Annotated in this window: 62 protein-coding genes and 2 pseudogenes (1 of these 64 running past the window's edge); 35 read left to right on the top strand and 29 right to left on the bottom strand. The window is 72.4% G+C overall.

Features of this window, described 5'->3' with window-relative positions; translation table 11 throughout:
- Positions 1-53: 53 nt before the first annotated feature.
- Positions 54-533 carry a MarR family winged helix-turn-helix transcriptional regulator gene (locus AB0C01_RS22925; protein ID WP_357241059.1) on the bottom strand — a complete coding sequence of 160 codons (480 nt, stop codon included), beginning with the start codon at positions 531-533 and terminating at the stop codon, positions 54-56.
- Positions 534-615: 82 nt separating this feature from the next.
- Here AB0C01_RS22925 and AB0C01_RS22930 point away from each other — a divergent pair, with 82 nt between their 5' ends.
- Positions 616-1,260: an NAD(P)H-dependent oxidoreductase gene (locus AB0C01_RS22930; RefSeq protein WP_357241062.1), complete on the top strand. Its 645-nt coding sequence runs from the start codon at positions 616-618 to the stop codon at positions 1,258-1,260.
- Between the two features lie 70 nt (positions 1,261-1,330).
- Here the strand turns inward: AB0C01_RS22930 and AB0C01_RS22935 are convergent, their stop codons facing one another.
- The 3 genes from AB0C01_RS22935 to AB0C01_RS22945 all read right to left on the bottom strand — a co-directional run bounded on the left by AB0C01_RS22935 (position 1,331) and on the right by AB0C01_RS22945 (position 5,973).
- On the bottom strand, positions 1,331-2,365 hold the full coding sequence (locus AB0C01_RS22935) for a 2-oxoacid:ferredoxin oxidoreductase subunit beta (RefSeq protein WP_357572077.1): 1,035 nt from the start codon (positions 2,363-2,365) through the stop codon (positions 1,331-1,333).
- Complete coding sequence (locus tag AB0C01_RS22940) at positions 2,358-4,205, bottom strand: 2-oxoacid:acceptor oxidoreductase subunit alpha (protein WP_357241068.1); 1,848 nt, start codon at positions 4,203-4,205, stop codon at positions 2,358-2,360. The genes AB0C01_RS22935 and AB0C01_RS22940 overlap by 8 nt, the downstream gene beginning before the upstream one ends.
- A gap of 298 nt (positions 4,206-4,503) precedes the next feature.
- Positions 4,504-5,973 carry a hypothetical protein gene (locus AB0C01_RS22945; RefSeq protein WP_357241071.1) on the bottom strand — a complete coding sequence of 490 codons (1,470 nt, stop codon included), beginning with the start codon at positions 5,971-5,973 and terminating at the stop codon, positions 4,504-4,506.
- 128 nt (positions 5,974-6,101) lie between these two features.
- Between AB0C01_RS22945 and ndhC the strand changes: the two genes are divergently transcribed.
- Complete coding sequence (ndhC, locus tag AB0C01_RS22950; protein WP_088986508.1) at positions 6,102-6,479, top strand: NADH-quinone oxidoreductase subunit A; 378 nt, start codon at positions 6,102-6,104, stop codon at positions 6,477-6,479.
- 11 nt (positions 6,480-6,490) lie between these two features.
- Here the strand turns inward: ndhC and folP are convergent, their stop codons facing one another.
- Entirely contained in the window at positions 6,491-7,360 is an 870-nt protein-coding gene (gene folP, locus AB0C01_RS22955) for a dihydropteroate synthase (protein ID WP_357572078.1), read from the bottom strand.
- Between the two features lie 153 nt (positions 7,361-7,513).
- On the opposite strand from folP, the gene AB0C01_RS22960 reads away from it, so the two are divergent.
- From AB0C01_RS22960 to AB0C01_RS22975, 4 genes are all read left to right on the top strand, one after another.
- Entirely contained in the window at positions 7,514-8,176 is a 663-nt protein-coding gene (locus AB0C01_RS22960) for a DivIVA domain-containing protein (RefSeq protein WP_357572079.1), read from the top strand.
- A complete protein-coding gene (locus tag AB0C01_RS22965; protein WP_357572080.1) occupies positions 8,173-8,670 on the top strand; it encodes an SRPBCC family protein in 498 nt (165 codons plus the stop codon). The genes AB0C01_RS22960 and AB0C01_RS22965 overlap by 4 nt, the downstream gene beginning before the upstream one ends.
- 66 nt (positions 8,671-8,736) lie before the next feature.
- Positions 8,737-9,318, top strand: a complete 582-nt coding sequence (locus AB0C01_RS22970; protein WP_357572081.1) for a DNA-3-methyladenine glycosylase I — start codon at positions 8,737-8,739, stop codon at positions 9,316-9,318.
- Between the two features lie 13 nt (positions 9,319-9,331).
- On the top strand, positions 9,332-9,955 hold the full coding sequence (locus tag AB0C01_RS22975; protein WP_357572082.1) for a hypothetical protein: 624 nt from the start codon (positions 9,332-9,334) through the stop codon (positions 9,953-9,955).
- On the opposite strand, the gene AB0C01_RS22980 is transcribed toward AB0C01_RS22975, so the two are convergent.
- Genes AB0C01_RS22980 through AB0C01_RS22995 form a run of 4 tightly spaced genes read right to left on the bottom strand, consistent with a single transcriptional unit; the run spans position 9,952 to position 14,180 of the window.
- Positions 9,952-11,193: a DUF1501 domain-containing protein gene (locus AB0C01_RS22980; protein WP_357241089.1), complete on the bottom strand. Its 1,242-nt coding sequence runs from the start codon at positions 11,191-11,193 to the stop codon at positions 9,952-9,954. The two genes, AB0C01_RS22975 and AB0C01_RS22980, sit on opposite strands and share 4 nt — an antisense overlap.
- Positions 11,194-11,207: 14 nt before the next feature.
- Complete coding sequence (locus AB0C01_RS22985; protein ID WP_357572083.1) at positions 11,208-12,506, bottom strand: DUF1800 domain-containing protein; 1,299 nt, start codon at positions 12,504-12,506, stop codon at positions 11,208-11,210.
- A 59-nt stretch (positions 12,507-12,565) separates the two neighbouring features.
- Positions 12,566-13,357: an enoyl-CoA hydratase-related protein gene (locus AB0C01_RS22990; protein WP_357572084.1), complete on the bottom strand. Its 792-nt coding sequence runs from the start codon at positions 13,355-13,357 to the stop codon at positions 12,566-12,568.
- 4 nt (positions 13,358-13,361) lie between these two features.
- The gene (locus AB0C01_RS22995; RefSeq protein WP_357241098.1) at positions 13,362-14,180 is read right to left on the bottom strand and encodes a PaaX family transcriptional regulator C-terminal domain-containing protein; all 819 of its coding nucleotides are present in this window, start codon (positions 14,178-14,180) and stop codon (positions 13,362-13,364) included.
- A gap of 189 nt (positions 14,181-14,369) precedes the next feature.
- Here AB0C01_RS22995 and AB0C01_RS23000 point away from each other — a divergent pair, with 189 nt between their 5' ends.
- Both AB0C01_RS23000 and AB0C01_RS23005 read left to right on the top strand, forming a co-directional pair.
- Positions 14,370-14,537, top strand: a complete 168-nt coding sequence (locus tag AB0C01_RS23000; RefSeq protein ID WP_007455245.1) for a DUF3117 domain-containing protein — start codon at positions 14,370-14,372, stop codon at positions 14,535-14,537.
- Positions 14,538-14,683: 146 nt separating this feature from the next.
- Positions 14,684-16,159: a M17 family metallopeptidase gene (locus tag AB0C01_RS23005; protein ID WP_357241101.1), complete on the top strand. Its 1,476-nt coding sequence runs from the start codon at positions 14,684-14,686 to the stop codon at positions 16,157-16,159.
- 6 nt (positions 16,160-16,165) lie between these two features.
- Here AB0C01_RS23005 and AB0C01_RS23010 read toward each other — a convergent pair whose 3' ends face one another.
- The gene (locus AB0C01_RS23010) at positions 16,166-16,810 is read right to left on the bottom strand and encodes an O-methyltransferase (protein ID WP_357241104.1); all 645 of its coding nucleotides are present in this window, start codon (positions 16,808-16,810) and stop codon (positions 16,166-16,168) included.
- Positions 16,811-17,323: 513 nt separating this feature from the next.
- On the opposite strand from AB0C01_RS23010, the gene AB0C01_RS23015 reads away from it, so the two are divergent.
- Together AB0C01_RS23015 and AB0C01_RS23020 are read left to right on the top strand one after the other, a co-directional pair.
- Complete coding sequence (locus tag AB0C01_RS23015; RefSeq protein WP_357241107.1) at positions 17,324-18,580, top strand: trypsin-like peptidase domain-containing protein; 1,257 nt, start codon at positions 17,324-17,326, stop codon at positions 18,578-18,580.
- Between the two features lie 75 nt (positions 18,581-18,655).
- A complete protein-coding gene (locus tag AB0C01_RS23020) occupies positions 18,656-19,075 on the top strand; it encodes a preprotein translocase subunit TatB (RefSeq protein WP_357241110.1) in 420 nt (139 codons plus the stop codon).
- 322 nt (positions 19,076-19,397) lie between these two features.
- On the opposite strand, the gene AB0C01_RS23025 is transcribed toward AB0C01_RS23020, so the two are convergent.
- The 3 genes from AB0C01_RS23025 to AB0C01_RS23035 all read right to left on the bottom strand — a co-directional run bounded on the left by AB0C01_RS23025 (position 19,398) and on the right by AB0C01_RS23035 (position 22,556).
- On the bottom strand, positions 19,398-20,549 hold the full coding sequence (locus AB0C01_RS23025) for an Mrp/NBP35 family ATP-binding protein (RefSeq protein ID WP_357241113.1): 1,152 nt from the start codon (positions 20,547-20,549) through the stop codon (positions 19,398-19,400).
- Positions 20,550-20,626: 77 nt separating this feature from the next.
- On the bottom strand, positions 20,627-21,277 hold the full coding sequence (locus tag AB0C01_RS23030) for a DUF1003 domain-containing protein (RefSeq protein WP_357241116.1): 651 nt from the start codon (positions 21,275-21,277) through the stop codon (positions 20,627-20,629).
- On the bottom strand, positions 21,270-22,556 hold the full coding sequence (locus AB0C01_RS23035; RefSeq protein WP_357241119.1) for a CBS domain-containing protein: 1,287 nt from the start codon (positions 22,554-22,556) through the stop codon (positions 21,270-21,272). Before AB0C01_RS23035 ends, AB0C01_RS23030 begins: the two co-directional genes overlap by 8 nt.
- Before the next feature lie 33 nt (positions 22,557-22,589).
- Between AB0C01_RS23035 and AB0C01_RS23040 the strand changes: the two genes are divergently transcribed.
- Complete coding sequence (locus tag AB0C01_RS23040) at positions 22,590-23,459, top strand: PhzF family phenazine biosynthesis protein (protein ID WP_357572085.1); 870 nt, start codon at positions 22,590-22,592, stop codon at positions 23,457-23,459.
- A gap of 12 nt (positions 23,460-23,471) precedes the next feature.
- Positions 23,472-24,002: a hypothetical protein gene (locus AB0C01_RS23045; RefSeq protein ID WP_357241125.1), complete on the top strand. Its 531-nt coding sequence runs from the start codon at positions 23,472-23,474 to the stop codon at positions 24,000-24,002.
- A 38-nt stretch (positions 24,003-24,040) separates the two neighbouring features.
- Here AB0C01_RS23045 and AB0C01_RS23050 read toward each other — a convergent pair whose 3' ends face one another.
- Positions 24,041-24,748: an HAD family hydrolase gene (locus AB0C01_RS23050; RefSeq protein WP_357241128.1), complete on the bottom strand. Its 708-nt coding sequence runs from the start codon at positions 24,746-24,748 to the stop codon at positions 24,041-24,043.
- A 106-nt stretch (positions 24,749-24,854) separates the two neighbouring features.
- Between AB0C01_RS23050 and AB0C01_RS23055 the strand changes: the two genes are divergently transcribed.
- From AB0C01_RS23055 to AB0C01_RS23065, 3 genes are all read left to right on the top strand, one after another.
- Positions 24,855-25,811: a DMT family transporter gene (locus AB0C01_RS23055; RefSeq protein WP_357241131.1), complete on the top strand. Its 957-nt coding sequence runs from the start codon at positions 24,855-24,857 to the stop codon at positions 25,809-25,811.
- A 96-nt stretch (positions 25,812-25,907) separates the two neighbouring features.
- The gene (locus tag AB0C01_RS23060) at positions 25,908-26,432 is read left to right on the top strand and encodes a SigE family RNA polymerase sigma factor (protein ID WP_357241134.1); all 525 of its coding nucleotides are present in this window, start codon (positions 25,908-25,910) and stop codon (positions 26,430-26,432) included.
- Positions 26,429-27,823, top strand: a complete 1,395-nt coding sequence (locus AB0C01_RS23065; protein WP_357572086.1) for a hypothetical protein — start codon at positions 26,429-26,431, stop codon at positions 27,821-27,823. Before AB0C01_RS23060 ends, AB0C01_RS23065 begins: the two co-directional genes overlap by 4 nt.
- On the opposite strand, the gene AB0C01_RS23070 is transcribed toward AB0C01_RS23065, so the two are convergent.
- Together AB0C01_RS23070 and AB0C01_RS23075 are read right to left on the bottom strand one after the other, a co-directional pair.
- On the bottom strand, positions 27,801-28,076 hold the full coding sequence (locus AB0C01_RS23070; RefSeq protein WP_357241140.1) for a hypothetical protein: 276 nt from the start codon (positions 28,074-28,076) through the stop codon (positions 27,801-27,803). The genes AB0C01_RS23065 and AB0C01_RS23070 overlap by 23 nt on opposite strands.
- Positions 28,077-28,086: 10 nt before the next feature.
- On the bottom strand, positions 28,087-28,908 hold the full coding sequence (locus AB0C01_RS23075) for an SDR family NAD(P)-dependent oxidoreductase (RefSeq protein WP_357242345.1): 822 nt from the start codon (positions 28,906-28,908) through the stop codon (positions 28,087-28,089).
- Between the two features lie 118 nt (positions 28,909-29,026).
- Between AB0C01_RS23075 and AB0C01_RS23080 the strand changes: the two genes are divergently transcribed.
- A complete protein-coding gene (locus tag AB0C01_RS23080; RefSeq protein ID WP_357241143.1) occupies positions 29,027-29,983 on the top strand; it encodes a CoA ester lyase in 957 nt (318 codons plus the stop codon).
- A 76-nt stretch (positions 29,984-30,059) separates the two neighbouring features.
- Here AB0C01_RS23080 and AB0C01_RS23085 read toward each other — a convergent pair whose 3' ends face one another.
- The gene (locus tag AB0C01_RS23085) at positions 30,060-30,578 is read right to left on the bottom strand and encodes a DUF4190 domain-containing protein (protein ID WP_357241146.1); all 519 of its coding nucleotides are present in this window, start codon (positions 30,576-30,578) and stop codon (positions 30,060-30,062) included.
- Between the two features lie 118 nt (positions 30,579-30,696).
- Here AB0C01_RS23085 and AB0C01_RS23090 point away from each other — a divergent pair, with 118 nt between their 5' ends.
- Entirely contained in the window at positions 30,697-31,602 is a 906-nt protein-coding gene (locus AB0C01_RS23090; protein ID WP_357241149.1) for an SDR family NAD(P)-dependent oxidoreductase, read from the top strand.
- A gap of 13 nt (positions 31,603-31,615) precedes the next feature.
- Here the strand turns inward: AB0C01_RS23090 and AB0C01_RS23095 are convergent, their stop codons facing one another.
- A complete protein-coding gene (locus AB0C01_RS23095; protein ID WP_357241152.1) occupies positions 31,616-32,155 on the bottom strand; it encodes a DUF4190 domain-containing protein in 540 nt (179 codons plus the stop codon).
- 178 nt (positions 32,156-32,333) lie between these two features.
- On the opposite strand from AB0C01_RS23095, the gene AB0C01_RS23100 reads away from it, so the two are divergent.
- Positions 32,334-33,530 carry an acyl-CoA dehydrogenase family protein gene (locus AB0C01_RS23100; protein ID WP_357572103.1) on the top strand — a complete coding sequence of 399 codons (1,197 nt, stop codon included), beginning with the start codon at positions 32,334-32,336 and terminating at the stop codon, positions 33,528-33,530.
- 206 nt (positions 33,531-33,736) lie between these two features.
- Here the strand turns inward: AB0C01_RS23100 and AB0C01_RS23105 are convergent, their stop codons facing one another.
- Positions 33,737-34,144, bottom strand: coding sequence for a CoA-binding protein (locus tag AB0C01_RS23105; RefSeq protein WP_357241155.1), 408 nt, complete (start codon positions 34,142-34,144; stop codon positions 33,737-33,739).
- A 19-nt stretch (positions 34,145-34,163) separates the two neighbouring features.
- Positions 34,164-35,210, bottom strand: a complete 1,047-nt coding sequence (locus tag AB0C01_RS23110; RefSeq protein WP_357572087.1) for an Rv2578c family radical SAM protein — start codon at positions 35,208-35,210, stop codon at positions 34,164-34,166.
- A 93-nt stretch (positions 35,211-35,303) separates the two neighbouring features.
- Here AB0C01_RS23110 and AB0C01_RS23115 point away from each other — a divergent pair, with 93 nt between their 5' ends.
- A complete protein-coding gene (locus tag AB0C01_RS23115; RefSeq protein ID WP_357241161.1) occupies positions 35,304-35,723 on the top strand; it encodes a DUF393 domain-containing protein in 420 nt (139 codons plus the stop codon).
- On the opposite strand, the gene AB0C01_RS23120 is transcribed toward AB0C01_RS23115, so the two are convergent.
- From AB0C01_RS23120 to trxA, 3 genes are all read right to left on the bottom strand, one after another.
- A complete protein-coding gene (locus tag AB0C01_RS23120) occupies positions 35,687-36,643 on the bottom strand; it encodes an HTTM domain-containing protein (protein WP_357572088.1) in 957 nt (318 codons plus the stop codon). The genes AB0C01_RS23115 and AB0C01_RS23120 overlap by 37 nt on opposite strands.
- Positions 36,640-37,080: a hypothetical protein gene (locus tag AB0C01_RS23125; protein WP_357241166.1), complete on the bottom strand. Its 441-nt coding sequence runs from the start codon at positions 37,078-37,080 to the stop codon at positions 36,640-36,642. Before AB0C01_RS23125 ends, AB0C01_RS23120 begins: the two co-directional genes overlap by 4 nt.
- 148 nt (positions 37,081-37,228) lie before the next feature.
- Positions 37,229-37,591 (bottom strand): thioredoxin, encoded by a 363-nt coding sequence (trxA, locus tag AB0C01_RS23130; protein ID WP_074316526.1) that lies wholly within the window; start codon positions 37,589-37,591, stop codon positions 37,229-37,231.
- Between the two features lie 547 nt (positions 37,592-38,138).
- On the opposite strand from trxA, the gene AB0C01_RS23135 reads away from it, so the two are divergent.
- From AB0C01_RS23135 to AB0C01_RS23185, 11 genes are all read left to right on the top strand, one after another.
- Positions 38,139-38,654 (top strand): MaoC family dehydratase, encoded by a 516-nt coding sequence (locus AB0C01_RS23135; protein WP_357241170.1) that lies wholly within the window; start codon positions 38,139-38,141, stop codon positions 38,652-38,654.
- Between the two features lie 117 nt (positions 38,655-38,771).
- The gene (locus AB0C01_RS23140; protein ID WP_357241173.1) at positions 38,772-39,287 is read left to right on the top strand and encodes a hypothetical protein; all 516 of its coding nucleotides are present in this window, start codon (positions 38,772-38,774) and stop codon (positions 39,285-39,287) included.
- Between the two features lie 51 nt (positions 39,288-39,338).
- A complete protein-coding gene (locus tag AB0C01_RS23145) occupies positions 39,339-39,962 on the top strand; it encodes an RNA methyltransferase (protein ID WP_357241176.1) in 624 nt (207 codons plus the stop codon).
- Positions 39,963-40,041: 79 nt separating this feature from the next.
- Entirely contained in the window at positions 40,042-40,719 is a 678-nt protein-coding gene (locus AB0C01_RS23150; RefSeq protein WP_357572089.1) for a DUF6758 family protein, read from the top strand.
- Positions 40,720-40,835: 116 nt separating this feature from the next.
- Positions 40,836-40,994 (top strand): hypothetical protein, encoded by a 159-nt coding sequence (locus tag AB0C01_RS23155; protein ID WP_007455302.1) that lies wholly within the window; start codon positions 40,836-40,838, stop codon positions 40,992-40,994.
- Positions 40,995-41,000: 6 nt separating this feature from the next.
- Positions 41,001-41,876 (top strand): PH domain-containing protein, encoded by an 876-nt coding sequence (locus AB0C01_RS23160; RefSeq protein WP_357241182.1) that lies wholly within the window; start codon positions 41,001-41,003, stop codon positions 41,874-41,876.
- 103 nt (positions 41,877-41,979) lie between these two features.
- Positions 41,980-42,762 carry a SigE family RNA polymerase sigma factor gene (locus AB0C01_RS23165; protein WP_357241184.1) on the top strand — a complete coding sequence of 261 codons (783 nt, stop codon included), beginning with the start codon at positions 41,980-41,982 and terminating at the stop codon, positions 42,760-42,762.
- Positions 42,759-44,018: a hypothetical protein gene (locus AB0C01_RS23170; protein ID WP_357572090.1), complete on the top strand. Its 1,260-nt coding sequence runs from the start codon at positions 42,759-42,761 to the stop codon at positions 44,016-44,018. The genes AB0C01_RS23165 and AB0C01_RS23170 overlap by 4 nt, the downstream gene beginning before the upstream one ends.
- A gap of 61 nt (positions 44,019-44,079) precedes the next feature.
- Positions 44,080-44,952, top strand: coding sequence for a PHP domain-containing protein (locus AB0C01_RS23175; RefSeq protein WP_357572091.1), 873 nt, complete (start codon positions 44,080-44,082; stop codon positions 44,950-44,952).
- 41 nt (positions 44,953-44,993) lie between these two features.
- The gene (locus AB0C01_RS23180; protein WP_357572092.1) at positions 44,994-45,608 is read left to right on the top strand and encodes a MarC family protein; all 615 of its coding nucleotides are present in this window, start codon (positions 44,994-44,996) and stop codon (positions 45,606-45,608) included.
- A gap of 44 nt (positions 45,609-45,652) precedes the next feature.
- Positions 45,653-46,573: a PD-(D/E)XK nuclease family protein gene (locus tag AB0C01_RS23185; protein ID WP_357241196.1), complete on the top strand. Its 921-nt coding sequence runs from the start codon at positions 45,653-45,655 to the stop codon at positions 46,571-46,573.
- A 21-nt stretch (positions 46,574-46,594) separates the two neighbouring features.
- Here the strand turns inward: AB0C01_RS23185 and AB0C01_RS23190 are convergent, their stop codons facing one another.
- Positions 46,595-47,458 carry an oxygenase MpaB family protein gene (locus AB0C01_RS23190; protein WP_357241199.1) on the bottom strand — a complete coding sequence of 288 codons (864 nt, stop codon included), beginning with the start codon at positions 47,456-47,458 and terminating at the stop codon, positions 46,595-46,597.
- A gap of 60 nt (positions 47,459-47,518) precedes the next feature.
- Positions 47,519-47,827 (bottom strand): annotated as a pseudogene (locus tag AB0C01_RS23195) (transcriptional repressor); the annotation flags it as partial.
- A gap of 185 nt (positions 47,828-48,012) precedes the next feature.
- Here AB0C01_RS23195 and AB0C01_RS23200 point away from each other — a divergent pair.
- Positions 48,013-48,495, top strand: a complete 483-nt coding sequence (locus AB0C01_RS23200) for a hypothetical protein (protein ID WP_357242351.1) — start codon at positions 48,013-48,015, stop codon at positions 48,493-48,495.
- Positions 48,496-48,501: 6 nt separating this feature from the next.
- Here AB0C01_RS23200 and AB0C01_RS23205 read toward each other — a convergent pair whose 3' ends face one another.
- Positions 48,502-48,834: a hypothetical protein gene (locus tag AB0C01_RS23205; protein WP_357241202.1), complete on the bottom strand. Its 333-nt coding sequence runs from the start codon at positions 48,832-48,834 to the stop codon at positions 48,502-48,504.
- 105 nt (positions 48,835-48,939) lie between these two features.
- On the opposite strand from AB0C01_RS23205, the gene AB0C01_RS23210 reads away from it, so the two are divergent.
- Positions 48,940-49,119 (top strand): hypothetical protein, encoded by a 180-nt coding sequence (locus AB0C01_RS23210; RefSeq protein WP_357242431.1) that lies wholly within the window; start codon positions 48,940-48,942, stop codon positions 49,117-49,119.
- Positions 49,120-49,148: 29 nt separating this feature from the next.
- On the opposite strand, the gene AB0C01_RS23215 is transcribed toward AB0C01_RS23210, so the two are convergent.
- Complete coding sequence (locus AB0C01_RS23215) at positions 49,149-49,760, bottom strand: flagellar biosynthesis protein FlgA (protein ID WP_357572093.1); 612 nt, start codon at positions 49,758-49,760, stop codon at positions 49,149-49,151.
- A gap of 302 nt (positions 49,761-50,062) precedes the next feature.
- Here AB0C01_RS23215 and AB0C01_RS23220 point away from each other — a divergent pair, with 302 nt between their 5' ends.
- Complete coding sequence (locus AB0C01_RS23220; protein WP_357572104.1) at positions 50,063-50,320, top strand: hypothetical protein; 258 nt, start codon at positions 50,063-50,065, stop codon at positions 50,318-50,320.
- A 14-nt stretch (positions 50,321-50,334) separates the two neighbouring features.
- Here AB0C01_RS23220 and AB0C01_RS23225 read toward each other — a convergent pair.
- Both AB0C01_RS23225 and AB0C01_RS23230 read right to left on the bottom strand, forming a co-directional pair.
- Positions 50,335-50,541: pseudogene (locus AB0C01_RS23225) on the bottom strand (FmdB family zinc ribbon protein); the annotation flags it as partial.
- The gene (locus tag AB0C01_RS23230; RefSeq protein ID WP_357241207.1) at positions 50,538-51,215 is read right to left on the bottom strand and encodes a 5-formyltetrahydrofolate cyclo-ligase; all 678 of its coding nucleotides are present in this window, start codon (positions 51,213-51,215) and stop codon (positions 50,538-50,540) included. The pseudogene AB0C01_RS23225 and the gene AB0C01_RS23230, both read right to left, overlap by 4 nt.
- A gap of 85 nt (positions 51,216-51,300) precedes the next feature.
- Here AB0C01_RS23230 and AB0C01_RS23235 point away from each other — a divergent pair, with 85 nt between their 5' ends.
- Together AB0C01_RS23235 and AB0C01_RS23240 are read left to right on the top strand one after the other, a co-directional pair.
- Complete coding sequence (locus AB0C01_RS23235) at positions 51,301-53,619, top strand: diguanylate cyclase (RefSeq protein WP_357572094.1); 2,319 nt, start codon at positions 51,301-51,303, stop codon at positions 53,617-53,619.
- A 9-nt stretch (positions 53,620-53,628) separates the two neighbouring features.
- Positions 53,629-54,204, top strand: partial view of a UTP--glucose-1-phosphate uridylyltransferase gene (locus AB0C01_RS23240; RefSeq protein WP_357241213.1) — the 5' portion only. Its footprint extends 387 nt past the window's final position; the window shows 576 of its 963 coding nt (coding positions 1-576); it begins with the start codon at positions 53,629-53,631; its stop codon lies off the right edge, out of view.

A 54,204-nucleotide genomic window follows, 5' to 3' on the forward strand; every position in this document is an offset into this window, starting at 1 on the left:
GTCGGGGTGGCGGTGCAGGCGCGTCGTCGGGGTGTTGGTGCAGGCGTGGCGCGTCAGAATGTGTCGTCGGCGGCGCAGATCGCCTCGGTGCAGCTGACCGGCGTCGTGGTGGAGGCCCGCCGCAGCAACTCGTAGAGCGTCTCCCGCTCGCTGGGAGCCAGCGCACCCAGCACCTCGTCCTCGGCTCCGGCGAGGGCACATTCGGCCTCGCTGAGGCGTTTTGCACCACTTTCGGTGAGTTCGACGACGTGCCGGCGCCGGTCCTCGGGTGAGCGGCGACGCTCGATCAACTGCTCCGCTTCCAGGTCGTTGAGCAGCCCGACGATGTTGGTGCTGTCCATTTCCAGGATGGAGGCGAGCGATTGCTGGCTGGTGCCGCCGCCGGCGCGCAGCACGGTGAGCGCGACCAGGTGCCGCGGCCGTAGGCCGAGTGGCGCCAGCACCGACTCCGACCGTAGCCGCATCCGCCGGGCCAGATGGTCCAGGAGCGCGCCAGAGCGGTGCTCCGAGGGGGCGGGCAGCGGGGCGGACATGTGACCCAGTCTACCGAGCTGATGGAACATCGGCCTGCTATAAATAGTTGGTGCTGCACAGACGATCCTTGGAGGAGGAATAATGCATCTGCTGCATATCGACTCGAGCATTCGGGGTGACTGGTCGGTCAGCCGTCGGCTCACCGCCCGCGCGGTCGACACCTGGCGCGCCGCCCACCCGGACGGCACGGTGACCTACCGGGACCTCGGCGCGGAACCGCTGCCGCACCTCGACGCGGCGGGTGGTCTGGCTCGGATGACTCCGCCGGACCAGCACACCCCGGCGCAGCGCGAATCCTGGGAACTCAGCGGGCGGCTGGTCGACGAGGTGAAGCAGGCCGACGTCGTGCTGCTCGGGCTGCCGCTCTACAACTACGGCGCGCCCAGCAGCGTCAAGTCCTGGGTCGACCACCTGATCGTCGCCGGCCTCACCTACGACCCGACGACCCAGGAGGGCCTGCTCGGCGGCCGCGAGTTCGTGGTGCTGGCCACCCGGGGAGGCGGCTACGGTGAGGGCACCCCGCGGCACGGTTGGGACCACGCGGAGCAGTGGCTCCCGCACGGTCTGTCGATGACCGGCCTGGAGCCGCGTTTCATCAGCACCGAGCTGACCCTGGCGCCCTCGGTGCCGGCGATGGCCGAGCTGATCCCGCTGCACGAGGCGAGCCTCGCGGCCACCGAGAAGGAGATCGACAACCTCTGGACGCCGGCCTCCGCCCAGCGCTGAGCCAGCACCGGCACGTACGAGAGCGGCCGCCCCCGGTTCGGGGACGGCCGCTCTCGTCAGGTCGGACAGGTCAGAGAATGGTCCAGGTGTCGCCACTGGTCAGCAGGCCGGCGAGCTGCTGCTCGGGGGTCTCGGTGACCGTCGCCTTGGCGGCCGCGAGCTGACCCTGCACCACACTGTCGTAGGACGGTCGGTCCACCGAGCGGAACACCCCGATCGGGGTGTTGCGCAGGTCCAGGCCGGGCAGCCGGGACAGCGCGAAGGCGTACGCCGGGTCGGCCACCGTCGCGTCGTGCACGACGATCTCCTCCGGGCGGACCGAGCTGGTCTCCCGGACCTCCAGGCCGAACGCGCCCGGCGGATGTACCACGCAGAACTGCCCGTCCGCGCCGAAGGTGATCGGCTGCCCGTGCTCCAGGCGGATCAGGTAGTCGTCCCGGGTGGACGGGTCCTTGAGCTGCTCGAACGCACCGTCGTTGAAGATGTTGCAGTTCTGGTAGATCTCCACGAACGCCGAGCCCTCGTGCTCGGCGGCGGCCCGCAGCACCGACTGCAGGTGCTTGCGGTCGGAGTCGATGGTCCGCCCGACGAAGCTGGCCTCCGCGCCGAGGGCGAGCGAGAGCGGGTTGAACGGGGCGTCCGCCGAGCCGGACGGAGTCGACTTGGTGACCTTGCCGACCTCGGACGTCGGAGAATACTGACCCTTGGTCAGACCGTAGATCCGGTTGTTGAACAGCAGGATCTTGAGGTTGACGTTGCGCCGCAGGGCGTGGATCAGGTGGTTGCCACCGATGGAGAGCGCGTCGCCGTCGCCGGTGACCACCCAGACCGACAGGTCCGGCCGGGACACCGACAGGCCGGTCGCGATCGCCGGGGCGCGGCCGTGGATCGAGTGCATCCCGTAGGTGTTCATGTAGTACGGGAAGCGCGACGAGCAGCCGATCCCGGAGACGAAGACGGTCCGCTCGCGGGGGATGTTCAGTTCCGGCATGAACTGCTGAATGGCCGCGAGGATCGCGTAGTCACCGCAGCCGGGGCACCAGCGCACCTCCTGGTCGGACTTGAAGTCCTTCGCGGTGAGCTTGAGGGCGACGGGCTCAGACATTCTTCAGGACCTCTTCCAGCGTCGTCTCCAGCTCGGTGGCCGTGAACGGCAGGCCACGGACCTGGTTGTAGCTGATCGCGTCGACCAGGTAGCGGGCCCGGATGACGTGGGCGAGCTGGCCCAGGTTCATCTCCGGGATGACCACCCGGTCGTACGCGCGCAGCACCGCACCGAGATTGGCCGGCATCGGGGCCAGGTGCCGCAGGTGCGCCTGGGCGATGGACAGCCCGCGCTGGCGCACCCCCCGGCACGCCGCGCCGATCGGCCCGTACGTCGAGCCCCAGCCGAGGACCAGCACCCGGGCGTCGCCGTCCGGGTCCTCCACCTCGATGTCCGGCACCGGAATCGCCTCGATCCGGGCGGCCCGGGTGCGCACCATGAAATCGTGGTTGGCCGGGTCGTACGAGATGTCGCCGGTCTTGTCGGCCTTCTCCAGGCCGCCGATCCGGTGCTCCAGCCCGGCGGTGCCGGGGATCGCCCACGGCCGGGCCAGGGTCTCCGGGTCACGCAGGTAGGGCAGGAAGGTGGTGCCGTCCTCGCCGTTGGGCTCGGTGGCGAACTCGACCCGCAGGTCGGGCAGCGACTCCACGTCGGGCAGCAGCCACGGCTCGGAGCCGTTGGCGACGTAGTTGTCGGACAGCAGGATCACCGGGGTGCGGTAGGTCAGCGCGATCCGGGCCGCCTCCAGCGCCGCGAAGAAGCAGTCCGACGGCGACCGGGGTGCGATCACCGCGACCGGGGCCTCGCCGTGCCGACCGTAGAGCGCCATGTTGAGGTCGGCCTGCTCGGTCTTGGTCGGCATGCCCGTCGACGGGCCGGCGCGCTGCACGTCCACGATCACCAGGGGCAGCTCCAGCGCCACCGCGAGGGAGATCGTCTCGCTCTTGAGTGCCACGCCGGGGCCGCTGGTGGTGGTCACACCGAGCGCTCCGCCGTACGACGCGCCCAGCGCCGCGCCGACCGCGGCGATCTCGTCCTCGGCCTGCACGGTCGTGACGCCGAAGCGCTTGTGCTTGCTCAGCTCGTGCAGGATGTCCGACGCGGGCGTGATCGGGTACGCGCCGAGGAAGACCGGCAGCCCGGAGCGGACCCCGGCGGCGACCAGCCCCAATGAGAGCGCCGCGTTGCCGGTGATGTTGCGGTAGGTGCCCGGCTTCATCTTCGCCGGCTTGACCTCGTAGCGGACGGCGAAGTCCTCGGTCGTCTCGCCGAAGTTCCAGCCGGCCCGGAAGGCGGCGACGTTGGCCGCGACCAGCTCCGGACGGGACGCGAACTTGCGCTCCAGGAATCGCAGCGTCGACTCGTAGGGCCGCGAATACATCCAGGAGAGCAGGCCGAGGGCGAACATGTTCTTCGACCGCTCGGCGTCCTTCTTGGACACCTGGTAGTCGGCGAGCGCACCGACGGTCATCGAGGTCAGCGCCACCGGGTGCACGACGTAGCCGGCCAGCGAGTCGTCGTCCAACGGGCTGGCCTGGTAGCCGACCTTGGCGAGGTTGCGCTTGGTGAACTCGTCGGTGTTGACGATGATGTCCGCGCCGCGCGGCAGGTCGGCCAGGTTGGCCTTGAGGGCCGCCGGGTTCATCGCCACCAGCACGTTGGGCGCGTCGCCCGGGGTGAGGATGTCGTAGTCGGCGAAGTGCACCTGGAAGCTCGACACACCGGGCAGGGTGCCGGCGGGAGCCCGGATCTCGGCGGGGAAGTTTGGCAGCGTGGAGATGTCGTTGCCGAGCTGCGCCGTCTCCGAGGTGAACCGGTCGCCGGTCAGCTGCATGCCGTCGCCGGAGTCACCGGCGAACCGGATGACCACCCGGTCGAGCTGACGGATCTGCTTGGTCACTGTGCCACCTTCGTTCGCGACTGCGGGGCTCGCAGAAGCTCGCCTTGCCCGGCCACGGGACCTCCTTGACGCGACGTTTCGCCGCACCGCCCCAGGCTGGTCCGGCCGCTGTCGTACCTCTTCTGAGAGCCTACGTCTAAGGGAGCCCTAACCATCGCCGGAGGTCCGCCGACTGGGACCGGAATGGGAGTAGGAATATCCGACTTTGCGAGCTTTTGCCCCGCCCGCCGTAATTCAGATCACCAGAGGTTGCACGCCGGCGGCACCGAACACACGCGGTCCGGGGCCGCTCGTCGATTCAGTCGGCGGTGTGCGACACCGGCTCGGGCGCCGGGCCGGACAACCGGCGGCGCAGCGAGATGGTGGCCAGCGTGAGGGCCAGCACCACCAGCAGCGTGGAGACCACGATCAGGATGATCGCGGTACGCCGTACCGAGGTCGTTCCGTCGTCGTCGGCAGCCCCTCCGGGAAGCACGCCCTGGGATCCGGCCGGCGCGGGCGGTGAGACCACGGGGGTGGCCAGCGCGGCCGCGGCGGTGATCCGGAAACTCATCTGTACCTGCCGGGTCGCGCCGCTGCGTGGGTCGAGTTGGGCGATCACGGCACCGGACAACGGTGCCTCCCGCTGGGCCTGCGGCGTCGCCTCCACCGGCAGCCGCAACTCGGTGGTCCGGCCCGCCGCCACCGTGCCCACGTCGCAGCGGATCCGGCTCGGGTCGGACGCCACGCAGCCGGACGGCGGGGTCGGGATGGTCACCCCGGCTGGCAGGACGACCTCGACCCGGCCGGCGGCGTCCACCGCGCCGGTGTTGCCCAGCCGAAGCGCGAGGGTGCTGGCGGTGCCGCTGATGTCGAAGGCGACCTCGTCGGCGGCCAGCGTGATGCCGGGAACCGGGGGACCGGGCGGGAAGAGCACCGCGAAGCCCTGGTCGTCGACCGCTTCCCCGGGCACCCCCGGCGCGTCCGCGACGACCTGGACGGAGCCGGCGAGGGGCATCTTCTGCCATGCGGTGCCGTCGACCCGCAGGCGGAGCAGAGCGCTGAACCGGACGCCGGCTTCGACCGTCCAGGCCCCACAGTGGTACGTACCTCCGCCGGCGGCGGCGCAGCCCTTCGTCCCCGCGTCGGTCAGCCCGACCGGCAGCGTGTACGAGAGGCGGATCCGTTGCGTCGTCGTGCCGGTGTTGTTGACCGTGACCTGCAGGGTGGTGGCCGTGCTGGCCGCGTTCCAGTACGCCTTGGAGAGCGTCACGTCCTGGGTGGTGACCTGCACACCGAGCGGATTCGCCGGCGGCGCCTCCGCACCCGGGGCGGGCGGCCGGACCGGCGGGGCCGGAGGCGCCGGCAGCACCGGGGGTGCCGGAGGTGCCGGGGGTGCCGGTGTGGCTGGTCCGCCCGGCGCGGGCGCGTTGTTGCTCGGTGCCGGCGGCTGCGTTTCCGGCGGCGGCGCGGTGGTCTCCGGTGCCGGCGGCTGCGTTTCCGGCGGCGGCGCGGTGGTCTCCGGCGCCGGGTTGGTCGGCTCCGGAGACCCGCCCGGCTCCTCGGTCGGAGGCGGCTCGTCCGTCGGGCTGGTCTCCGGCTCACCCCCGGGTTCACCGACCGGGTCGGTAGCCGACACGACCGGGTCCGCCTCCGGCGTCGCCGCGCTGGCCCAGGCCGGCCCCACGGCGAGCGCCGCGAGCAGACCGAGCGCCAGCGAGGTCCCCAGCAGGGACATGGGGTGCCGCCCCGCCGCCCGCTTACCGGGCGATGCCTTCAGGCGGGCCATCTGTCCTCCGGTGCATGGGTGGGTGTCCAATGGTCGGTAACAGTTGCCCCGGCGCACTAGTCCCGACAGGAAACAAATCCGTAACGTGTTTGGGACGGCCCTGACGGGCGGACGGTAGGCTCCCGACTGTGACCGGATACCTGGGCTCGTACGCGACGCTCGGGCTCTTGCTGCTCGCCAGCGTTCTGTTCTTTGTTACGGCGTTCTCGGCCAACCGGGTGTTACGCCCCGCGCGTCCGGCCGACCCGCCGGGCAAGCGGGCCAGCTACGAGTGCGGGCTCGACCCGGTCGGCGCGGACTGGGCGCAGATGCAGATCCGCTACTACGTCTACGCGTATCTGTACGTGCTGTTCGCGGTCGAGGCGGTGTTTCTCTTCCCCTGGGCGGTGGTCTTCGACCGGCCGGGCTTCGGCCTGGTGACGGTGGTGGAGATGGCGGTGTTCGTGGCCGTGCTCGCACTCGGCATCCTCTACGCCTGGCGTAGGAACATCCTCCGCTGGACCTGACCGTCACCGCGTCAGGCCAGGCCCCGGCGGCTTGCCGACGGTGGGCGGTCGCCGCGGATCGAGGCCACCATGTCCAGCACCCGGCGGGTCGGGCCGACCTGGTGAGCCCGGAACACCCGGGCGCCCAGCCAGGCCGAGACCGCCGTCGCGGCGAGCGTCCCCTCCAGGCGTTCCGGCACCGGGAGGTCCAGGGACTCACCGATGAAGTCCTTGTTGGAGAGCGCCACCAGCACCGGCCAACCGGTGTCGGTCAGCTCGCCCAGTCGGCGAGTGATCTCCAGGGAGTGCCTGGTGTTCTTGCCGAAGTCGTGGGCCGGGTCGATGAGGATGCCGTCGGGGCGTACCCCGGCTGCGACCGCTCGCTTGGCGAGCCCGGTCACCGTCGCGACCACGTCGGTGACCACGTCGGTGAAGGCGGCCCGGTGCGGCCGGGTCCGGGGGACCAGGCCGCCGGCGTGCGAGCAGACCAGGCCCGCGCCGGTGCGCGCGGCCACCCGGGCCAGGGTCGGGTCTACACCCGACCAGGTGTCGTTGAGCAGGTCGGCGCCGGCCGCCACGGCCTCCGTCGCCACCTCGGCGCGCCAGGTGTCGATGGAGATCACCACCTCTGGGAACGCGACCCGGACGGCGGCGATGGTGTCCACCGTGCGGCGGATCTCCTCGACGACGTCCACCTCCGCGCCGGGGCCGGCCTTGACGCCGCCGATGTCGATGATCGCCGCACCCTCCGCCACGGCCCGCTCCACCGCGCGCAGCGCGCTGTCGGCGGCGTAGGTGGCCCCCCGGTCGAAGAACGAGTCCGGGGTGCGGTTGACGATCGCCATCACCACCAGCTCGTCGGGGGCGAACGTGCGCCCACCCAGCCGAAGCGCCCCGGCCATGCCCGCCTCCCGAGAGTCCGCCGTCGCTGCCACGTCGGCCGACCCCGACGCTAGTCGCTGGTCCGACCGCAACTCCGGGCGGCGTCGGTACGGATCGTGATCGGGACGGGTGGCGGGGTCGCTCCCGGCCGGCTGCCGTGCCACGATCAGTACATGGGTCAGCTTCTGCTCCTCCTGGTCGTGGCGTTGACGGTCGCGGCGGTGATATTCGGCGTGACGGTGCTGGTCAGCGGCCGTGATCCCGGTCTGGCGCCCGCCGAGCCGGATTCGCAGGCCGTGGCGCTGCCCGGCACCCGGCCACTGCGCGAATCCGACGTGGGGGCGGTCCGTTTCGACACCGCGTTGCGCGGGTACCGGATGTCCCAGGTCGATCAGGCGATGCGACGTGCCGCCTACGACATCGGCTACAAGTCGGAGCTGATCGGCGTACTGGAGGCGGAGGTCACCGCGTTGCGTGCCGGCCGTATCGACGACGCGGACGTGCTGCGCGACGCTCGTGTTCGGTCCGTCAGCAAGGCGACGACCGCGGACGCCGCCGAGTCCGACACCGCCGAGTCCACCACCGCCGAGTCCGACGCGGCGACGTCCGACGCGGCCGGGCCGCCGGCCGACGCGACCGGCTCCGGGGCTGCCCCGGTCGGCTCGACCAGCGCGGGCCTGGAACCCACCGCCACCGCGTCACCCGCGGATTCCGACGGTGTGGCGCCGGCCGCCGTGCCGTCCGGTGGTACGACGGGCGATCCTGAGCAGACCGACGGCGCCTCCGCCGACGGCACCGGGCAGCACGGCGCGACGGTTCGGTCGGAGTCGGCGTGACCGGCCCGGGGGGCGCCGACGATCTTCGGGAGGCCGCCCAACCCGGTGCTGGTGAGGTAACCGCCACGGTGATCGTCGACGCCCCCGCCGAGCGGGTCTTCGCCGCCCTGCTCGCCTGGGAGCGGCAGTCCGACTGGATCCCGTTCACGCGGGTGCGCGTGGTCGAGGGCGACGGGCGCGAGGGCAGCCGCATCGAGGCCGTGACGGCGCTCGGCCGGGCCGTGCTGCGCGACGAGATGCGGGTGGTCCGGGTCGACGAACCGTACGAGATCGGCGTGGTGCACTACGGGCAGTTGCTGCGCGGCCCGGGTGTGCTGCGCTGCACCCAGCTGGGTCGGGACCGTACCCAGGTCGTCTGGCACGAGTGGTTCCACCTGCCGGGCGGCCGGGCCGGTCGACTGGCGTGGCCGGTGCTCTGGCCCGGCTCCAAGCTCGGCCTCACCCAGGCGCTGAAGAGGTTCGCCCGTCTGGTCGAGCAGGGCCGGCTGCCCTGACCGCGCCGGCGGCCAGCCGGTGCCGGCGGCGGTGGGGTGTCGGAGCGATGCCCTAGCGTGTACGACGTGACTGACCTGGTGATCGGCGTCGACGGGCTGGCCCGCTGCGCCTGGGGGTCGAGCACCCCTGACTACGCCATCTACCACGACACCGAGTGGGGTCGGCCGCTGCGCGGAGACGACGCGCTCTACGAGCGGATGACGCTGGAGGCGTTCCAATCCGGGTTGTCCTGGCTGACCATTCTGCGCAAACGCCCGGCGTTCCGGCTGGCCTTCGACGAGTTCCACATCCCGACCGTCGCCGGATACTCCGACGCCGACGTGACCCGGCTGCTCGCCGACGCCGGCATCGTCCGCAACCGGGCCAAGATCGAGGCGGCGATCGCCAATGCCCGCGCCGCTCTGGAGGTGCCGGAAGGGTTGTCCGCGCTGCTCTGGTCCTACGCCCCGGAGCCCCGACCGGCCCGCCCCGCCTCGTTCGCCGAGCTGGCGCCGATCACCGCGGAGTCGACGGCGATGGCCAAGGCGCTCAAGAAGCGCGGCTTCCGGTTCGTCGGCCCGACCACCGCGTACGCGCTGATGCAGGCCACCGGCATGGTCGACGATCACATCGTCGGCTGTCACGTCACCCTTCCCGCGGCGACATGATGGGATGGCAGGCATGACGACCGAGACCGCGTACCGGGCCGGTGGATCCGGCCGTGCCGACGGCGTGGGCGCGTGGGCCGTGCTGCTGCCGGCCGAGCGGTACGAGGCCGAGCGGCTCGTGCACCACGACACGCTGGAGTTGACCGGGCTGACCGACAGCAGCCGGCCGAGCACGGGAGACCAGGTGGCGGTGCTCGTCGACGCGCCGCCACGGCTGGTCGCGCTCGGCCGGGTCCGCGCGCCGGGTCGCCGTCACCGCGAAGACCCGGACGACCCGCAGTCCTCGGTCGAGCCGGGGACGGTCGTGGTGTCGTACACCCGGCGGGTTTTCGACGAGCCGGTGCCGGCCGACCTGCTGACGCTCGACGGGCCGGTCACCGCGTTGGAGCCGGCGGCCTTCCGGGCGCTGGCCGACCAGCTCGGCCCGCCCCCGGAGCGGCGCACCTGGCTGGTCAGCCTCGACCTGCCGATCGAGGCCGGCACGCGGGCGGAGGCGGTCCGGCTGTTCTGGTCGTACGTGCAGGAGTTGGGTCCGCGTGAGCTGCCCGCCTTCGTCTCGCCGTCCGACGACGAGCTGGCCATGCAGGCGTTCGTGCTGGGCGCGGAGGCCAACCAGGACCCGGAAGAGGACGACTAGAACAGCTTGTCCACGCGTCCCCGCCAGTCGGCGAGGATCGGTCCCGGGTCGGTGTCCAGCACCCGTTCCAGCAGCGTGGCGTAGACGTCCCGGAAGTCGGTCGTGTATTTCAGGTCGCCGTCGTCGAGATCGGTGAGGCTCGGCGGTGCACCGTGCCAGCCGCCGCGCACCCCGGCACCCAGCAGCAGCACGTCCGAGGCGGTGCCGTGGTCGGTGCCGTCCGAGGCGTTGGCCCGGACGCGGCGGCCGAACTCGGAGTAGACCGCCACCACCACCTTCCGACCCGCCTCGGTGCGGCTCATCCGGTCGGCGAACCCGGTCAGCGCCCGGTCCACCTGACCCAGCAGGACGGCCTGCAACTGCTTCTCGTCGGCGTGCGTGTCGAAGCCACCGAGCGACACCGAGAAGGCCCGGGTGGACACTCCGGCCTCGACGCACTGCGCGACCAGGTCGAGTTGCGCGTCCAGCGGGGTGCGGGCACCGCCGGTCGCCGTCGCGGGCGCCTGCTCGCCGTCCGGTTCCGCCGCGTCCGGGTCGGCGGAGTCGCGTACCTGGCGGATCATCTCGTCCACCGACCGCAGGTCGGCGAAGCAGGCGGCGGCCCGGCCCCGGGCCGCCGACTCACCCGCCTCGGCGGCGGCGAGCGCGGTCAGTGTCTCGGCGGGCAGCCCCTTGGCGGCCTTCCGGTCGGCCACCGGCACGGCGGCGCCCGCGCTCCGCTCCCCGGCCAGCAGTGGCGGCAGCGCCGGCTCGAAGGAGACCGCCAGCCGGGGGTCGCCACCGACGGAGTCCAGCCAACGACCCAGCCAACCGGTGTTTCCCGGCCGGTCCGGCTGCGCGGTGTGCCAGATGTCCATCGACCGGAAGTGGCTGCGGTCCGGCTTCGGGTAGCCGACCCCGCGCACGATCGCCAGCCCACCGCCCGACCAGCGCCGGTGCAGACCGGCCAGTGCCGGGTTGAGGCCGAAGCCGTCGTCCAACCGCAGCACCTCCCCGTCGGGGTACGCCAGCTCGGGACGGGCCGCCCGGTAGGCCGGATCGCCGTACGGGATGACCGTGTTGAGCCCGTCATTGCCGCCGTAGAGGGTCACCAGCACCAGCGTGCGGGCCTCTGGATCACGGTCCCCGCCGGTGTCCAGCAGGTCCCGCAGGCGGTACGCGCCGGCGCCGGCGGCCAGCGCGCCCGCGCCGACCACCCCGCTGGTCAGCAGGAACCTGCGTCGGGTCTGGGTGTCCATGTCGACTCCTCCGCTCAGCTGACTGTGTATTCGGGACTGACCAGGCCGGCGGCCAGCAACTTGCGCGGATCGCCGGCCAGCGGGGTGAGGGCGGCCCGGGTACGCGCGCTCCAGCCGTCGACCACCAGCAGTCGCGCCAGCGCGTCCGGCCGGCCGGCGGTGGGCGCGGCGGTCAGCCGGGCCAGCACCGTGGGATTCACCGCGGCGGCGAGCATCCCGGCCGTCCGCAGCCGTGCCTGCAACGACGAGGTGGTCAGCCAGGCGGCCCCGGCCGGCCAGCCGCCCACGCTCGGCGGTCGCAGCGGCACCTGGTCGAGCGCGTTCAGGCCGGCCAGTAGTTGCTTGTGCTCCTGCTCGGGCAGGGCGGAGGGTCGGATGCCGAGCTGCCGCAGCGCCCCGACCAGCCACTCCACCGGCTGCTTGACGAGCGTGCCCCTGGTCTGGGCGAAGGCCGGTGCCGAGAGGATCGCCCGCAGGGTCGCGATGGTGTCCGCGCCGGCCAGGCCCTCCGGTGCCGGGACGTCGGTGCCGGCGTAGCGGAACCAGAGCCGGCCGGCCACGAACGTCGCCGCCGCGGGCTGGGCGGCCAGCAGCCCGGCGTACGCCTCGGCGTCGAACCGGCCGCTCTGCCCGAGGATGGTCTTCTCGCCGGGGTCGTGCCGCTTGGCCTCGAAGCGGGCCGTCCCGGTACGCCTGTCGACCACCCAGCCCGTCAGGGCGCGCGCGCCGGCCTTCACGTCGGCCTCGGTGTAGGCGCCGATGCCGAGGGTGAACAACTCCATCAGCTCGCGGGCCAGGTTCTCGTTCGGGGCCTTGCGGGTGTTCTTCTGCCCGTCCAGCCAGATGATCAGGGCGGGGTCGCGCACCATCGCGGTGACGAGCGGGGCCAGTGGCCCGCGTCCGTGCCGGCGCAGCGTGTCCAGTTGGCCCTGCATCACCCGGGCCGACTTGACCTTCTGCGCGCTTGTCGCCCAGTGCCCGTGCCAGAAGAAGAGCAGCTTCTCGCTCAGCCCGTCCTCGGCGGCCACCATCCGGTCCAGCCACCAGGCGGTGACCTGCTGGAGCTGCTTGCGCCGCTCCGCGTTGGCCTGCTGCCGCTGCTCGCGGGTGGAGTCCTTGGTCAGCCCGGCGTACGGGTCGGCGGACAGCGTGGGGATCGGCGTGGCCGCCGCACCCCGGTCCGTCGCGGGCGGGGTGAGCAGCCGGTCCAGGGTCGCTGCCGGACCGGCCCGCTCGGCGGCGTCCACCTCGTCTGCGGTCGGCCCGAAGGTGGCCCGGCGCAGCAGGTGCGCCACCGCTTCACGATCGCTCATACCGGCCGACGTTAGGCCGCCCGTGTTCGAGGACGGTAAGGGCGGCGTGCGAATCGCGTTCAGCGTCCCTCGAAGACCGGTTTCTGCTTGCCGACGAAGGCGAACGTGGCCGCCCGGTGGTCGGCGGTGGAACCGCAGATCGACTGGGCCTGCGCCTCGGCCGCGAGGGCGTCGGCGAGGGTGCCGGCGTCGGCGATGGAGAGCTGCCGCTTGATCGCCCCGTAGGCGACCGTCGGGCCGGCGGCGAGGCGGGCGGCCAGCTCCTGGGCGGTCGGCAAGACCAACTCGTCGTCATCCACCAGGCGGTTGAGCAGGCCGATCCGGCAGGCCTCCTCGGCACGGACGGGCTCGGCCAGCATCAGCAGCTCCACCGCCTTGGCGTGGCCGACCAGCCGGGGCAGGGTCCAGGAGGCGCCCGTGTCGGCGGCGAGGCCGACCTTGGCGAAGGCCATCAGGAAGCTGGTGGTCGGGCCACCGATGCGGATGTCGGCGAGGAAGGCCAGCGACGCGCCCGCACCGGCGGCCATGCCACGGACCGCGGCGATCACCGGCTTGGGCAGGTTGGCCAGCCGGGCGGCGATCGGGTTGTAGTGCGCCCGCACGGTGCCCAGGGGATCGTTCCCGGAGCTTTCCAGCGTCGCCACGTGCTCGCGCAGGTCCTGACCGGCGCTGAACGACCCGCCCGCCCCGGCCAGCACGACCGCCCGGCAGGACCGGTCGGTCTCCAGCTCCGCCAGGGCGTCCCGCAGCGCCTCCTTCAGCGCCACGTCGAGCGCGTTCATCGCGTTCGCCCGGTTCAGCGTGAGGGTGACGACGGCGTCGGTCCGGTCGACCAGCAGCGGCTCGGTCACGTGTCTAACGACCCTTCTGTCGGACGAGGCGGTTGCCGGCGTCGAGGCACTGTTCGACGTACCGGTCCGCGGCCGGACGCAGGCGGGCCGCGTGCCGGTCGAAGAAACTGGCCGCGGCGGTGCCGGGCCAGCGTTCGGGCAGCAGCGCCGGGGGTAGCTGCGGGTCCCGGAAGAGGAACGTACGCCACGCGTGCACCAGCCGGAACCGGGTCGCGTACGCCTCCTCGTCGCTGCTGCGCACGGTCACGGCGGAGAGCAGTGGGCGCTGGTCCGCGACGAACTGCTCGTAGGCGCGGCCGATCTCGGTCAGGTCCCATGCTCGCCGGACCACGCCCATCGCACCGGGGGTGCCGGCGAAGTGTGCGGCGTTGAACCGCTCGAACCGGATGCCGGCCTCGGCGAGGATCAGGTCGACGTCCTCGGCGGGACGGGTGGCGACCCAGGTCTGCTCGTCGAGCGTGCCGTAGCCGAGGAAGCTCAGGTTCGCGGCGAGCCGCTGGCGGTCCCGTCGGGAGCCCGGGGCCTCCAGCACCAGCAGATCGAACCGGCCGTCCCAGGTGACCCGGCCGGTCCGGTAGATCCGGGAGGCCGCCTCGTCGAGTCGTCGGGCGGCTTTCGGTGTGATCGAATATCCCGGTCCGGAGATCAACCGGAGCGGTTCGAGCCAGCCCTGACGCACCATCCGGGACACGGCGGTGCGAACGGCTGGCGGTGCGATTCCCAGCGGCGCCAGCAGTTTGACCAGGGCAGCAACCGGTGCGCGGCCACCCCTCGGTCGGAGGTGGTCGCCGTACAGGTCGAAGAGTGCCGACCGTGCCTGCATGACCGCACATTGTGACAGGCCTTCTCAAGATAAGCTAGATGCTGTTACATCAATGCTGCTCCGGTTTGGGTCCGGCGGTGTTCATCAGGGAAAATCGCTGTCGACACCCCCGCGACCGTTGCGGGTGGTCGTGACGAAGTGGCTGTGGGGCAACCCACCGACCCTGGTGTAGGTCTGAGGGGAGACAACATGGCGGCGATGAAGCCGCGGACGGGCGACGGTCCGCTGGAAGTCACCAAGGAGGGGCGGGGCATCGTCATGCGGGTCCCGCTGGAGGGCGGTGGCCGGCTCGTCGTCGAGATGACTCCCGACGAGGCCAACGCGCTCGGTGACGCGTTGAAGGCGGCGGCCGGCTGAGTAAGGAGTGGTCCGGGCGGCTCGCACCGCCCGGAGCGTTCCGTGACCCTGAGCCACCGGTACCGCCGGTGGCTCAGGGTCTTCATCACTGCGGGCAGGTGGGCTGAGTTCCGCTCCGCGACACTTTCCTGGAGGTACGGTTCCGCGTGCTCGCCATCCGTCTGATCGCCGAGCCCGACCGGCTCGACGTCCTCGTCCTGCCTGTCCGTCCCGTCGATCCGGCAGCCGGAGGTGACGCCTCGGCCGAGCCCGTGTCGACCGCCGCGGCCCCGCCGGACGACACGGCCGACGAGGCGACCGCACTGGTGTCGGCGGCCCGGCTGAACGGCCGAGCTGGCGAGATCCACACCCAACTGCGCCCCGGACGTACCCCCGGCCGGCTTCTGCTGCTCGGCATCGGCGACGGCGGCGAGGCAGCCTGGCGGACGGCCGGCGCGGCCCTGGCCCGGTCTGCCGCGAATGAGACGCATATCACCATCGCGCTGCCGGGCGAGCTGACTCCGGCCGCGGTGCGCGGGTTGACCGAGGGGCTGCTGCTCGCCTCGCACCGGTACCGGCTGACCGAGGCCGGCGACGCGCCGACGCTCGACGGCATCGACCTGCTGCTCGACGACCCGACCACGTTCGAGGCCACCGTCGCCACGGCCCGGACCACCGCGGCGATGACCCATCTCGCCCGTGACCTGACCAACACGCCCTCCTCGACGAAGACCCCGCAGTGGTTCGTCGACCAGGTGACGTCCGCCGCGGCCGACCTGCCGGACCTGCGACTGCGGGTTCGCGGCCCGGCCGAGTTGGCCGCCGAGGGCTTCGGCGGGATCCTCGCCGTGGGCGGCGGCTCGGCCAGTGGCCCCCGGCTGGTCGAGTTGGACTGGCACCCCGCCGACGCGCGTACCCACGTGGTGCTGGTCGGCAAGGGCATCACCTTCGACACCGGCGGCATCTCGATCAAGCCGGTACCGGCGATGAAACTGATGCGCAAGGACATGGCCGGCGCGGCCGCGGTCGTCGCCGCCACCCTCGGTGCCGCCGCGCTGCGGCTGCCGGTGCGCATCACGACGCTCGCCCCGCTCGCCGAGAACATGGTCAGCGGCTCCGCGTTCCGCCCCGGCGACGTCATCCGGCACTACGGCGGCACGACGAGCGAGACGACCAACTCCGACGCCGAGGGCCGTCTGGTCCTCGCCGACGCCCTGGCGTACGCGGTGCAGCAGCTCGAACCGGACCTACTGCTCGACCTGGCCACCCTCACCGGCGCCAACGCCGTTGCGCTGGGCAAGCGCACCGCCGCGCTGTACAGCGAGAACGACCAACTGGCCGCGGACGTGCTGGCCGCGACCGAGGCGGCGGGCGAGTCGGCCTGGCGGATGCCGCTGCACAACGACTACGCCGAATACCTGGGCAGCGACGTCGCCGATCTCTACAGCGCGCCGACACAGGGTGCCGGTTCGGTGCTGGCCGCGCTCTACCTGCGCGAGTTCACCGGCGAGCTGCGGGACCGCTGGCTGCACCTGGACATGTCGGCCCCGTCCTGGGCGGACGGCGACCAGGCCGAGGTCAGCCGCGGCGCCACCGGTTGGGGCGTTCGGTGGTTGCTGCGCTGGCTGGCCAGCGTCGACTGACCCGGGTCAGCACTTCACCGCGGCGAGCACCCCGTGTCCGACCGGAAGCAGCGCGGGGATCCAGTGCTCCGACTCCCGGACTGCCTTGATCGTCTCGCGGACCGTCACCGTCTCCGCGTCCCGGGCGGCCGGATCACCGATCCGGCCGCTGGCCAACACGCCGTTGAGCGCGAGCACTCCGCCCGGTCGCAACAGCCGCAGTGCGGCTTCCACGCAGGCATGGAAGCCGGTGGCCTCCGCGTCCACGAAGACCAGGTCGTACGCGCCGTCGGCGAGCCGGGGCAGCACGTCGAGCGCCCGACCGGTGATGATCCGCGTACGGCCGGCCGCGAAGCCCGCCTCGGCGAAGATCCGCCGGGCGATCCGCTGATGCTCCACCTCCACGTCGATGGTGGTGAGCACACCGTCGGCGCGCATGCCGCGCAGCAACCAGACACCGCTCACGCCGGTGCCGGTGCCGATCTCCACCACCGCGCGGGCGTTGCCGGCGGCGGCCAGCAGCCGCAACGCCGCTCCCGCGCCCGGGGTGACCGCGTCGAGGCCCACCTCCAGGGCCAGGCTACGGGCGGTGCGCAGGACGAGATCCTCGGTGACGTACGACTCAGCGAACTGCTGAGCCTGGGCCGTCGAACTGCCGGTACCGGCGACCATGGCGATGGGGCACCTCCGGGGGCGGTGCGTGGTGCGGGGGCGGGTTGGCACTGTGAGCGTAGAGGCGACCGCCAGGGGGCGCAGCCGGGCCTCCGCCCGAAGCGATCGCCGGGGGCAACCGCTGACTCCACCGCGCGCATCCGTGCAATCCTGGAAGCGGTATCCCGTCAGCCGCGACCGAACCGGCCCGTGGCCGGGCGACGCGGCGCGGGATCCGGGGACGGACTGGGAGGCACCGACGTGACCGACGGCTGGGACTGGCGCCGGGGCGGTGAGACTCCGGCTCCGGCGCGACCGCCCGGGGCAGAGGCCCCGCCGGTGGGATCGCCATCCATGCCGGGGGCCGGCAGCACGCCTGCTGTGGTGCCACCGGGCAGCATGCCCGTAGTGGTGCCGCCGGGCAGCATGCCCGTCATGGGGCCGCCGGGGAGCACGCCCGTGGGGCCGCCGGGGGGTGCGCCAGTTGTGCCGCCGGCAGGCGTGCCGGCAGCCGGATACCCGCCGGTGCCGCCCGTGGGGCCGTCACCGGGTTGGCCGGTACCTGTCGCGGGCGGACCCGGGACGGCCGGGGCGTCGCCCTGGTGGTCGGACGCGCTCGCCGATCCCTGGCGGGACCCGGCCGCGCCGACCGCGGTGGTGGTGCCGGGGGTGGTGGCGGCCGGTTCCGAGCCCGAGCCGGTCACCGATCCGGACGCGCCGGGTCGACCGACGCTACGCCAACTGCTGCTCATTCCCGTGATCACCGCGCTGCTGGCCGGCACCCTCGGCGGGGCGCTGGGCTACGCGTTCGCGGTTCGCGGCGGGGCTGCCGGAGTGGTGCTCGGCGGTGCGCCGGCAGAGCCCCCCGCGCTGGCCCAGCGCAAGCCGGAATCGCTTGCCGGTGTCGCCGAACGTGTCCTGCCCAGCGTGGTCACCGTCCGCGTGAGCAGCCTCGGCGGGACCAGCGAGGGCTCCGGCTTCGTCGCCACCGCCGACGGCCACGTGATCACCAACGACCACGTGGTGGCCGGCGGCAGCGGCAAGGCCTCGGTGGTCTTCAACGACGGCAGCACCGCGCCGGCGACAATCGTCGGTCAGGATCCGGAGTCGGACATCGCGGTGATCAAGGTGAGCCGTAGCGGGCTGCGACCTGTGGAGTTCGGCGATTCCGACGCCCTGGCCGTCGGTGACCCGGTGCTCGCCATCGGCTCGCCGCTGTCGCTGGCCAACACGGTCACCGCCGGCATCGTGAGTGCCCTGGACCGGACGATGCAGGCCGGCGAGCCCGGTGGTCCGATCCGCTACTACGCGGCGATCCAGACCGACGCGGCCGTCAACCACGGCAACTCGGGCGGGCCGTTGGTCGACGGCGCCGGGCGGGTGGTCGGGGTGAACTCGACAATCAAGTCACTTGTCGCCGAGGGGCAGGAGGCGGGCAACATCGGGCTCGCCTTCGCCATCCCGATCAACCAGGCCAAGCGGGTGACCCAGGACATCATCGGCACCGGCAAGGCCCGGCGTACGGTGATCGGTGCCCGGGCGGACGGCCCGACCGGGGTCGCCGGGGGTGGCCTGCGGCTGGCGGAGGTGGCGCCGTCCGGCCCGGCGGACAGCGCCGGGTTGAAGGTCGGTGACGTCATCCTCAAGATCAATGGTCGGCCGATGACCGAGCCGACGGACCTGACCGCGTTGGTTCGCAAGTTCGCGCCGGGCTCGGTGGTATCCGTCGAGTTTCGACGGGGCTCCGACCGGCAGAACACCTCGGTAACTCTCGCCGCCGACGCGAAGTGAACACGGCTCACCCCTTGCTCGAACGCCGCCTGGCGTGCGTAGTCTTGCTGCTGACGCGGAGAGGAGGCCAGCGGGATGTTCGAGAACCTGAACTGGTGGGAGATCGGGGCGCTGCTGCTCCTGGCGCTGCTGATCTTCGGTGATCGGCTGCCCGCGGTCATCAACGACGGCTTGCGGCTGGTGCGCAACCTGCGAAACATGGCCCGCAACGCCACCGGCGACCTGAGTCGTGAGCTGGGCACCGACATCCAGCTGGAAGACCTGCACCCGAAAGCCTTCATCCGCAAGCACCTCCTCAGCGAGGAGGACGAGGCGGCGATCCGCAAGCCGTTGCAGGGCGTCTACGACAACCTCCGCGCGGACGTCAGCGGCGTGCACGACGACCTGAAGGACGTGGCCAGCGCCGCCGACCTGCGGTCGAACGGGACGCGGCCCACCACGGCCACCGGCAGCACCACCCCGGCACCCCGCGCCAGCTACGACGACGCCACCTGACCGACCCGCGCCCGCCCGCCCGGCCCGCCCGCCCGGCCCGCCCGCCCGGCCCGCCCGCCCGGCCCGCGCTCGCGATCGACCGGCCCCGCCCGCGCTCGGTGCCTTGATCGACTCGATTTTCAGGAATTCGGCCCTTCAACCCGCCCAGGACGCCCCGACTTTCAGAAACCCGAGTCGATCACGCGGCGGTGCCGGCTACGCGGCGGTGCCGGCTACGCGGCGGTGCCGGCTACGCCGGGGCTGTGCCGGCTGCGGCCACCCACCGACACGACTCAGCCCGCCGGCCAACAGCGGCCGACGGGCTGACGGTGGGACGTGGTGGTCAGCGGCCGGCGGGCTTCAGACCGAGCGGCTTGCCGAGCAGCGACTCACGGCGCAGCGCGAGCCGGTCGGCGATGGTGCCGAGGGCCTGCGCGGCCGGGGACTCCGGCTCGGCCAGCACGATCGGGTTGCCCGCGTCGCCGGCCTCACGGACCCGGGTGTCCAGCGGGATCTGACCGAGCAGCGGCACCTGAGCGCCGATGGTCCGGCTCAGCGACTCGGCGACGGCCGTGCCGCCCCCGGAGCCGAAGATCTCCATCCGGGAGCCGTCCGGAAGCTCCAGCCAGGACATGTTCTCGATGACGCCGACCACCCGCTGGTGGGTCTGCAGGGCGATCGCGCCGGCCCGCTCGGCCACCTCGGCGGCGGCGGTCTGCGGGGTGGTGACGATCAGGATCTCCGAGTTGGGGAGCAGTTGGGCCAGCGAGATGGCCACGTCACCCGTGCCCGGGGGAAGGTCGAGCAGGAGCACGTCCAGGTCGCCCCAGTAGACGTCCGCCAGGAACTGCTGCAACGCCCGGTGCAGCATCGGGCCGCGCCACACCACGGCGGCGTTGCCCGAGGTGAACATGCCGATGGAGATCACCTTCACGCCGTGCGCCTGCGGCGGCATGATCATGTCTTCGACCCGGGTGGGCCGGGCCTCCGTGCCGAGCATCCGGGGCACCGAGTGGCCGTAGATGTCCGCGTCGACCACGCCGACGGAGAGCCCACGAGCGGCGAGCGCCGCCGCCAGGTTGACCGTCACGCTGGACTTGCCGACGCCACCCTTGCCGCTGGCCACCGCGTACACGCGGGTGCGGGAGCCGGGCTGCGCGAACGGGATGACGGGCTCCTCGGTGGCGGCGCCGCCACCGCGCAGCTGCGACTGCAACGACTGTCGTTGCTCGGGGGTCATCACCCCAAAGTCGATCTCCACACCGGTCACTCCGGGCACCGCGGCGAGCGCGGTGGTGATGTCCGTACGCAGCTTGTCCTTGAGCGGGCAACCGGCGACGGTGAGCAGCAGCTCGACGCGTACGACGCCGCTGGCAGCGATCGTGGCGGAGCGGACCATGCCCAGCTCGGTGATGGGCCGGCGGATCTCCGGGTCGTTGACGGTGGCCAGGGCGGCCTGGATCGCGTCCTCGACGGTGCTCACGGGTGCTGACATGCCCGCAATGCTACGTCGCGGGGCATCCGTTGCCGCTGCTGCCCGGGGTGGTGTGAGCCAATCGATGACCCCACGGATCAGCCCTCCGGCAGGCGCGGCCCGGCGCCGTCCGGCCGGACGTCCCGGGTGAAGTCGCCGTCCAGGTCGTCGCGCGGCTCGTCCAGGCCGACACCGTCGGTCGGCCGGTGGCTCCGCTTCTCCTGCCGGCTGTCCCGGTCCTGCTGGCGGCGTTCCAGGCGTTGCCGGCGTTGCCCCGCCTCGTCCAGCTCCTCGGCCAGCCGGGTCAGCTCGGAGCGGAGGAAGTCACGGGTCGCCACCTCACCCAACGCGATCCGCAGTGCCGCGATCTCCCGCGCCAGGTACTCGGTGTCCGCCTTCTGCGCGGTGGCTCGCCGCCGGTCCTCCTCCAGGGCCACCCGGTCCCGGTCGGCCTGCCGGTTCTGCGCCAGCAGGATCAGCGGCGCCGCGTAGCTGGCCTGCAACGACAGCACCAGGGTCAAGAACGTGAAGGTGTACGGGTCGAAGCGCAGGTCCGCCGGGGCCAACGTGTTCCAGACGAACCAGATCGTGATCACCACCGTCATGACGACGATGAAGTTCGCGGTGCCCATGCCCCGGGCGATGCCCTCCGACCACCTGCCGAACGCTTCCGCGTCGAACCGGGGCAGCTTGATGCCCCGGGGCTCACGCGGTTGGTCGAGGCGTTCGTTACGCCGCCGCTCAGCCATCCGCGCCGTCCAGCGTCGCGTCGGTGGTGCCCGGGGCGGCCAGGGCGTCGCGGTCCCGCCAGTCCCGGGGGAGCGAGTGGTCCAGCACGTCGTCCACCGTCACGGCGCCGACCAGCCGGTTGCTCCGGTCGATCACCGGCATGGCGACCAGGTCGTAGGTGGCCATCCGACGGGTGATCTCCGGCAGCGGGGTGGTCGGGCGCAGTGGGTCGATGTCGTTGACCACCACCTTGCCCAGCAGGTCGGCCGGCGGTTCACGGAGCAGCGCCTGGAAGTGCACCATGCCCAGGTAGCGACCGGTCGGGGTGTTCTGTGGCGCCCGGGTCACGAAGACCTGCGCGGCGACGGCGGGGGAGAGCTGTGGTTCCCGGATCCGGGCCAGCGCCTCGGCGACGGTGGCGTCCGGCGGGAGGATGACCGGCTCCGAGGTCATCACACTGCCCGCCGTGCCGGGGGTGTACTTCAGGAGCTGACGCACCGGGTCGGCCTCGTCCGGCTCCATCAGGTCCAGCAGCACGTCCTGCTCCGGTGGGGGCAGCTCGTTGAGCAGGTCGGCCGCGTCGTCCGGGTCCATCTCCTCCAGTACGTCCGCGGCCCGTTCCCGGTCCAGTGCGGCGAGGATCTCCACCTGGTCGTGCTCCGGCAGCTCGCTGAGCACGTCGGCCAGCCGCTCGTCGTCCAGTGCGGCAGCCACCTCGTTACGCCGTGCGTCGGGCAGGTCCTGAAGCGCGTTGGCCAGGTCGGCGGGGCGCATGTCCTCCAGGACGGCGAGCAGGTTGGCCGTACCCCGGTTGTCGGCGATGCCGCTGAGCCCGCGCACCCGGTCCCACTCGACCTGGTGCAGGTGGCCGCGGCGGCTGAGCCGGCCGGTCTGCTCCCGTACGGCGACGCGGGTCAACGACCACTCACCGCCGCGGGTGCACTCCATCGCGACGTCCACGACGGCGCCGGGCTGGCCGCCCGGGTCGAGCTGCACCCGCCGGTCGAGGAGTTCCTGGAGGACCAGCAGCTCGTTCGGGCGCTTCTCGAAGCGGCGCAGGTTGAGGGTGCCGGAGCCGAGCACGACGGCGTCCGCGTCGATGGAGGTGATCCGGTTGATGGACAGGAAGATCCGGCGACGCATCGGCATCTCGGCGACGAGACCCACCACCTCCGGGGGGCGCTTGGTCGCCCGCAGCCGGGCCACGGCGTCGCGAACGCGCCCCACCTGGTCACCGTTCGGGTCGAAGACGGCGACTCCGGCGAGACGGGCGATGTAGACCCGGGTCGGCGTGCTCACGGGCACCAGCCTAAGCGCCTAGTGTTTATCAACATGTCGACCTTGGCCTACGAGATCGTGGACGTCTTCACCGACCGCCCCTTCGCCGGCAACCCGCTGGCCGTGGTGTTCGGCGCGGAGGCGCTGGCCACCGAGCAGATGCAGGCGCTCGCGCTGGAGTTCAACCTGTCCGAGACGGTGTTCGTGCTGCCACCGACCCAGTTCGGTGCCACCTACCGGGCCAGGATCTTCACGCCGGTCGAGGAGTTGCCGTTCGCGGGGCACCCGAGCGTCGGCGCGGCGGTGACCGCGAGCCGGCGGGGCATGTTCGGTGTGGGGCAGGTCACCCAGGAGTGCCATGCCGGAGTGCTGCCGATCGAGGTGACCGCGACCGGGGCGACGCTGACCGGTGGCACCCCGACCCTCGGCCCCGAGTTGGACCCGGAGCCGTTGCTGGAGATCGCCGGGTTGACCGCGGACGACCACGTCGGTCCCGCTCCCCGCGTCGCGGGCTGCGGGCTGGAGTTCCCGTACCTGCCGGTGCGTCCGGAGTCGGTGGCCCGCGCGCGGGTGAACGCGGCGGCGGCGCAGCGGTACGGGGTGTCGCACGTCAGCGTCTTCTCCTGGGACGCCGCCACGCAAACCGCGCACGCGCGGGTGTTCGTGCCGGGGATGGGCGTCCCGGAGGACCCGGCGACCGGCTCGGCGGCGCTCGGCCTCGGCGTCTGGCTGGTGGCGACCGGGCTGCTGCCCGGTGTGGGGCTGTCGGAGTACGCGGTGCGTCAGGGTGTGGAGATGAACCGCCCGTCCGCGCTGGCGTGCACGGTCACCGCGGTGGACGGGGTGGCGGTCGGCGCGACGGTCGCCGGTCAGGTGATGCCGGTGGCCCGGGGCGAGATCACCGTCCCGCCCTTCGTGGGGTGAGCTGGGGTGCCGATGCGGGAGGATGCGGGTGTGACGGACGAGAACGCCCCCGGGGGCACACCGCTTGTCGACGAGGCGATGAAGAAGGCCGCCGTGGCCTGGGTCAGCGTGTCCGGCGGGCCGGCGCTCGCCCTCTGGTGCGCCCCACTGGAGGGCGCGCTGCTGGTGGTCTCCGGGCCGGGCGAGCAGGCCGCGCCGGGGCTGGCCGACGCGACCGAGGCGCAGGTCACCCTGCGCGGCGATCACGGCGGTCGGATCGTCACCTGGCCGGCCCGGGTGAGCCGGGTGCTGCCGGGCACCGAGGCGTGGGACACCGCCGCGCCGCTGGTCGCGGCGAAGCGCCTCAACGCACCGGGTCCGACCGCCGACCTGGTGGCCCGCTGGGCATCCGACGGGTGCGCGGTGAACCGGCTCACCCCGGCGGGTACGTCGCTGGCCGGCGCGGACCTGCCCGCCGACGCCCAGGCCGAGCCACCCCGGCCCACCCCGGCGGTCCGGGCCACCCGCAAACCGTTCCGCCTGCACCGGGTCCGTCGCCGCTGACGGCGACCGCCCACGAGGGGCCGCCGCCGCTGCTGGGGTCAGCCGGCCGGGACCACGTCGACGTAGCTGTCGACAAGGGTGAGCACCTCACCCAGTGCGCCGAGCGTGGGGCCTCGCCAGTCCAGGTCGGCGTTGAACACCATGTGCGTGGCCAGGTCCGGCGCGGCGAGTCGGACGGCGGTCATCCCGGCCCGCTCGGCGCCGGTCAGCTCCTGGCTGCCGCCGTCACCGACGTAGAGGCAGTCCGCCGGCGCCAGCCCGAGCCGCTGGCAGGCGGTCAGGTAGAGCACCGGATCCGGCTTGCATCGCCCGACCTGCACCGAGAACACCCGCACGTCGAGCAGAGGGGCGACCGCGAGTTGGGGCAGGAAGGCCGGCAGCTCGTGCGTACAGTCGCTGATCACGCCGGTCCGCAGGCCGCGTTGGCGCAGGGCCGCCAGGACGGGCACGGCCTCGGCCCGCAGCCAGGTGTCCGCGCGGACCGCCCGGTGCCGGGACGCCACCGCCGCCCGCACCGCATGGTCGCTGGGGTGTACGCCGGCCTGGGCGCACACCCAGCGCAGGGTCGCCTCCGCGTCGCCGAGCCGGCCGCTGGCCCGCTCGTAGTAGGTGCGGTTCAGCACCTCGGTCAGGATCTCGGTGGGACACCCGAGGAGCTCGGCGGTGCCGACGTGCGCGACACCGCGCTGCACCGAACGGGTCAGGGTGCCGAAGAAGTCGAACAGGACCGCCTGGTAGCTGGGCATGGCAAAACGCCTCCGGCCGGTCGAGGGTCGCCGGCGCGAACCCGCGTGATCGTAACGGAGTGCTGACGGTCCGTGTTGTCCGTCATACGTGTGAGGATTACGTCCCGTGTCCCCACCTCCGCACCGTCCGTCCCCGGACCTGTCGACCACCGGCGCGGTCGGCCTGGCCGTGGTCGCCGTGTCGTCGTCCGCGCCGCTGATCGCGTACGCGGCCGCTCCCGCGCTGGCCATCGCGTTCTGGCGCAACCTGCTCGCGGTGGCCGTGCTGAGCCCCTTCTCGCTGGCCCGGCGCCGCGCCGAGTTCCGCAGGCTGACCGTGGGGGCGGGACGGCGGGAGGGCCTGTTCTGCGTCCTGGCCGGGGTCGCGCTCGCCGGGCACTTCGCCACCTGGGTGCCGAGCGCCCAGCTCACCTCGGTTGCCACGTCCACCGCCCTGGTCGCCACGCAGCCGGTCTGGCAGGGGCTGATCGCCCGCGCCCAGGGGCGGCGGTTGCCCCGGGTGGTGTGGCTCGGCATCGCGGTGGCGGTCGGCGGTGCGGCGATCACCACCGGGACGGACGTGGGTGTCTCCGGCGCGGCCGTCCTCGGTGACGTGCTGGCGCTGACCGGCGGCGTGTTCGCGGCCGGCTACACCGCCTTCGGCGAGCGGGCCCGCGCCAGCATCAGCACCACCACGTACACCACCATCTGCTACGGGATCTGCGCGCTGATCCTGCTGCTGGTGTGCCTGGTCGGCGGCGTACGGCTGACCGGGTTCGACGGGCACACGTGGCTGGCCATCCTGGCCCTGGTGGCCGGTGCCCAGCTGCTCGGGCACTCGATGTTCAACTACGCCCTGCGGAAGATCTCGGCGACCACGGTGAGCGTGCTGATCCTGCTGGAAGCCCCCGGCGCGGCCCTGCTCGGCTGGGCGTGGCTGGGGCAGCTGCCCCGCCCGTACGCGCTTGTCGGGATGGCGCTGCTGCTGGTCGGGGTAGCGGTGGTGGTGCTCGGCGGTGGTCGGGCCGCTCGCCGGGTCGCGCCGACCGCGCTGCCGACCGACCCGACCCCGCTGGCCGACTGACCGCGCGACGGCGCTGCGGCGAGGTGAGGAACATGGACAGTGGTTCCCTCCGCGGCGGACCCGCCCGGCGTCTATCCGGGTGAGGAGGGCGATCCGTTGACGACTGAGGACCGCACCCGGGACGGCTTCGTCGATTTCGTCCGGGCGGAGACCGCCGGGCTAACCCGGTTCGCGTACCTGCTGACCGGGGATCGGCACCACGCCGAGGACCTGGTCCAGGTCGCGCTGGCTCGGGTCGCCGTGCGCTGGGAGCGGATCGAGGACCCACCCGCGTACCTGCGTCGGGTGCTCTGCACCCAGGCCGCCAGTTGGTGGCGCTGGCGGCGGGCTCGCCCGGCGGAGCGGCTGGGCGGGGCGCTGCCGGAACGATCCGGTCCGGATGACGACGCCGATCTGCGCCTGGTGCTGTCGGCGGCGTTGGCCCGGCTGACCGTGCGGCAGCGTGCGGTCCTCGTGCTGCGCTACTACGAGGACCGCACCGAGACGGAGACCGCGGAACTGCTCGGCTGCCGGGTCGGCACCGTGAAGAGTCAGACCCGCCACGCCCTCGGCCGACTCCGCGTCCTCGCCCCCGAACTGGCCGAACTCGTCGGCCGTGACCCGCAGGAGGTGGCCCGGTGACCGCCCGACTCTCCGCGGCGCTGCGCCGCCTCGCCGACGACGTGCCGCCGGCGCGCGTACCGGAGGGGCTCTTCGACGCGGCGCGGACCCGGCACCGTCGTCGCCGGGCCGTCGTCGCCGGCGCGCTCGCCGTCCTGGTCCTCCTTCTCGGCACCGGGTACGCGCTGCACCCGGTGGCCCTGCCGCTGCCAGCCGGTCCGCGGCACGAGACCCCGGGCCTGCCCACCAGGCTCGTCGACCCGCCGCTGCGGACCGCCTCGGTCGGCTACTCGGCACCTGGCGTGGCGGCGATGCTCTTCGGTGGTCCCGCCGTGCGCACCAACTGGTTCGAGACCCGGATGGGTGTGGTGGCCGCCGACGACGACCGGTACCGCGTGCTGAACGGCGATCCGGCCGTAGCGGGTTTCGAGGCGATGCTCTCCCCGGACGGCCGGTACGTCTGGGTGGGCGATTCCCTCCTCGACCTGACGTCGGGGAAGACCACCCCGGATCGCCCGAACGGCTATCCGCTCGCCTTCGCGCCGAACGGGAAACGGTTGGTCTACGCCGACGACGGCACCACGTTCACGCCCCCGAACACCTACGCCACCCCGTACGTGGGGGTCTACGACCGGGATCGCGGAGCGGACGTGCTGCGGGTGCCGGTCGGCACCACCTGGGTCCCGCCGGGGCGCACGGCCGCGCTGTCGTCGGACGGCGGCGACCTCGCCCTCCAGATCCGCGACGAGGTCTGGCTGACCCGGGTGGGCGACGCGGGCGCGGATCGGGTCGCCACGCCGTACCGGAAGCTGCCGCTGGCGGGCGGGCGGCTCGCCGGGGCCGGGTCGTGGTTGCCGGACGGCCGTTCGGTGGCTGTCCTCGGCCGGTCCACCTGTACCGACTGCCCGGTTCCGTCCTACCGAAGAACCTGGACACTGTCGGTGCGGTCCGCAGCCGACGGCACAACGCTGGCCGGCGCGGCGTTCCCAACGTTGCGCTCCCGTTCGTTCGTGCAGCTGCTGGGCTGGCGCTCGGCGGACGAGGCGGTCGCGTTGGTCGGTGTGCCGGGTCCGGAGGCGGTGGACAGCCCGGAGGAGCACGACATCGCCTGGGGGCCGTATCACGAGGTCGGCACGGAGGCGGTGGAGCTGGTGGCGCTACGTCGGGGGGCGACCGCGCCGGAGGTGCTCTTCCGGACGCCGGAGGGCATCACGGACCTGTCGGTCGCCGCCGACCTCGCGATCCGCGGCGCGGTACGCGAGTCCGGCCCCCCCCACTACGGGCCACCGCCGTTCTGGGCGCTCGTGGTGGGGTTCGTCCTGGCGGTTCTCGTCATCCGGGCCGTGCTGTCGCTGCTGCGCCGCTGGCGCGGCCCGCGAGGGCTCGGACCTAGACCTCGTGCACCTCGATGACCCGGGTGGTCGGCGCGGTGTCACCGAGAGTGGCACGCAGGGCCGTCCGCTCCGGGTCGACGAGGAACGACTCGTAACCGGCCCGTCCGTCGAAGCGGATCACGTGCACCTCGGTCTGCCCGTCGGTGCCGCGCAGCCGCCGGTCCAGGTGGCCGCCGTGCCGCCCGAGCAGGGCCAGCACGGCGTCCTCGTAGCGCCGCCCGGTGGCCTCGGCCCCGGCGGGAAACTCGACGAGCGCGACGAGCGTCAGCATGCCGCCCACGTCAGTCGAGACCGACGGCCTTGGCGCTGGCCTCCCACAGCCGGGCGGCCAGGTGTGGATCGGCTGCCTTCCGGTACGGGCGACGCACCCGACGGTCGATGTAGTAGGCGCCGTCGACGAGTCGGGAACGGTCCTGACCGGCCAGCCAGACCAGGGTTTCGGCGGCCTTCTCCGGGCTGCGGAACGGAATGATCCGCATGCCGAACGCCACCAACCTGCTGTCGTTCGCGAACCGGGTGCGCACCACCCCGGGGTGGAAGCTGTACGCGGGAACGTCCGGCCAGCGCCGCGCCGCCTCGGCGGCGAACAGGACGTTCGCCTGCTTGCTGGTGCCGTACGCGCCCATCGAGCGGTAGCCGCGCAGCGGGGCGTTCAGGTCGTCCGGGTCGAGTGCGCCGAATCGGTGTGCGCCGGAGGCGGTCACCACGATCCGGCCCAACCGGTCGGCGAGCAGGTTGGTCAGCAGGAACGGGGCGAGGTGGTTGGCCTGGATCGACATCTCGAAGCCGTCGACGGTGCGCAGGGGTTGCAACGCGATCGCGCCGGCGTTGTTGGCGAGCACGTCGATCCGGTCGTACGCGGCCCGGAGTTGCTCGGCCAGTCGGCGCACGTCGTCGAGGCTGGCGAAGTCGGCCCGGAACAGCTCCGGACGCTCGCCGGAGGCCTCCCGTACCCGAACGGCTGCGGCCTGCAGGCGGGCCGGGTCCCGCCCGACCAGCACCACCCGGTCACCCCGGCACGCCAGGTGCACGGCGGCGGCCAGGCCGATGCCGGAGCTGGCCCCGGTCACCACCACCAGTCGACGCCCAGTGAGATCTTCCACAGGTCCATTCACCCCGGTCATGGCGCGAGGTTACCGTGGCGTCACAACGCCCTTTAGGATCGTTAAGTTTTCGTGGGTGGCGTCGGCGTGCCCGCCGGACGCTGGAAGGAGCGCATCCATGGCCGCAGTCGGTCGTCCCCGCCGGTCGTGCCTCGCCGTGCCGGGTTCCAGCGTCAAGATGCTCGGCAAGGCACAGGGGCTGCCCGCCGACCAGGTCTTCCTGGACCTGGAGGACGCCGTCGCCCCACTGGCCAAGCCGGACGCGCGCAAGAACATCGTGGCCGCGCTCAACGAGGGCGACTGGGCCGGCAAGACCCGGGTCGTGCGGGTCAACGACCTGACCACCCCGTGGACCTACCGGGACGTCATCGAGGTCGTCGAGGGCGCCGGCGCGAACCTGGACTGCGTCATGCTGCCGAAGGTGCAGACCGCCGAGCAGGTGCACTGGCTGGACCTGCTGCTCACCCAGATCGAGAAGACGCTCGGCCTGGAGGTCGGCCGGATCGGCATCGAGGCGCAGATCGAGAACGCCGCCGGTCTGGTGAACGTGGACGCGATCGCCGCCGCCTCGCCGCGCGTGGAGACCATCATCTTCGGCCCGGCCGACTTCATGGCGTCCATCAACATGAAGTCGATGGTGGTCGGCGGCCTGATCCCCGACTATCCGGGCGACCCGTACCACTACATCCTGATGCGGATCCTGATGGCCGCCCGGATGCACGACAAGCAGGCCATCGACGGCCCGTTCCTGCAGATCCGGGACGTCGACGCGTTCCGCGCGGTGGCCAAGCGCTCGGCGGCGCTGGGCTTCGACGGCAAGTGGGTGCTGCACCCGGGTCAGATCGACGCCGCCAACGAGGTCTACCAGCCGGCGCAGGCCGACTACGACCACGCCGAGCTGATCCTCGACGCGTACGACCACTACACCTCCGAGGCCGGCGGCAAGCTGGGCGCGGTGATGCTCGGCGACGAGATGATCGACGAGGCCTCCCGCAAGATGGCGCTCGTCATCGCCGCCAAGGGCCGGGCCGCCGGGATGAGCCGAACCTCGTCGTTCACCCCACCGGCCGAATGACCGGTCGGGCCGGGACGACCGCCGCCGGCCGTCGGTCCGGCCCGACAGTCGGCGGTACGTCGATCCCGCCCGTCGGTCAGTAGCTGCTGTCGCTGCTCGCGCCCGTGGTGACCGCGAGGATGATCGCGCCAACGTAGAAGAGGATCAGCAGCCCGAGCAGCCCGGTGAGGATCCACCCGACGATGATGGCGGCCTTCGCCATCCCCGCACCGCCCTCGCCGCTGAGCCGGATCTGTTTCTGCGCCACGTGCCCGAGGATCGCGCCGACCGGCGCGGTGATGCAGGACGCGATACCGACGAGCGCGAGCACCAGCGCCGCGATCGCCATCCCGTTGGTCTTCTGCGGGTAGCCGTAGCCGGGGTACTGCGGGGGATAACCGGGTGGGCCGTAGGCCGGCGGTGCGTAACCCTTCATCGGCTCACCGAACGGCGGCTGGCCCCCGGCGTACGGGTCGACCGGCGCGTACGGGTCGGCAGGGCCGGGTTGGGCGGGCACCGGCTGACCGGCCACGAGGGTCGGATCCGGTGCGTGGCTCGACGGCTGGGCCGACCACGTGGGGTCGGACCAGTTGCCGGGCGGCGGGGGATTGGTCATGCGAGCTCTCTCCGTCAGGTCGGGTGCGCCGTCAGGGTAGCCAGGGGTGACCAAACCCGTTGCCCCCACTACCGGGTGCCGCGTTGCTCGGACCGGTCCTAACGGGCAGGATCCTGGCATGGCATTCGACGCGCGCGCCGCGGACCGTTCCGGCAGCCGACCCAGACGGGACGTCAGCCGCCCGGGTGGGGCCCGGCGCGCCCGCGCGGCCACGCCGGCGGGCAGCCCCGGCCCGGATGAGCCGGTCGCGCTCGCCGACCCGGTGACCATGCGCCTCGACGGGCGGGTCGCCCTGGTGACCGGGGCGGGCAGCCCGGACGGCATCGGGTACGCCACCGCCCGGCGCCTCGCCGACCTGGGCGCGCGCGTGGCCATCGTCTCCACCACCCGGCGCATCCACGAGCGGGCGACCGAGCTGGGGGTGACCGGATTCGTCGCGGACCTCACCGACGAGTCCGAGGTCGGCGCGCTGGCCGACGCGGTCGCCGAGCAGTTGGGCGACGTCGAGGTGCTGGTCAACAACGCCGGCCTGGCCAGTCGAGCCAGCCAGGGGGTGCTGCGACCGGTCGCCCAGCTGACCTACGACGAGTGGCGCGGCGAGATCGACCGCAACCTGTCCACCGCGTTCCTGTGCAGTCGGGCGTTCATCGGCGGGATGGCCGAGCGGGGCTGGGGCCGGATCGTCAACCTGTCGGCCACGGCCGGCCCGGTCAACGCCCTACCCACCGAGGCCGCGTACGCGGCGGCGAAGGCCGGGGTCGTCGGGCTGACCCGGGCGCTGGCCATGGAGATGATCGCGGACGGGGTGACCGTCAACGCGGTGGCGCCCGGCACCATCTACACTGCGGCGTCCACGATGGCCGAGATCAAGCAGGGGCTGGGCACGCCGGTGGGTCGACCGGGCACTCCGGACGAGGTCGCCGCCGCGATCAGCTTCCTCTGCTCGCCGGCCGCCTCGTACATCACCGGTCAGATGCTCGTGGTGGACGGCGGCAACAGCGTCCGCGAGGCCCGGTTCCGCTGACCGGCGCGGCGGGTCAGTAGCCCCCGCTGTCGCCGGTGTTACCGAGAGCCACCAGGGCCAGCCAGCCACAGCAGGCCAGCACGGTGAGCCCGGTGAACACGTACCCGAGGATCAGCCCCCAGGTGGCGAGCTGGTCGCCCTCCTCGCCGCTGGTGCGGATCTGCCGCTTCGCGACGTGACCGAGCACGGCGCCGGCCGGCGGAAAGACGAAGGCGAAGACCAGCGACAGGATCGCCAGCACGTTGGTGCCCCGACCCGGTCCGGACGGCGGCGGGCCGTACTGGGCGTAGGGGCCCTGCGGGGGGTACGGCGGCTGCTGACCCCAGTGCCCCGACTGGTGCGGCCCCTGCTGCCCGTACGGCGATGGTTCGTCGGCTGGCGGCCCGTACGGTGAGCGTTCCGTCGGCAGCTCGAACGCCGGCTGGTCCGGCTGCGGCGCGTACGGCGACTGGCCGGCCGGCGGCGGCGCGTACGGCGACTGGTCCCGGGGTGGCTCGTAGGGTGACGGCGGTTGCTCGTCTGCTGGTGGTCCCGACGGCGGCGGGTGGCTCACGCGCTGTCCTCCTCCTGCCGGTGCCGGAAAAGTCCCTCTTGCCGGACGCTACCCGTAGCGGTGAACCTTTTCACAGCGGTTGTGTGGACTGGTCACCTTGGCCTCGTCGGTGCGGGAGGCCGATACTGACCCAGCGTTCAGTTACCCACGAGTAGTGCGCGGATCCCCGGAGGCTGAGATGGCCCGACTCGCCCAGACGCCCGGCCTGACCGATGTGCAGACGTCGATCCTGGAGACCGTCCGGGAGTTCGCCGACAAGGAGATCATCCCGCACGCGCAGCGGCTGGAGCACGCCGACGAGTACCCCACCGACATCCTCGACGGCATGCGCGAGATGGGCCTGTTCGGCCTCACCATCGACGAGGAGTACGGCGGGCTCGGCGAATCACTGCTCACCTACGCGCTGGTGGTGGAGCAGTTGTCCCGGGGCTGGATGTCGATCTCCGGCATCGTCAACACCCACTTCATCGTGGCGTACCTGATCTCCCAGCACGGCTCCGCCGAGCAGAAGGCCCGACTGCTGCCGAGGATGGCCACCGGCGAGGTGCGCGGCGCGTTCTCCATGTCCGAGCCGGAGACCGGCTCCGACGTCGCGGCGATCAAGAGCCGGGCCGTACGGGAGGGCGACAACTACGTGCTCAACGGCCAGAAGATGTGGCTGACCAACGGCGCGTACTCCTCGGTGGTGGCCACCCTGGTCAAGACCGACACCGGCGCGGACTCCGTCTACGGCAACATGAGCACGTTCCTGCTGGAGAAGGAGCCGGGCTTCGGCGAGACGGCCCCCGGCCTCACCATCCCCGGCAAGATCGAGAAGATGGGCTACAAGGGCGTCGAGACCACCGAGATGATCCTCGACGGGGTGACCGTGCCCGACTCCGCGATCCTCGGCGGCGCCGACCGGGTCGGCCGAGGCTTCTACCAGATGATGGACGGCATCGAGGTGGGCCGGGTCAACGTGGCCGCCCGCGCCTGCGGCATCTCCATCCGCGCCTTCGAACTGGCGGTCAGCTACGCCCAGCAGCGCAAGACGTTCGGCCAGCCGCTCGCCAAGCACCAGGCGATCGCCTTCAAGCTCGCCGAAATGGGCACGAAGATCGAGGCCGCGCACGCCCTCATGGTCAACGCCGCCCGCCTCAAGGACGCCGGCCAGCGCAACGACGTCGAGGCCGGGATGGCCAAGCTGCTCGCCTCCGAATACTGCGCCGAGGTCGTCCAGGAGGCGTTCCGCATCCACGGCGGCTACGGCTACTCCAAGGAGTACGAGATCGAGCGGCTGATGCGGGAGGCCCCGTTCCTGCTCATCGGCGAGGGCACCTCGGAGATCCAGAAGACCATCATCTCCCGCGGCCTGCTCAAGGAGTACAAGCTCTGACCCGCGCCTGCTGATCCGGTCGCCGGTCGTCTGGTCGCTCTGCCCGCCGCCGACACCCTCCGCTCGGACGTCCAGCGCCGTCGTCGGTCAAGAGCGTGATGACTGTGAGGCATCAATATGACTCACCGGCATCACGCTCCCCGCCGAGGTCGTCCGCGCCGGCGGGCACGGTGTCCCTGCCGCCGACCACCGGGAGCGGGGTGGGGTCAGGTCAGGCGGGTCAGGTTGGCGGCGGCTCGCTCGACGATCAGGCAGCGGTCCTCGACGTAGTCCATGCCGGCCTCCTCGGCGATCCGCCGCGCCTCGGCCGAGACGATGCCCAGTTGCAGCCAGACCGCCGGGGCGCCGATCGCCGCCGCGTCCCGAACCACCTGCACGGCGTCGGCCGCCGGCCGGAACACGTCCACCAGGTCGACCGGATGCGGGATGTCGGCAAGCGACTTGTACGCCCGCTCCCCGAACAGTTCGTCGACCGTCGGGTTGACCGGGATGATGCGCCAGCCGTACCGCTGCATCTGCAACGGCACGCCGTGCGCGGCCTTCAACGGGTCGCGGGACGCCCCCACGACGGCGATCACGGCGGAGTCGGCGAGGATCTGCGAAGCGGTACGCACCCGCCGACTGTAGCTCTGCCTAGAGCAGGGTGAGCTGTTCGGAGGCCGGCGCTGCGGGTGGCTCGGGCAGGCTGCGGTTGTCGCCCCGCTCCCCGCGGTGCAGCCCGTGCCGGCGGGACGCGATCCGCACCCGCGCGGTCAACTCCCGCTGGTAGGCCTGTGGGGCGTACGCGCCGGCCCGGTAGAGCTCGCGATAGCGGGGCACGAGGTGCGGGTGCTCCCGGGCGAGCCAGTGCGCGTACCACTCCCGAGCGCCGGAACGCAGGTGCAGGGGCAGGGCGGTCACGCTCGTCGCACCGGCCGCGGCGATCGCCGACACGGTGGCGTCGATCGACTCGTCGCTGTCGCTGAGGCCGGGCAGGATCGGGGCCATCAGCACCCCGACGGAGAAGCCGGCGTCGGTGAGCGCCCGGACCGCGTCCAGCCGGCGGCGAGGATGCGGCGTGCCCGGCTCGACGGAACGCCAGAGCTGCTCGTCGACGAACCCCACCGAGAAGGAGATGCCCACGGTGGTGACCTCGGCGGCCTGCCGCAGCAGGGGCAGGTCGCGCAGGATCAGCGTGCCCTTGGTGAGGATCGAGAACGGGTTGGCGAAGTCCCGCAGGGCCGCGATGATCTGCGGCATCAGCCGGTAGCGACCCTCGGCCCGCTGGTAGCAGTCCACGTTGGTGCCCATCGCCACGTGCGCGCCCCGCCACTTCGGCCCGCCCAACTCCCGTCGGACCAGCTCACCGGCGTTGACCTTGACGATCACCTTCCGGTCGAAGTCCGCACCGGCGTCGAGATCCAAATAAGTGTGGGTATTTCTCGCGAAACAGTAAACACAAGCATGGGAACAGCCCCGATATGGGTTGATTGTCCACTCGAACGGGACGCGGGACTGCCCGGGCACCCGATTGAGGATCGACTTGGCCTGCACCTCGTAGAAGGTCATCCCGGCGAACTCGGGAGTGTCGAAGGTGCGGGCGACGGCGCCGGGCAGCGCCAGCGGCAGGGGTGGTGTCGCTGGCGCTGCCCGCTCGGGGTCTCCCTCAACCGGGGGAGCGGTGAGGTTGTCCCAGCGCATGGCCACTATTCGAACACGCGTACGAGTGGAGTGCAAGTGACCCGCCGTACACCGGTGGTCGTTCGGGTGGTCGGAGAGGGGAGGATGGACGGTATGGAGACGTCGACCTTCGTCTACGACGGGGACTGCGCGTTCTGCACGCAGTGCGCCGAGTTCATCGCTCGCCGGATTCCCACGGGCGCGCGGGTGGTGCCCTGGCAGTTCTCCGACCTGGACGCGCTCGGTCTCACCGTGGCCGAGTGCGAGGAGGCCGTGCAGTGGGTGGGGGCGGACGGCGTACGTGCCGCCGGTCCGGATGCCATCGCGAAGCTGCTCGCCGACAGCGGCCCGGTCTGGCGGATGGCCGGGGCGGGCCTGCGGTTCCCGCCGGTGCGCGCGGCGGCTTGGCCGGTGTACCGCTGGGTGGCGCGCAACCGGCACCGCCTGCCGGGCGGCACGGCGGCGTGCTCGCTGCCGCAGGAGGCGCGCGAGCGGCTCTACGGTCCGGCCGGACGTCCGACCACCGGGGCCTGATCGCCGAGCGGTGTCCGGTCCGTGCTGGCGCCGACCCGCTCCTGGTCAGGCGGCGGCGATGCGGTGTCGACGTCCGTCGAGGTCGATCCGGGGGTGTCCCGGCCGGCGAGCCGGCGGGCCCAGACCACCGGGCGGACCCGCTCCAGCGGCAGGAAACTGGTCATCGCGGCCAGGTGCGGCGCGAACGAGATCGTGATGGTCGCGATGGTGACGACGTGGAACGAGTAGAAGAAGCCGACCATGGCGAGCCGCCAGCGGGCCGGCAGCAGGAAGACCACCGGGCTGAGCAGCTCGAACGCGACGATGCCGAACTGGGCGACGATCAGCAGGTGCGGCACCTGGGCGATGAGGTCGGCCAGGTCGGTGCCGCGTCGGATGATCGCTCGGGCCAGCACCGAGCCGGTCAGCCAGTCCAGGCCGCCGAAGCGCAGCTTGGCGAAGGCGGCCAGGAAGTACGTGCAGATCACCGCGAGTTGGGTGACGCGCAGCGCCCACCCGCCGGCCTCGGTGCGGGTGGTGTCGCCGTGGCGGGCTCGACCGGCGGTGGGTAGGACGGCCAGTGCGACGAGCAGCCCGATCCGGTCGTGGTCGACCTTCCCGTAGCTCATCGCGATGATCATCCACTCCAGGTACAGCGCGCAGACCGCCCAACCGAGCAGTCGGGGCGCGCGCCCGGTCGCGGCGAGGAGCGCGAGGAGCAGCAGTGCCCAGAAGATGACCGCCACCAGCGCCGGGGTCGGCGTCGGTAGTGGGAGCAGGCGGCCGACCAGCAGCGGCTGGTACAGCTCGCCGGGCACGCTGACCCGGGTGCGCACCCAGGGGGTGAAGAACACCAGGTCGGCGGCGACGAAGAGGTAGATCACGGTCCGGAACGCGGCGATGCGACCGCGCGGCACGGCCTCGGTCAGCCAGCGGCTCATCGGGGAGCCTGCCAGCGGACCACGGTCTCGTCGGTGTGCTTGCCGGTCGGCCGGCCGGCACGGATGCCGTGCCAGCGGATGACGATGCGGATCTCGACGAGCGCGGCGGCATCCGGGTGGCGTTCGGCGTACGCGTCGGCGACCTCGGCGAGCAGCGCCGGGTCGGCGGCGTACCGGTCCTGCTGCCCCTCGATCTCGGCGCGGCGGATGCCTGTCGCGTTCTGGTCGAGGTCGACCACGGCGCCCGTGCTGGTCACCCCCTCGACGCGGGTGTCCGGCGCGGGTGCGTTCGGCGGGTTGGAGGTGGAGTACATCCGGAACGGGCCGAACGGGAAGTCGTCGTCGCTGCCCCAGAAGGTGCCGGCCAGCAGCAGGACGAGAACGAGTGCGGTCGCGCCCAGCCGGGTCACGCGCCCGCGGGTGGTCAGGGTCTCCATCAGGTCGTGACGATACGGGATGTACCGGCCGCCTCGGGTCCCTCCGACGGTCAGGTGGGCCTGCCCGGGCAGCTGATCACGAAGGGGGCACGACGAAGGCCGGACCCCCTGCCGGGGCCCGGCCTTCGGATGCCGTCGTGGAGACGACTCAGTGCTTGTGCTCGGCCAGCTGCTTACGGACGTCGTCCATGTCCAGTGCCTCGACCTGCTCGATCAGGTTTTCGAGGGCGGACTCCGGAAGGGCGCCCGGCTGGGCGAAGACGATCACGCCGTCGCGGATCGCCATGATCGTCGGGATCGACCGGATGTCGAACTTGGCGCCCAGCTCCTGCTGAGCCTCCGTGTCGACCTTGCCGAAGACGATGTTCTGGTGCTTCTCCGAGGAGCGCTCGTAGACCGGGGCGAACCGCTTGCACGGACCACACCAGTCGGCCCAGAAGTCGACCAGGACGATGCCGTCGTTGCCGGTCACCTCGTCGAAGTTCGCCGAGGTCAGCTCAACGGTTGCCATTGCACTCTCCGATCACCGCGGTTTGTCTACGTCCCGTAGAACCAGGGCTGACCGTATCGAATTCCCGGGCGGTCCGGCCCGAAACGTGCGCGGCCTGCCGGGGGGCGCTGCGGGTCATCGACCCACGTCTGTTCATCTCGATCTGCGGAACGCAAATGCATGACGCACTTGCGTGACCTGCGGTGATGGGAGCGGTTCCAGGGAGATCCACCCGCCTGCCCGCTACGAATCGGTAACTTGGTGCCTGACGAGGAGGTATCCGGCCTGCGGAGATCGCTGATCAACTCTCGGTCCATCACTGAGAGTAGTGTTACAAAAAGATAAATGTGACCTCAGTCTCTGTCGGACCTACGCATCCGTAGGGCAGAATTCTCCCCATCAGAGCGTGGGCGGCGGGTGCCGGGGAGGGCCCCGCCGCTCATTGCGTCTCCCCCCTTGTGGGTGACCGGTGTGACATTTCCGCCGTGGTCGCTCCCGGGCAGTTTCCTTAACCACCGGTAAGGCATGCTGTGCCGAACTCCATCGCCGCCCGTCGAAGGGGACCAGGATGCAGTTCGGCCGCTACTACGAGGAGTTCGAGGTCGGCGCGGTCTACCGGCACTGGCCGGGCAAGACCGTGACCGAGTACGACGACCACCTCTTCTGCCTGCTCACCATGAACCACCACCCGCTGCACCTGGACGCGCACTACGCCGCGACAGCCAGCCAGTTCAAGCGCAACGTCGTGGTGGGCAACTACATCTACTCCCTGCTGCTCGGCATGTCGGTGCCGGACGTGAGTGGGAAGGCGATCGCCAACCTCGAGGTCGAGTCGCTGCGGCACGTCGCGCCGACCTTCCACGGCGACACCATCTACGGCGAGACCACCGTGCTGGACAAGCGTGAGTCCGGCTCCAAGCCCGACCGGGGCGTGGTGTCGGTGGAGACCCGCGGATACAACCAGGACGGCACGATGGTCTGCGTCTTCCGGCGCAAGGTCATGGTCCCCAAGCGGGAGTACGCGGCCGCCGCCGCCCCCGAGGGAGTGGATCCGGAGCGGCCCAGCTTCCCCGAGCCACGCTGAGCGGCGCGGCGGGCCGACCGCCGCCCGTACTCCGGCCCAGCTCACCCGTCAGCGGGTTGTGTGGCGAAGGGGCGCTGTCCGGGTCGCGGGGGACATATGCTGACGCCGGAGGTTCCGATGAGCCACTCCGTCGCCGGAGAGCCGCCCTCTGCCGGCCGTCGAGCCGCACCCCTGACCACCGCTGTCTACTCCGCCGCCGAGTGGGATCTGCTCATCAGCCTGCCCGGTCGCGTTCTCGTGGCCACCGCGGCGCCCCGCCCCGGTCGCCCGGATCGAGGAGTGCTGGCGGGTCTGACCGGCCTGGACGCCGTGGCCGCGGGCCGGGCCTCCGACAGCGACCTGGTCCGTGCGGTGGTCGCCGCCATCTACGCCCGGCACGACGGCACGTCGCCGCCGGTCGAACGCCTCGCCGACCTGGTGGACCTGCTGGCCGCCTGTCGGGCGGCGAGTCGCGTCCTCGGGCGGCGCGCCGACCCCGCCGACTCGGCCGCGTACCGCCAGTGGGTGCAGTCGGTCGCGGCCCGGGTCTGCCGCGCGGTGCCCGGCCCCGGCGAACGCCGCGTGGACCAGCCCGCCACCCCGGCGGACCGGCGCTTCCTGGACCGACTCGGTGCCGCGCTCGGTCTGGGCTGACCGGCAGGCCGTCGCGCCGAGCGCCGGCACGGTCCGTACCCTCTGGTGATCGTGACCGACGACCAGCTTGAGGTGGGCGTGGGCCCCTGGCCGGGGGACCCACCGGACGACCCTCGCTACGACCCGCAGTTGCTGGCCGAGGGGGATCGGCGCAACGTCGTCGACCGCTACCGCTACTGGCGGCACGAGGCGATCGTCGCCGACCTGGACCGGCACCGGCACGGCTTCCACGTCGCGATCGAGAACTGGCAGCACGACTTCAACATCGGCACGGTGGTCCGCAACGCCAACGCGTTCAACGCCGCCGAGGTGCACATCGTCGGGCGGCGCCGGTGGAACCGGCGCGGCGCCATGGTGACCGATCGCTACCAGCACGTGCGACACCACGAGACGATCGAGGAGTTCGTCGCCTGGGCGGCCGATCGGCGACTGCCGGTGTTCGGCATCGACAACCTGCCCGGCTCGCTCCCGCTGGAGACCGGCACCCTGCCCCGGCACTGTGTGCTGCTGTTCGGTCAGGAGGGGCCCGGCCTCTCCGCGCCGGCCCGCGCCGCGTGCGACCAGCTCTACTCGATCGCCCAGTACGGCTCGACGAGGTCGATCAACGCGGGCGTGGCCAGCGGTATCGCGATGCACGCCTGGATCCGTGCGCACGCCGGCGCGCCGCCGGACTGACCCACGTACGGTGCCGAATCGGACGTTCCGGCTTGACGTGCCGGCGGTCCGGGGAGACGGTGGGGATGTGAGTGTCGCGGTGAGTTGTCCGAGATGCGGGGGCCCGGTACGGGCGCCGGATCTGATGCACACCGACTCGAGGTGCGTGCGCTGTGGCCCGGTGCCGCCGTTGCACGTGCCCGAGCACATCGGAGCGGAGATCGTGGCGAGCGTGGTGGAGCAGATCACCGCGACCGGCGATCCACCGGTGACGCCGTTGTGGTGCCCGTGGCCGCTGCCCCCCGGTTGGACACTCACCGGCGTGGCGTACGCCGGGGACGAGCGGACGGGAGTGCGGGCGACCGCGGTGGCCTGCGCCGGTCCGGCGCCACTCGGCGGTGGTCCGGCGGATCTCGTCTTCGTGGCCGAGGAACCCGGTGTGGGCCTGGGCACCCGACTCGCCGGGCTGGCCGGCCCGGACCCGGGGCCGGAGTTAATCGGCGCGCTGACCGACCCGGGGCCAGGTCACCCCGACCACGTCGGACAGGCGAAGATCAAGGTCGGCGGCCATCCGACTCCACTGTGGTTGGTTAATTCTCCGACGGATCGAAGCGCGTACGCCGGCGAAGCTCGGGGAATGTGGCTCCATGCGATAGCCTGGCCGGCGAGTGCGGGTCATCTCCTCGCGGAAGACGTCGTGTTACACGACCTGACCGAGTGGACTCCGCCCGAGCTCGTGTACGGCGCACCGTCCCCGTACCTACCCGGGAGGGCTTGACAAGCTTTCCGGGTTGACGGAGAACGGACGCAGATCTTCACTGTACGACACCACACTGATACTCTGGGTGCCGCTGCGGTAATGGGACCCGGCGCCGCGCGAGAGGATGGCCCGCCATGGTCAAGAAGGTCCTCACCTGGGCCGGAATCGCATTCTTGATCTTCTTCGTCGCCTACCGGCCAAACTCGGCGGCGGATGTGTTCAAGTCGCTCGGCGGCGGGATCATGGATATCGCCCAGGGGTTCGGCGACTTCTTCACCAGCCTCGTCGCTTAACCGCCGATGGGCAGCCCTTCCGGTCCACCCTTCGACCCGGACGACCCCGACCGGGAACGTCGCGAGCGAGACACTGAGCCGATCCCACGGATCGGGCCTGATGACGGCCCGGACTACGGGGCCGGTCCCGGCCTGTCCGACGGTCCGTCCCTTTCGGACGACGTCGGCTATGGCGACGGGCCCGGCTACGCCGGCCAGGGTCGTTCGGGTCGAGCGTGGATCCGGGACCCGGAGGCCGGCTACCAGCAGCCGCAGATCTCCGAGGACGAGCTGGCCGGGTTGCGCGCCGACGCGACGGGCGCGACTCCTCGACGGGTGCTGCCCCTGGAGGACGAGCCCAGCTCGCTGGTCGCCCGCTACCTCTTCCCCACCGAGCGCTACCGGGGTGAGTGGAAGCGGCACTGGATCCACCTCACCAACCCGCTCCTCATCGGCGTCGCGGCGACCTTCGTGCTCGGCTACCTCTCCGGCTTCCTCGCCGGCAACGACGTGGGCGCGCTGACCACCATCGCCGTGCTGCTCTGGTTCGCGGTGATGGGGTGGGTGGCGTGGAAGGTCGCCGACTGGTGGTATGACCGTTTCATCCTGACCAACAAGCGGGTCATGGTGGTCAACGGCATCGTCACCCGCAAGGTGGCGATGATGCCGCTGGTCCGGGTCACCGACATGAAGTACGAGCAGACGCCGACGGGGCGCGCCCTCAACTACGGCACCTTCGTGCTGGAGTCCGCCGGCCAGGAACAGGCGCTCCGCGAGGTCAAGAATCTGCCCAACCCGAACGAGCTCTACCTGCGTGTGGTCGAGGAGATGTACGAGCCGCAGGCAGTCGAGGCTCGGCTCGGCAAGGAGGCCGACGAGGCCAAGGCCGACGACGGGGCGTGAAGGTTTCCGACCGAACATCGGAGCAAGTGCGCACCTTTCGCCATGGACCAGTACGCCTCTGACGTGGCACTCTGCCAGGACGGCTGGGGTGTGGAGGTGGGCGGTGGCGAGCAGGGATCCGTTGGAGGAGCAGTTCCGCGAGTTCGTCGCGGCCCGCTCCGCCGCGCTCCTCCGCACCGCCTATCTGCTCACCGGCGACTGGGCCACGGCCGAGGATCTGCTGCAGACCGCGCTGACCAAGACCTACCTCGCCTGGAAGCGGCTCGGGGGGATCGAGGCCGTCGAGTCGTACGCCCGACGCGTGATGGTCAACACGTCGACCAGTTGGTGGCGGCGACGCTGGCACGGCGAACGCCCCACCGAGGTGTTGCCGGAACGCGCCGGTGTCGACGAGATCTCGCAGCAACTCGACCGGGACCTGCTCTGGCGGCACCTCCGCGAGTTGCCCACCCGGCAGCGGGCGGTGCTGGTGCTCCGCTACTACGAGGACCTGTCGGAGGCGCAGACCGCCGCGATGCTGAACATCTCACCGGGCACGGTGAAGAGTCAGTCGTCCCGGGCGCTGGCCACGCTGCGCCGTCGGATGGGCGCCGACACGCCGGACCTGACCGCCGCAGCCGGTGCTGCCGGTCGGCCGGCCGCTGCCGGTGCCGCCGGCGGGTCGGCCGCCGCGGCCGGCCGGTCCGGCGGCTCGAGCGCCCCGACCGGACCGGTCCCGACCGCCGGTGCCGCCGCCGCGCGCAGAGCGCGCCAGTCGGCCGGCCGCCCCGAGCCCCGCCCGGCCACTCCCCGCCCGGCCGCGCCGCAGCCGATCGGCCCGCAGGTCGTGCTCCCCTCCGCCCCGGCGCCCGTGCCAGTCGGCACTGGCCCCGGGGAGCAGCAGTGAGCGCATTGCCGGGCCAGCCCGACAACCGGACGGACGGCCCGCGGCGTTCTTACCAGGTGCGGCCGGACGAGCTGGAAGGTGCGGTGCGGGAGACCCTCTCGCGCCAGGTCGCCCTCGCCCGCCCACAGGGCGTCGACCCGGCAGGCCAGGCCATCCGCCGCGCGAACCGGATCCGGCGGCGGCGTACCGCGGCCGGCCTGGCCATCGGGGCGGTCGCCACCGTCCTGCTCAGCGCCGGCATGGCACAACTCGGGGCCGAGACCGGCCGCGAGGGTTCACCCATCGTGGTGATCGGTGACCCGGACCTGTCCGGTCGGCCGATCCCGACAGCCAGCGCTTCCGGCACCGATCCCTCGCCCGGACCGTCAGCGGCCCTGCTCGGGGCCGAGACGCTTGTCAGCCCCGACGGCCGACGGCTGGTGCTGCCCGACGTCGGGTCGGCCGAAAGCGCCCAACTCCTGCCCGGTGGCGGCGGTTGGCTGGTGGTCAGTACGCGGACCACCGCGGGCCGCTCCCTCCGGGTGGTGCAGAACGACGGCCTGGTGCAGGTGCTGCTGGCCGGAGCGGGTTCGATCGTGCTGGCCCCGGACAGCCGCCAGGTCGCCTGGCGGGACGGCAGCGATCTGCTGGTGGCGGGGGTGGTCGGCGGTCAATTGATCGGTGCGGCGCGTACCGTGGCGCCCGCCGGCGCGGTGCCCGTCCGGTTCGTCGGCGACAGTGTGCTGGTCCGACCCGACCCGGCGGACGCCGGCCACACCCTCTGGCGACCCGGCGCGGGGCCGTTGACCGAGGCCGTCGACCAGGAAACCCTCAACTTCTACGGTGGGCTGCCCGACGGGCGGCTCGTCGGGCAGATCTCCACCGACCCGGGTCGGACGTGCCTGGCCGTGCTCGACCCGACCCGTCACCTGCGCCCCGTCGAGACCGGCTGCGGGCCGGAGCTCAGCCAGGACGGCGTCGGCGGAATCTCCGCCGACGGGCGGTGGCTGCTGGTGAACGGGCGGGTCGGCAAGACCAGCCGGGCGCTGCTGGTCGACCTGCGGCGGCTCGGGTCGAACCCGACAGCCGTCTCGGCCGGGCCACCGATCACCGGTTCGATCGTCTGGGCCGACGAGTCCCACGCCTCCTACCTCGACGCCGCCGGCGCGCTGGTCCAGGTCGACATCGCTCGGGTGCGGGCCGGGAAACCCGCGAGCCCCGCCGCGGTCTCCGGCGTGCCGGCCGGGGACCGGCCGGTCCTGGTGGCCGGCCTCTGACCCGACCGATCGAGGTGACCTCCGTGAACCGGGCTCGGTTGTTCCTCGGTAGCGTCGGACGGTGACCTCGCATACCGGCTCCGCCCCGCGTATCGACCTGCACACCCACTCGACGGCCAGCGACGGCACGCTGCCCCCGGCTGAGCTGGTTCGGGCTGCCGCCGAGGCGGGGCTGGACGTGCTGGCGATCACCGACCACGACACCACCGCCGGCTGGGCGCCGGCCGTGCGGGCGTTGCCACCGGGACTACGCCTGATCCGGGGGGCGGAGCTGTCGTGTCGATGGTCCGGCACCCGGCCGGCGGTGCCGCTGCACCTGCTCGCGTACCTGTTCGACCCGGACCACCCGGAACTGGTGGCCGAGCTGGGCCGGGTGCGAGCCGCCCGGGAGGAGCGCGGCGAACGGATCGTCGGGCTGCTGCGAGCCGACGGCATCGACGTGAGCTGGCCGGACATCCTGGCCAGTGCCGGCGGCGGCACCGTCGGCCGCCCGCACATCGCGCAGGCGCTGATCCGGGCCGGCCTGGTCAGCAGCACCCGGGAGGCGTTCGGCCCGGACTGGCTGGGCGAGCGCTACCGGCTGCCCAAGGACGACATCGACGTGTTCCGGGCGATCCACCTGGTCCGGTCGGCGGGCGGCGTGCCGGTCTTCGCCCATCCCCGGGCCACTCGGCGCGGTCGGGTGGTGCCCGACGAGTTGATCGCCGAGCTGGCCGCCGCGGGGCTGGCCGGGCTCGAGGCCGACCATGAGGACCACAGCCCGGCCGAACGGGAGCACGTGCGAGCGCTCGCCGCCGAGTTGGGGCTGTTCGTCACCGGTTCGTCGGATTTCCATGGCACCCACAAAGCCGTCCAGCTCGGTGCCTTCACCACGAGCGTCGATGCGTACGAGCGGATCGTCGCCGCCGGGGTGACCGAGGTCGCTTCGGGCTGATCCGAGTATTTTGCCCACTCTGGCGCGGCTAGGTTGATCACGTGGATCTGAAGCTGTTCGGCGAGGTCTTCGTGACTCTGCTGGTGATCACCGACCCGCCGGGCATGATGCCGATCTTCCTGGCGTTGACCGGCCCGCTGCCCGCCCGGGACCGTAACCGGGCCGCCTGGCAGGCCGTCACGCTGGCGTTGGGCGTGATCGTGGTCTTCGCGGTGGCGGGGCAGACCCTGCTGGACTACCTGCACGTGGACCTACCGGCGTTGCAGGCGGCCGGTGGGCTGCTGCTCGTGCTCGTCGCACTCGAACTGCTCACCGGGAAGACCGACGGCCCGAGCGCGGACGCCACCTCGAACATCGCCCTGGTGCCGCTGGGCACCCCGCTGCTGGCCGGTCCGGGCGCCATCGTGGCGACCATGCTCTTCGTCCAGCAGGCCGACGGGTTCGGCGACTTCACGGCCATCGCCCTGGCGATCCTCGCCGTGATGCTCGCGGTGTGGATCGTCCTCCGCTTCTCCGGCGGCATCGTGAAGATCCTCCGGCCGGGCGGGATCGAGGTGCTGACCAGGATCGCCGGCCTGCTGCTGGCCGCGATCGCCGTGCAGCTCATCGCCGACGCGGTGTTCGCCTTCGTCACCCGGTACGTGAACATGACCTGACCGGCTCCCGCACGGTGTCGGGGGTGGGTGGCAGGATCGCAGGCGTGCGACGATCCTCCTCAGCGGGACGGCCGGCGGCCGGTGGCCGGGCTCCCCGACAGCGCGCCGGCGATGCCGAGCAGCTTGGCTTCGAGGGCATGCCGGAGCGCCTGTTCGTCTGCACCCCGAGCAAGCTCGGCGCGTACGCGGACTGCCCGCGCCGCTACCGCTACTCCTACGTCGACCGGCCGGCCCCGCCCAAGGGCCCGCCGTGGGCGCACAACTCGCTCGGCGCCAGCGTGCACACCGCCCTGAAAAACTGGTATGCGCTGCCCGCCGACCGGCGTCGCCCCGAAGCCCTGGCCACCCTGCTCAAGGGCACCTGGGTCCGCGAGGGTTACCGCGACGACGAGCAGGAGCGGGCCGCCTACCGACGGGCCTTGGGCTGGTTGGAGGCGTACGTCGAGACGCTTGACGCCGACTCGGACCCGCTCGGTGTGGAGCGGGTGGTGGCGGTCAAGACCGCCGTGCTGGCGTTCAACGGCCGCACCGACCGGATCGACTCACGACCCGGGCCGGATGGGCCCGAGCTGGTCATCGTCGACTACAAGACCGGTCGCACCGGCCTGGACACCGACGACGCCCGGGGTTCGCAGGCGTTGGCGCTCTACGCGTACGCGGCCGAGCGGGTGTTCCGCAAGCCGTGCCGTCGGGTGGAGTTGCACCACCTGCCGACCGGCACGGTCGCCGGCCACGACCACACCGTCGAGTCACTGGCCCGGCAGTTGACCCGCGCGGAGGAGACGGCCCGCGACATCATGGCCGCCGAACGGGCGGTCGCCGACGGCGCCGACGCGGACGAGGCGTTCCCGGTGGCGCCCGGCCCGCGCTGCGGCTGGTGCGACTTCCGGCGGCACTGCCCAACGGGCGCGCAGGTGCCGGGCAAGGAGCCGTGGGCGGCCATGGACCGGCACGTCGACGGCTGACCTCGGGTGGCGGCGGCCGGGTCAGCCGGCCAGTTGGCTGGCGGCGTGACGCGCGGCCCGCTCCTTGGCGGCCTGGATCAACGGCCCCTCCAGGTAACGACGGGGCACGGCGGCGAACGCGAGCCGCAGCGCGCGCACGGTCAGGTCCGCCGACACCGCGGTGGTCGGCAGACCGAGCCCGCCGTACATCCGGCGCGCCCAGGCCGGCAGCAGTGCGAAGGCGGTGCCGGCAATCCCCAGGTACGCCCAGCGGGGCGGGCCGAGGGTGAGCCCCAACCGGGCCGGCAGGCTGAGCTTCCACGGCAGCGGCGGAGCGGTGAGGAAGATCGCCGTCTCGGCGGCCTCGCGGGTCATCCGCAGCTCCGGCCGTACGTCGCGGTAGTAGTCCTCGACCTCGGCCGCGGTGCCCGGCACGGTGGCCGGGTCCAGACCGACCAGCTCGGCGGATCGGCGCTGCTCGGTGTAGTAGCCGTCCACCTCGTCGTCGCTCAGCGGCAGCCCGGCCCGCCGGGCCGTGCTGAGGAACGACTCCACCTCGGTGACATGCACCCAGCGCAGCAGGTCCGGCTCGTCGATCCGGAACTCCGCGCCGGTGCGCAGGTCGGTGGCCCGCAGCCGGTCGTGCAGTCGGCGCAGCCGTGCTCCGGCCGCCTCCGCCTCCGCGGTGGTCCCGTAGACGGTGGTTGCGACATAGGTGGCGGTGCGGACCAGGCGGCCCCACGCGTCGGTGCGGTAGTTGCTGTTCTGCGCGACCCCGGCCATCGCCCGAGGGTGCAACGCCTGGAGGTAGAGCGAGCGCAGGCCGGCGACGATCAGGATCGGCTCCTCGTGCACCTTCCACGTGACCGAACCTGGACCGAAGAGGCCGAGGTCATCGGAGTCCACCGCCCAAGAGTGCCACGCTCGGGCCGACCCCGTCGGACACGTCCCGTCGGCGCCGCCCGGTCACACGTCGGCGGAGCGGCGCGCCCGGCAGCCCGGGCAGAGACCCCAGAAGGTCACTTCCGCCTCGTCCACCTCGAACCCGTGCGTGACGTTCGGCTCCAGACACGGTGCGCCGCCCACCGCGCAGTCGATCTCGCCGCAGCCCCGGCAGACCACGTGATGGTGGTTGTCGCCGACACGCGCCTCGTAGCGGGCGGGACCGCCGGCCGGCTCGATCCGGCGGGACGACCCGGCCCGGGACAGCGCGCCCAGCACGTCGTACGCCGCCTGGGTGGAGACCGAGTCGAGGCGTTCCCGGACGCGCCGGCTGAACGAGCATCGACAACCGTCGCCCGGCCCAGGTGGTCGCCGACACAGCCCGGGAAGATCGGGCCTGCTGCCTCCGACGGTGAACCCGATCGACGCGGCGCGCGTGTGACCGGTCGAGAGCCTGGGGACGGCCGGTCGGGCCGTACGCCTGCGCTCTCCTGACCATGATCCACCTGGAGGGTTCGATGTTCGAGGAGATCCTCGGTCTGCCGGGACACGTCCTGGTGGTCCACGCGGTCGTCGTGTTCGTGCCGCTGCTGGCGGTGCTGGCCATGGCGTACGTGGGGCTGCCGCGGTGGCGGCACCGGCTGGACTGGGCTCTGGGCCTCCTCGCCGTGGCGGCGCCGGTGACCGCGTTCGTGGCCGTCAAGTCGGGTGAGGTGTTCACCGACGCGCTTGTCGCCCGGGGCTTCCAGGGACCGATCCTCGACCAGATCTTCGAACACTCCCGCTACGGCGACATCCTCTTCCGGATCGTGGTGCCGCTCGGGATCGGGGCCATTCTGCTGCTGGTGGCGACCAGTGGACATCCCCGGGTGCCGCGGCTGCCGACGCTTGTCACGCCGGTGCTGGCGGTGGCGGTCGTGGCGCTGTCCATCGCCGCCCTGGTCTACGTCTATCTCACCGGCCACAGCGGCGCCGAGGCCGTCTGGGGCACCACCCTCTGACCCGCTTCAGAAGATGATTCGCGAGCAGAGCAGGCAGACCACGACCACCAACACCACGGCGGCCCCCACCCCGAAGCCGTAGGTGACCCGCTGCGAGCGCTGCTCAGCCACGTCCAACTCGGCCATGTCCTGCGGCGGCAGCCGTCGTGGCGGCGCCGGCCGCAGATGTACGGGTGGCCGCCAACCGGTCGGCGGCGGCACGGTCGGCGGCGGGCCCACATAGCCGCTCGCGGGGGTGCTCGTGGACGAGGCGGGGGGTTGGGCCGCCACCGCTTCGTCACCGGTGCCGGGCCGTCGCCAGTAGTCGTCCGGGGTGCTGCCACCGCTGGGGGTCGTCACGCCGTCCGACGCTACCAACGCGACCGGCGGCCCGTCCGCTTCTGCGCGACGCGCCACCGTCGGCGACCGGTCCACTGCCCGTTCGCTGCGCTAGTCTTGCCGCTCGTGAGCCCCATGGAACCCGGCAACCAGGCCGCGCCCGACGACGACCGCACCGTCGACCTGAGCGAGGACTTCGTGGTGCTGCCCGAGCAGACCTCCGACGACACCGACCGGGGCTGGGGCGAGCGGGCGGCTGGCAACGACGACTGGCTGCTCGCCGAGCGTCCTCCGCACTGGGACTGACGCGGAGCGCGGCCAACTCCCGGCGCGACTCAGTCGCGGACGACAATCGCGAAGCGCGTGCCCTCCGGCAACCCGACGGTGCGTTGCGCCTGGTCCGGGCGGAGCGCCAGATAGAGCGCCGGGGACCTGTCGGTCGGGGCGGCACCCAACACGTCCAGCACCAGCGCCGCCGGAGCGAGCAACACCGCTTTCGTGCCCACCCCGCCCGGTGCCACCACGAGCAGGTCGACCCGGACTCCTGGACGGGCCACCGCCAGGGCGGCCGGCTCGGCCAGCCGGACCGGCACCCCGACGGCGCCGCTCGGCAGCGGCAGCGGACCCGCCGTGCCGCTCCCGGTGGTTGGGCCGCTTGGGGGTGGACCGGGCGGTCCGCCACCGTCCGTGGGGCCGGCCGCGCCGTCGTCGTCCGGTCTGCCGTTGGTGATCGGACTGCCGTCGGCGTCCGGTCTGGACGTGGCAGCCGCTCCCGTCGGCCCGTCGGAGGGCGCGGCGGGCGGTGGGCAGCCGGTCGGCGGTTGCAGGACGGCTGCGGCCAGGCCGAGCAGGGCGGCGACCATTCCGGCCCGGAACAGGAGGGGTCCGCCGGGCAGGGTGGGTCGGCGCAGTGGCCGTAACGCCCGCGCGGAGTCTGGATCGCCCATCGCCTCTGTCGCCTCCCGCCCTGGGGCGTCGCGGTGACGACCCGTGGGCGGCAGACTAGGCGGCTCACGCCCTGGTCAACCGGCCGTTCGCCGGCGCCTGTGGATAACTCGACGGCCTGTGGACAACGCCCGCCTGCCGGCTCGATCTGCTACGCGAACGGAGGTGCCGAGCAGGGCGGCCCGCTGATCGACTCGGGGTCACGGAAGCCGGGGTGTCCGGCCTGCCTGGACGGGCCGAGTTCCGTGAACCCGAGTGGATCAAAGTTTGATCGCCGAGCGAGTCGACCCTGGCGGGTCAGGAGGTGGAACTGGCCGCCGCGGCCTTGCCGCCGCCGCTCGACCCGCCGGACGAGGACGACCCCGACGAGCCCGACCCCGACGAGCCCGACCCCGACGAGGACGACCCGGACGACGACGACCCCGACGAGGACGACCCCGACGAGGACGAGCCAGACGACCCGGAGTCCGCACCCGAGGACGATGAATCGGACTTACCGGGCTTGCCGGTCGTGCCGCCGGCCGTCGCCTCAGAGCCGGACGCCCGCGAGTCGGTGCGGTAGAAGCCCGAACCCTTGAAGACGATGCCGACCGAGTTGAAGACCTTGCGCAGCCGCCCCTGACACGCCGGGCACTCGGTCAGCGGCTCGTCAGAGAAGGACTGCACCGCCTCGAGCTGGTGACCGCACGTGGTGCAGGCGTACTGGTACGTGGGCACGTTCTCCTCCGGATCTGGGCTCAGCCAGTTGGCACTCGACGTATTCGAGTGCCAATGGTGCGTCATTCGCCCCGGGTTCGTCCAGCGGACGTGTGAGGCGCGACATCATGCGGCGCACCCGGGTCGGCGTCAAGCGTACGCACCCCGTCGGCGGGGGTGACGACCGCGCGGACACGACGGTCGTGTGGCTCCGCCGGCAGCGCCTCGACCAGCTCGCCGTCGTGCAGGGGCACCACCGTCAGCGTCGTCTCGGGCACCCGGGCCAGTGCCCGGTCGTACGAGCCGCCGCCGCGTCCGAGTCGCCGACCGAGGCGGTCGACCGCGAGGGCCGGTACGAGCACCAGGTCCGCCTCCGCCACGGCGGCCACCCCGAGACGGGCACCTGTCGGCTCCCGGATACCCCGGCCGGCGGCGATCAAGGCCCCGGGGGCGGTATAGGCCGCCCAGTCCAGATCCAGGTCCTCGAGGAGGACCGGCAGCAGCAACTCGGCGTCGGCCGGAAGGGCCGCGCGCAGCACCTCCGGCAGGTCCGCGCCGCCCGGCTCGGAGCCGACCGGCACGTACGCCGTCATCCGGCGGGGGCGCAGCCGGCGTACCAGCGTGACCAGCTCGGCCTGCACGCGCCCGGCGGCGACGGCCCGGGTGGGGCCGCTCAGTGACCGGCGGCGGGCGAGCAGCTCGACGCGGGCGTCCCGCTTCGCCATTCGGGTCACTTCCGCTTCATCAGAAAATTCCGCCACGCAACACTCCTGACGCAACGCCTCTCTCACGGTTGCACTGTGTCAGCATCGCAAGCAACGGAGGCGGAACTTCCGGGGGGACCGAGTGACGCTACGCGGGCGGTTGACGGCAGCCTTCCTCGTGGTGGTGCTCGGCCCGGTCCTGCTCGGCGCGCTCTTCGTCGCCTCCACCGTCAGCGCCGTCGACCGCAGCCGCTCCACCGAGCGCCTGGCGGTGGCGGCGTCCACCGTGCGGACCTCGGTCGACGCGCTCTGCCAGCAGCTCCGCGCCACCGCCGACGTGCTGGCTCTCAGCGCCGATCCGTCCGTCGCCGCCGCCCAACTGATCGGCCGGGGCCTGGTCGCCGCGGTGCTGATCACCGACGTGAGCGGCGAGACCACCTTTCTGTCGCCCGGGGCGCCGTCGACCCCGTGGCGGGACTGCTCCGGCCCGACCACGGATGCGACAGGTCCGGTCCGCGCGCTGGCCGCCCACGTCGACCTCCGCGACCGCGCCGGCGCGCTGCTGGGCACGGTGACCGCCGCGCACCGTGTCGACCCGGCGTTCGTGGCCCGGCTGGCGGCGGTGACCGGGGTGGCGGTCACCCTGCTCGACAGCGGAGCCGGCGCCGCCCGGGTCACCCACACGACCGAATCCCGCGAGGTACGCGACGCGGTGCTGGCCGCCGCCAGCGCCGTCGACGGTGAGCGGGTGACCGAGACCAGCCAGGGCCGGTACGTGCGCAGGATCGGGCCCACCGACGCGCAGCCGCTGCCGCTCGTGGTGTCCGTGCCCAGCGAGCGCCCGGCGGGGCTGCACGCCACGCTGATCGGGGTGGTCGTGGTGGCCGCGCTGCTCGCCGTGCTGACCGCCTGGCGGCTGGCCCGGATGACCACCCGACCGCTTATCGAGTTGGCTGGCGCGGTCGACCGGGTCGCGCACGGCGACCTGACCGCCCGGGTGCCGGTCCGCAGCCGCGACGAGTTGGGCCGGCTCGCCGCCGCGTTCAACCGGATGACCCGGGAGACCGGCTCCTACGTCGCGGCGTTGACCAGCAACCGCGACCAGCTCCGCGGTCACCTCGCGGTGCTCGGCGACACCCTGGCCAGCACGCACGACCTGCAACGCATCCTGCGGGTGATCCTGCGCAGCGCCATCGGCGCCACCGGCGCGCGTGCCGGCGCCGTGCTGCTGGTGGAGACCGGCGGGATGCTCGTCGCGCAGTGCACCGAGGGGTTGGACGGGCGCTGGCCGGAGGCGGACGGGGACGGGCCGCCGACGCTCCGGGTGCCGGTCGGGGTCGGTGTGGTCGGCGCCGTCGCCGCCACCGGGGAGCCACAGCGGGGAAGGGCGGAGCCGACCGACGCCCCGTCCATCGAGCCACGCTGCCGCACGTACGTCGCGGTCCCGTTCGCCACCCCGGGCTCGGCCGCGGCCACCCTCAGCGGATCCTCCGGCCCGGCCGACGAGGCCGGCGTGGCGGCGGCGCTCGGCGTGCTGGCCCTCTACGACCGGCTGGGCGCCGACGAGTTCGACGACGACGACCTGGCCACCCTGCGCACCTTCGCCGGACACGCGGCGGTGGCTGTCGACAACGTCCGGGTGCACGAGGAGGCCCAACGACTCTCCCTCACCGACCCGCTCACCGGGCTGTGGAACTACCGCTACCTGCGCGAGTCGATCCGACGTGAGGTGGAACGGGCCAGCCGCTTCGGGCGGATGCTCAGCGTCCTCGCCCTGGACCTCGACCGGTTCAAGGACGTCAACGACACGTACGGGCACGCCGCGGGGGACACCGTGCTGGCCGAGTTCGCCAGGCGGATGCGCGGTGAGATCCGTGAGGTCGACCTCGCCTTCCGGCAGGGCGGTGAGGAATTCGTGCTGCTGCTGCCGGAGACCGACGCGCGGGGCGCGGCGATCGTGGCCGAGCGACTCGGCGCGTCGGTTCGCGAGACGCCGATCGCCGTCGAGGCGTACGCCGGGCCGGTGCTCGTGACGGTGTCGGTGGGCATCGCCGTCTACCCGGACAACGGCAGCACCGGCCGGGAGGTGCTGGAGGCCGCCGACGACGCGCTCTACGCGGCCAAGGCGGCCGGCCGCGACACCTACCGGGTCGCCGAGGTACGCCCGGACGTGACCACCCGGGAGATACCGGTGCTCGCGGGTGCCGTCAGCCCACCCGACGGGCTGCCGCGCGCCGGCCAGCCGGTGCCTGCCAACCGGGAGCCGGGCGGGTCCGCCCGGTCGGAGCCGGCGGTGGGCGTACCGGAAGGGTCGCCGGCGCACGCGTGGCCCGTTCCGGCCGACGACCCGGCGGACATCGACGAGGATGCGGCCCGCGCCGGCCCGGATCCCGCGCGGCCGGGGCCGGGTGGCGGCGCGTCTTCTGGGCCACACCCGCCGCGACAGAGCCGTGGCCGATAGTCTCGCGGCATGTCGGAGCACTCAGCGAACCCCTCATCGACGGCCGCCGCGAACGGCCGTCCCCTGGCGGTCAAGGCCGTCATCCCGGCCGCCGGACTGGCCACCCGGTTCCTGCCCGCCACCAAGGCGGTGCCCAAGGAGTTGCTGCCGGTGGTGGACCGGCCGGTTCTGCAGTACATCGTCGAGGAGGCCACCCAGGCCGGCATCGGTGACGTGTTGCTGATCACCGGTCGGGGTAAGACGTCGATGGTGGACCACTTCGACCGTCGCCCCGACCTGGAGACCAGGCTGGAGGAGAAGGGTGACACCGAGCGGCTGGCCGCGGTGCGTCGGCCCAGCGAGCTGGCCGAGATCTACACCGTGCGGCAGCCCGAGCAGCTCGGGCTCGGCCACGCCGTCGGGTACGCCGAGTCGCACGTCGGCGACCAGCCCTTCGCGGTGCTTCTCGGCGACGAGTTCGTCAAGCCCTCGGAGCCGCTGCTGCCGGCGATGCTCGAGTTGCAGGCCCGCACCGGCGGTGTGGTGCTCGCCTTCTTCGAGGTCGACCCGGCCGAGACCAAGCGGTACGGCATCGCCTCCGTCGAG

It is taken from the genome of Micromonospora sp. NPDC048905 (assembly GCF_040649655.1).
Classification (GTDB): domain Bacteria; phylum Actinomycetota; class Actinomycetes; order Mycobacteriales; family Micromonosporaceae; genus Micromonospora.

Bases quoted from the DNA above. Each gene is read 5' to 3' on its own strand.
- AB0C01_RS23020 (WP_357241110.1), top strand. From the start codon at position 18,656: ATGTTCGAGAACCTGAACTGGTGGGAGATCGGGGCGCTGCTGCTCCTG.
- AB0C01_RS22980 (WP_357241089.1), bottom strand. From the start codon at position 11,193: ATGGACACCCAGACCCGACGCAGGTTCCTGCTGACCAGCGGGGTGGTC.
- AB0C01_RS22960 (WP_357572079.1), top strand. From the start codon at position 7,514: ATGGGTCAGCTTCTGCTCCTCCTGGTCGTGGCGTTGACGGTCGCGGCG.
- AB0C01_RS23025 (WP_357241113.1), bottom strand. From the start codon at position 20,549: ATGTCAGCACCCGTGAGCACCGTCGAGGACGCGATCCAGGCCGCCCTG.
- AB0C01_RS23215 (WP_357572093.1), bottom strand. From the start codon at position 49,760: ATGGGCGATCCAGACTCCGCGCGGGCGTTACGGCCACTGCGCCGACCC.
- folP (WP_357572078.1), bottom strand. From the start codon at position 7,360: ATGGCCGGGGCGCTTCGGCTGGGTGGGCGCACGTTCGCCCCCGACGAG.
- AB0C01_RS23115 (WP_357241161.1), top strand. From the start codon at position 35,304: ATGGAGACGTCGACCTTCGTCTACGACGGGGACTGCGCGTTCTGCACG.
- AB0C01_RS23100 (WP_357572103.1), top strand. From the start codon at position 32,334: ATGGCCCGACTCGCCCAGACGCCCGGCCTGACCGATGTGCAGACGTCG.
- AB0C01_RS22995 (WP_357241098.1), bottom strand. From the start codon at position 14,180: ATGCAGGCACGGTCGGCACTCTTCGACCTGTACGGCGACCACCTCCGA.
- AB0C01_RS23085 (WP_357241146.1), bottom strand. From the start codon at position 30,578: ATGACCAATCCCCCGCCGCCCGGCAACTGGTCCGACCCCACGTGGTCG.
- AB0C01_RS22925 (WP_357241059.1), bottom strand. From the start codon at position 533: ATGTCCGCCCCGCTGCCCGCCCCCTCGGAGCACCGCTCTGGCGCGCTC.
- AB0C01_RS23030 (WP_357241116.1), bottom strand. From the start codon at position 21,277: ATGGCTGAGCGGCGGCGTAACGAACGCCTCGACCAACCGCGTGAGCCC.
- AB0C01_RS23200 (WP_357242351.1), top strand. From the start codon at position 48,013: ATGTTCGAGGAGATCCTCGGTCTGCCGGGACACGTCCTGGTGGTCCAC.
- AB0C01_RS23070 (WP_357241140.1), bottom strand. From the start codon at position 28,076: ATGCTGACGCTCGTCGCGCTCGTCGAGTTTCCCGCCGGGGCCGAGGCC.
- AB0C01_RS22975 (WP_357572082.1), top strand. From the start codon at position 9,332: ATGACGACCGAGACCGCGTACCGGGCCGGTGGATCCGGCCGTGCCGAC.
- AB0C01_RS23045 (WP_357241125.1), top strand. From the start codon at position 23,472: ATGCGGGAGGATGCGGGTGTGACGGACGAGAACGCCCCCGGGGGCACA.
- AB0C01_RS23120 (WP_357572088.1), bottom strand. From the start codon at position 36,643: ATGAGCCGCTGGCTGACCGAGGCCGTGCCGCGCGGTCGCATCGCCGCG.
- AB0C01_RS23125 (WP_357241166.1), bottom strand. From the start codon at position 37,080: ATGGAGACCCTGACCACCCGCGGGCGCGTGACCCGGCTGGGCGCGACC.
- AB0C01_RS22985 (WP_357572083.1), bottom strand. From the start codon at position 12,506: ATGAGCGATCGTGAAGCGGTGGCGCACCTGCTGCGCCGGGCCACCTTC.
- AB0C01_RS23080 (WP_357241143.1), top strand. From the start codon at position 29,027: ATGGCCGCAGTCGGTCGTCCCCGCCGGTCGTGCCTCGCCGTGCCGGGT.
- AB0C01_RS23155 (WP_007455302.1), top strand. From the start codon at position 40,836: ATGGTCAAGAAGGTCCTCACCTGGGCCGGAATCGCATTCTTGATCTTC.
- AB0C01_RS22930 (WP_357241062.1), top strand. From the start codon at position 616: ATGCATCTGCTGCATATCGACTCGAGCATTCGGGGTGACTGGTCGGTC.
- AB0C01_RS22945 (WP_357241071.1), bottom strand. From the start codon at position 5,973: ATGGCCCGCCTGAAGGCATCGCCCGGTAAGCGGGCGGCGGGGCGGCAC.
- AB0C01_RS23110 (WP_357572087.1), bottom strand. From the start codon at position 35,210: ATGCGCTGGGACAACCTCACCGCTCCCCCGGTTGAGGGAGACCCCGAG.
- AB0C01_RS23160 (WP_357241182.1), top strand. From the start codon at position 41,001: ATGGGCAGCCCTTCCGGTCCACCCTTCGACCCGGACGACCCCGACCGG.
- AB0C01_RS23140 (WP_357241173.1), top strand. From the start codon at position 38,772: ATGAGCCACTCCGTCGCCGGAGAGCCGCCCTCTGCCGGCCGTCGAGCC.
- AB0C01_RS23050 (WP_357241128.1), bottom strand. From the start codon at position 24,748: ATGCCCAGCTACCAGGCGGTCCTGTTCGACTTCTTCGGCACCCTGACC.
- AB0C01_RS23000 (WP_007455245.1), top strand. From the start codon at position 14,370: ATGGCGGCGATGAAGCCGCGGACGGGCGACGGTCCGCTGGAAGTCACC.
- AB0C01_RS23135 (WP_357241170.1), top strand. From the start codon at position 38,139: ATGCAGTTCGGCCGCTACTACGAGGAGTTCGAGGTCGGCGCGGTCTAC.
- AB0C01_RS22935 (WP_357572077.1), bottom strand. From the start codon at position 2,365: ATGTCTGAGCCCGTCGCCCTCAAGCTCACCGCGAAGGACTTCAAGTCC.
- AB0C01_RS23040 (WP_357572085.1), top strand. From the start codon at position 22,590: ATGTCGACCTTGGCCTACGAGATCGTGGACGTCTTCACCGACCGCCCC.
- trxA (WP_074316526.1), bottom strand. From the start codon at position 37,591: ATGGCAACCGTTGAGCTGACCTCGGCGAACTTCGACGAGGTGACCGGC.
- AB0C01_RS23090 (WP_357241149.1), top strand. From the start codon at position 30,697: ATGGCATTCGACGCGCGCGCCGCGGACCGTTCCGGCAGCCGACCCAGA.
- AB0C01_RS23010 (WP_357241104.1), bottom strand. From the start codon at position 16,810: ATGGTCGCCGGTACCGGCAGTTCGACGGCCCAGGCTCAGCAGTTCGCT.